Here is a 57,671-nt window from a genome sequence, read left to right on the forward strand (position 1 = left end):
AGCGTGCGGTCGACACTCCGGTCAGCGTCGTCGGGGCGAGCGTCATCGGCGGCCAGTTCGCCGAGCGCGGTATCTGGGAATCGTTCGTGCTGCTGCTCGCCCAGCTGAACTTCTTCCTCGGTGCGTTCAACCTCCTTCCGTTGCTGCCGCTCGACGGCGGGCACATGGCCGTCGCGGTGTACGAGAAGGTCCGTAACTGGCTGCGCGGCCTGCGCGGATTGCCTGTCGGGCCGCCCGTGGACTACATGAAACTGCTGCCTCTGACCTATGTGGCAGTGGTCATCGGGGGCGCGTACATGGTGCTCACCCTCACCGCAGACATCGTCAACCCCATCCAGTTGTTCTGACCTGCGCCGGTAGACTTGCCGAACAGCGAAGAAAGAAGGCGAACAGTGACCAGCCCCGTCGGTTTGGGCATGCCCGAAGTTCCTGCGGTCCTCGCGCCCCGTCGCAAGACCCGTCAGCTCATGGTCGGAAACGTCGGCGTCGGCAGTGACCATCCGGTGTCGGTGCAGTCGATGACCACCACGAAGACTCACGACATCAACGCCACGCTCCAGCAGATCGCCGAGTTGACCGCATCCGGGTGCGACATCGTGCGTGTCGCGTGCCCGCGTCAGGAGGACGCCGACGCGCTCCCGACGATCGCGAAGAAGAGCAAGATCCCGGTGATCGCCGACATCCACTTCCAGCCGCGGTACATATTCGCCGCAATCGACGCCGGATGTGCGGCGGTGCGCGTCAACCCCGGCAACATCAAGGAGTTCGACGGTCGCGTCAAGGAGGTCGCCAAGGCTGCCGGCGACGCCGGAATCCCCATCCGTATCGGTGTCAACGCCGGTTCGCTCGATCCGCGTCTGTTGGCGAAGTACGGCAAGGCGACCCCGGAAGCGCTTGTCGAGTCAGCGCTGTGGGAGGCGAGCCTGTTCGAGGAGCACGGCTTCGGAGACATCAAGATCTCCGTCAAGCACAACGACCCCGTCGTGATGGTCGAGGCCTACCGGCAGCTCGCCGCCCAGTGCGACTATCCGCTGCATCTGGGCGTCACCGAGGCGGGTCCGGCCTTCCAGGGCACCATCAAGTCGGCGGTGGCCTTCGGCGCACTGTTGAGCGAGGGCATCGGCGACACGATCCGCGTCTCCCTCTCGGCACCGCCCGCCGAGGAGATCAAGGTCGGTACCCAGATCCTGCAGTCGCTGAATCTGCGTCCCCGCAAGCTCGAGATCGTCTCGTGTCCCTCGTGCGGACGCGCCCAGGTCGACGTCTACTCCCTCGCGAACGAGGTCACGGCGGGCCTCGAGGGGATGGAGGTGCCGCTGCGGGTGGCGGTGATGGGCTGTGTCGTCAACGGCCCCGGCGAAGCCCGCGAAGCGGATCTCGGTGTGGCATCCGGAAACGGCAAGGGACAGATATTCGTCAAGGGCAAGGTCATCAAGACCGTGCCCGAGGCTCAGATCGTCGAGACCCTCATCGAGGAAGCGATGCGGATCGCCGAGGAGATGGAGGGCGACGCTTCCGGCAGCGGTCCCGTGGTGTCGGTCGGCTGAATCCGATGGGACCTACGGGGCGGCGCCTTCCTACTGTCCGGGTAGCCGGTTTCCACGCCGCCGCCCGGCATGGCACCCTGATCTCGTATCGGCTTGTCGACGGGTGGTGAGCGAGTGCTCAAGCTTCTGGGTGTCCGGTCGTTGGGTGGGCGAGACACCGCTGCGGTGCTCAGGGTGCTCGCGCGCGATCCTGTGGCCGCGTGCATGGTGGCCGGCCGCGTCGAGGAGTACGGACTCGACGGCCGCGCCGTCGGTGGCGAGATGTGGAGCCGCGGCGGCCCCGAGACGTCGCTGTGCTTCTCCGGGGCGAATCTCATTCCGTTGCTCGGAAGCTCGGAGGACATGCAGGCTTTCGCGGAGCGTGCGGGTCGCGGCCCTCGGTGGTGCTCGTCGATGGTCGGCCGGGCCGAGTACGTGCTGCCGATGTGGGAGCGGCTCGAGCCGGTGTGGGGGACTCCTCGCGAGGTGCGTGCCGAGCAACCTCTCCTCGTGCTCGATCGTGAGCCTCTCATCGAGCCCGATCCGTACGTCCGCCCTGTGCGGTCCGACGAACTCGACGTGTACCTGCCCGCCGCGATCTCCATGTTCATAGAGGAGGTCGGCATCGACCCGCGGGCGGGTGACGGGGGTGCGGGTTACCGACGACGTGTCGCAAGCCTGATCGCGGCAGGGCGTGCTTGGGCACGCTTCGAGAACGGGCAGGTCGTCTTCAAGGCGGAGGTGGGATCGCAGTCGTCGACGGTGGGGCAGATCCAGGGCGTGTGGGTCGATCCGGCGCGGCGCGGGGAGGGTCTCGGCACAAGGGGCTCGGCCGCCGTCGCGTGCGCGGTCGCCCGTACCGGTCGCCTTCCCAGTCTCTACGTCAACAGCTTCAACACCCCGGCCCGCGGGGCGTACGCGCGTGCGGGCTTCCGTCAGGTCGCGACATTCTCGACGGTGCTGCTCGACTGAAAATCCGCCGACGCTGCCTACGATGACGGGCGATGAGACCTCGAAGCTCGCCCTCGGCACCCTCGTACGCGCGCGCCTGCCGCATCGTGGCGGCGCTGTCGGCGACCGTCGTGCTCCTCGGCCTGGCCGTCGCATGCACGCCTCGTCAGGCCGGGCCGGAGGCGGCCGCCCGGACCTTCCTCGAACTGTTCGCCTCTCGAGATGTTCAGGCAGCGGCCGCACGCACGGACCGGCCGGAGGACGCCGCCACTGCCATGCAGGAGGTCCTGGACGGACTTCAGGCCCGATCCCTCACGGCCACTACCACTTCGACACGGATCAGCGGAGAGTCCGCAACCGTGGGGTTCAGCTACGAGTGGCTCCTGCCGAAGGACCGGGTGTGGCAGTACACCGGCGAGCTCAACATGGGCCGCAGCGGAAACGACTGGATCGTCCGGTGGGCCAAGTCCGCGCTGCACCCGCAGCTCGGCGAACGGCAGACCATGCAGCTGCGCAGCAGCCCGGCCCCGCGCGCCCGGGTCAACGAGCATGCCGGTAGTGACATCCTCGTTCCCGGCACGGTCTACGGCATCGCATTCGACGCGTCGGAGGTCGACGACGTCGCCGGTGCCGCGCGCACACTCTCCTCGACGCTCTCGCAGTTCGACTCGTCGCTCACAGCACAGGCGATCGCGGAATCGGTGACGGCTTCGTCCGGCCCGCGTGCGGTGTTGCGGCTGCGTGAGGACGACTACGAACTCGTCGCCGCTCGTCTCGCCGGTATCGACGGCGTCGTAGTGACCGAGCAGGCCGACCTTGTCGCGACCGATCGCAGTTTCGCCCCCGATCTCGTGGGACAGATCAAGAAGACCGTCATCGACGAGGTCGACGGCACGGCGGGATGGAGCGTCGTCGTGGTGAACCAGTACGGGGTCGACACCGGGGTGCTCACCGAGACACCTCCGCAGCCGGTGCCGTCGTTCTCGGTCAGCCTCGACCGCCCGCTCCAGGTCGCCGCGCAGGCGGCCGTCGATGCGCGGACCGAGCAGGCGATGACGGTCGTGATCGAAGCGTCCACAGGAGCGGTGCTCGCGGTGGCCCAGAACAAGGCGGCCGATCGCGACGGGCCGGTCGCGCTCGCGGGCCAGTACCCGCCGGGTTCGACTTTCAAGATCGTCACCTCGGGCGCGGCGATCGCGGCGGGGCGTGCGACACCGGAGACCATGGTGCCGTGTCCCGGGCGCATCACGATCGGGCAGCGGAGCGTGCCCAACTACAACGAATTCGCCCTCGGCACGGTGTCCCTGGCAACCGCCTTCGCCCGGTCCTGCAACACGTCGTTCGCCAAGCTGGCTTCCGAGATGGGGCCGGATTCGCTCACCGTCGCCGCCTCGCAGTTCGGGATCGGTGTCGACTACGAGGTGGTGGGGATGCCCACCTTCACCGGCTCGGTGCCGCCGGCTGAGGATCTCGTCGAACGCACCGAGGACGGCTTCGGTCAGGGCAAGGTGGTCGTCAGCCCGTTCGGGATGGCGCTTGCCGCGGCGACCGTCGCCGCAGGTCGCACCCCGGTGACCTATCTCATCGCCGGTCGCGAGACGGTCGTGAACGGTTCACCGCCGGCGGTGACGCAGGAGATGGTCGAGGGGCTGCGGCAGATGATGCGCCTGGTGATCACCAGCGGTACCGCCGATCGGATCCGGGACCAGGGCGATGTGTACGGGAAGACCGGCGAGGCCGAGGTCGAAGGCGGATCGCACTCGTGGTTCGTCGGTTACCGCGGAGATCTGGCATTCGCGACGCTCGTCGTCCGCGGCGGCAGTTCCGACAACGCCGTCGCGGTCACGCGCGACATGTTCGCCGCTCTTCCACCTGAATACAACGATGGTACGTAGTCGCCGAGCCGGCTCGCGGGGCCGAGATCAGGGAAGCAGGCCGGCCTTCCTGGCGACCACCACGGCCTCGTGACGGGAATGGACGTCGAGCTTGCTCATCGCGCTGCGAAGATAACTCTTGACCGTCTCCGCTCCCACCGACAGGCGCTGAGCGATCTCGGCATTGCTGCACCCGAGCGCGACGTGGGAGAGGACATCGGTCTCGCGTGGGGACAGCATGATCTCCACCGATTCCGGGCGCCCGCCGTCGAGCGCTCCGGCCAGCCGATCGGACAGCGAGCGGAGCCTGTCCTGAAGTGCGCGGTCGGAGGTGTCCTGCGCCAGCAGACGTAACTCGGCATGGACCTCTCGGACCTGAGCGGTCGCGACCGGATCGCGATCGTCCGACGAGTGTGCGAGCATCGCGAGCCGGCGGTCGACCTCGTCGCGCACCGCGATCTCGTGGGCGAGGCGAGCAGCCGCCTGTGCGAACGCCGCCACCGCCCGATCACCCACCGGTGCGCACTCGCGCGCGGCGCCGTACAACACCGCCCGCGCCTTCCCCGCCACGAGCACCGGCACTGCGAGGATCGAGCGCAACCCCTCGTACAGCACGGGGCGGTCGAAATGATGTGTGATCGACGAGGAGCGACCGTAGTCGGACACCGTCACCGCTCTGGATTCCGCGAGAACGCGGCCCCCGAGACCGGCCCTCGGGGGCACCACGACGCCGGCCAGGCTGTTCGTCCGCGTGCCGAAGAACTCACTCAACTGCAACGAGCCCTGCCGGACCTCTCCGGCGAAGAGCACCGGCAACTGCGCTTCGGACGCGGTCCGGCGGAGTTCTCCCCGCAATGCATCACCGTCACGGGGACGCAGGAGCGCCGACGAGGGAGACGACACGAGTGCCACCCCTTTCCGGGGGTATCGGGAATATGGTGTGACTCGAATCATAGACGGCGAACGGGTGTGCCCCACAGATCACAACACCCCTGGTGAGTACGGACGAAAGGACCACAATGGGCGACACAGCGAGCCGCGTGCGGACACTGCTCGAGCGTTACGACACGGCAGATGCCTGCGCAGCCCGACTGCTGTGCGACGACCACCCGGCCGATGCGGTGGCGTTCACGGTCGTCGAGGCCGACCTGAGCGCCACGGATCTCACCTACGGCGAGCTCCGGGAACGGTCGTCCCGATTCGCTGCCGCGCTCGCGGATCTCGGCGTCGAGCCCGGCGATCATGTGGCGACACTCATGGGTAAGTCCGCCGATCTGGTCGTCGCGCTCCTCGGCATCTGGCGTCGAGGGGCCGTGCACGTGCCGTTGTTCACCGCCTTCGCGCCCCCGGCGATCGCGTTCCGGCTCGAAGCCAGCGGCGCGAAGGTCGTCGTGGCCGACCGCGACCAGGCCGCCAAGCTGGCCGCCGGGGCCGACATCGCGGCGGACGTGCCTTGGCGGGTCGTCGTGGCGGGCGAGGGGACGGTGGATGCTTCGGGTCGGCAGGCCCGCGACTTCGCCGAGTTGCTCACCTCGTACTCCGCCGGCGACCCGCGCGCCGAAGCGGTCGCGGTAGGTGCCGACGGCCGTCTGGTCCAGCTGTTCACCTCCGGAACGACCGGCACTCCCAAGGGCGTTCCCGTTCCGGTCAAGGCCCTCGCGTCCTTCCACGCCTACCTCGACTTCGGCCTCGACGTGCGTGAGGACGACGTGTTCTGGAACGCGGCCGATCCGGGATGGGCCTACGGCCTCTACTACGCGCTGCTCGGTCCGCTCGCCGCCGGCCGACGCAGCATCCTGCTGCATGCCGGCTTCTCGCCCGCGCTCACCTGGCAGATCCTCGACACCTTCGGGGTCACCAATTTCGCAGCCGCTCCGACGGTCTACCGGAGCCTCAAGGCGGACACCGCGGAGCATCCACAGATCCGGTTGCGCCGCGCTTCCTCAGCAGGGGAGCCGCTCACCCCCGACGTCCTCGCCTGGTCGCAGGAGACGCTCGGTGTGGTGGTTCGCGACCAGTACGGGCAGACCGAACACGGCATGTTCGTCGTCGACGCGTGGGCGGACGAGTTGCGCGAGGACACTCCGCCGCGATCGATGGGCAAGCCACTCCCGGGATGGACGTGCGCGGTGCTGCGCGAGGACAGCGAGGAACCGGCCGAGCCCGGAGAGGTCGGACGCGTCGCGATCGACGTGCACGCGAGCCCGCTGGTGTGGTTCACCGGATATGTCGATGCGCCCGAGAAGACCGCCGGCCGCTTCAGCGAGGATGGCCGGTGGTATCTGACCGGCGACGCCGGGAAGGTCGACGAGAACGGATTCTTCTTCTTCTCGTCCCGCGACGACGACGTGATCATCATGGCGGGTTACCGCATCGGTCCCTTCGACGTCGAATCGGTGCTCGTGATGCATCCCGACGTGATCGAAGCCGCGGTGGTCGGCCTTCCGGACGACCTGCGCGGCGAGGTACTCGAGGCGTTCGTGGTGCTGCGGGAGGGAGTCGAGGGTGACGACGCCCTCGAAACGGACCTCCAGCAACTCGTGAAGAAGAAGTACGCCGCCCACGCCTACCCGCGGGCCGTGCACTTCGTCCCGCACCTGCCCAAGACACCGAGCGGCAAGGTTCAGCGATTCAAACTGCGCAAGGCCGGCGCTGCCGGCTGATCGGTGGATGACGGGGGAGCGGGGCGCGGCGGCTAATCTGGAAGGCATGGTTACCCGCGCTCCGCTCGTTCCCGGCAGTCCGACTCCCATCCGGGAGGTGCCCGCGTCGATCGAACGACCGGAGTACGTGTGGAAGCCCACGGCGAAGGAAGGCAACGAGCCGTGGGTGCAGACACCCGAGACGATCGAGAAGATGCGACTGGCGTCGAAGATCGCCGCGCAGGCCCTCGTAGAGGCCGGTAAGGCCGTCGCGCCCGGCGTGACCACCGACGAGATCGACCGCATCGCGCACGAGTACATGTGCGACCACGGCGCATATCCGTCGACGCTGGGCTACCGCGGCTTCACCAAGTCGTGCTGCACTTCGCTCAACGAGGTCATCTGCCACGGCATCCCGGATTCGACCGTCATCGAGGACGGCGACATCGTCAACATCGACGTCACCGCCTACATCGACGGTGTCCACGGCGACACCAACGCGACCTTCCTCGCCGGCGACGTCTCCGAGGAGGCCCGCCTGCTGGTCGAGCGCACCCGTGAGGCCACGATGCGCGGAATCAAGGCGGTCAAGCCGGGACGCGCGCTCAACGTCATCGGCCGGGTGATCGAGTCCTACGCCAATCGCTTCGGTTACGGCGTGGTGCGGGACTTCACCGGGCACGGGATCGGCGAAACCTTCCACAACGGTCTGGTGATCCTGCACTACGACCGGCCCGACATCGACACGATCATCGAGCCCGGCATGGTGTTCACCATCGAGCCGATGATCAATCTCGGGACTCCCGACTACGAGATCTGGGACGACGGCTGGACCGTCGTCACCAAGGATCGCAAGTGGACCGCGCAGTTCGAGCACACCATCGTCGTCACCGACACCGGCAGCGAGATCCTCACACTTCCCTGATCCGCGACGTCTTCTGCCCGAGCGAGGCGCCTCGGGCGGCCGCGGCGTCGGGCAGGATCGACAGCCGTCCGTCGTGTACTTCGGCGACTCGATCGGCTCCGGCCAGATGTGCCCGGTCGTGCGTGACGAGAACCGTGGAGGTGGCCCTTTCGCGGGTCAGCCGGGTGATCAGTTCGACGATCGCCATGCCCCGTTCCTGATCGAGTGCGCTGGTCGGCTCGTCGACGAGAAGCACGGTCGGTTCGTTCATCAGGGCACGCGCGATGTTGACCCGTTGGCGTTGACCACCGGACAGGCTGTGCGGCCGACGATCCGCTTGATCTGCCATCCCCACCGAATCGAGCAAGGTCATCGCGTCGGAAACGGCTCTTCCGAGCGGCCGTCCGTCGATCCACGCCATCACCTGGAGTTGCTCGACGGCGGTGAGCGAGGGCACCAGATTGGGCTGCTGGAAAACGATCCCGATCCTGCGTCGGCGCAACTCTGCGAGATGGTCGCGGGACATGCCTGCCGTGTCGGCGTCGGCGATCACGACCGTGCCGGAGTCTGGGGTGATCAGCGTCGCCGCCACGGCGAGCAGGCTGGACTTTCCGGATCCGGAGGGTCCGAGCACGGCGGTCACCGTGCCGGGCGGCACGTCGAGGTTCACGCGGTCGAGCGCAAGCACACGGTCCTCGCCATCGGCGTAGGTGAGGGAGACATCGGTCAAGGTCAGACTCATCGGGCACTTCCCAGGGCAGTGAGGGGATCGACGGAGGTGATGCGACGAACTGCGAGCGCGGCACCGAGGGAACCGAGCACGATCATCACGGCGGCCGGCGTAAGGATCGTGGCGGGCGTCAGGACGAACGGAACCGCTCCGGACACGGCGGCACCCACCGAAGCGGCCAGTAGCGTGCCGAGCGCGGTACCACCGGTGAGGACGACCAGGGCTTGACCTAGCGCATCGCGTACCAGGCGGGCGGGGGTGGCCCCCAGCGCCTGGAGTACTGCGATGTCGCCGCTCCGCTGGATCGTCCAGACGGTGAAGAACGCGCCGATGACGAGTGCGGAGATGACGAACAGGAAACCGCGCATCAGCTGGAGTGAGCCGTTCTCGGAACTGTACGAGCCGATGGCCGATACGGACTCGTCTCTCGCGACCGTCTTCGTCCCCGCGAGACGATCGGCCGCTGTCTCGTCGAAGTCCGCCGTCGTCCGCAGTGCGGCGACAGTGGCGGCCGATCCACCGGCCCCGGCCGATGCGATCTCGTTCCACACCGAGAGATCGACCCAGGCCACCGGCATGTGAGCGAAGGACACATCGCCGTCCACGGCGGCGACTGTCAGTTCGTGCCCGCCCAGATCGACGCGATCGCCGGGTGAGAGGTCGAGGTCACCGGCTGCGGCGGGAGACAACACCACGGCCCGGTCGTCGACTGCTTCGTCGCCGGGAACGAGGGGAGAACCGGACCGCACACCGAATGCGGCTACGGTGAGCTGTGCGCCGTCGGTGACCAGCCGGGCAGAGGAAATGCCCAGTGGCTCGGCGCTCGTCACCCCGTCGATGGCGGACAACTGCTGCAATTGTCGTTCCGTGACGATCGAATCCGCATACGACAGATCCTTGCCCGGCGCGGGGGCGTCGAATGCGATGCGATCGGCAGGCAGGGTGGTGATCGCCGAGATGTTCTGGTGGGCGAGGCCTGCGGTCAGGCCGGACAGCAGTCCGACCAGCAGAGTGATCAATACGACGACGGTTCCCATCAGGGCGAAGCGACCCTTTGCGAACCGGAGGTCTCTCCAGGCAACGAACACTGGTCGGACTGCTTTCTCGTGGGGACGTGTACGTCTTCCACTGTCGTCTTGCTGGAGGGGCCGGGCATCTGGCCGGAGTGCGGTCTTCTCCGGCCGGAAAACACACGTCGAGTTGTATCTTTCGACCGATGTCCCGGCGTCCTCCCGCCCGTAGGCTGGATGGACTGTGAACACGTTGACCCCCACCGTTCGAATCCTGGCGTGGTGCCTGCACGCGCTGGTGGTGGCACTGCTCGGGTTGGCGGTTGTCCGGGCGTTCGCGGATTCGGCACCGGACGCACGCGCCGTCGCCGTCGCGGCCGCAGTGACCGCGGTGACCTACGGACTCGGACCACTGTTGCCGATCGTCGGTCGTTCGTACGGGGCAGCCGTACTGTGGCTCTCCGCGGTGGGGGCGGTCTGGCTGGTGCTGCTGACGATCTCGGCCGAGGCCGTTTGGGTGGCATTCCCGCTCTACTTCGTGCAGCTCCATCTGTTACCCCGGCGCAGTGGGCTCGTCGCCGTTCTGCTGACCACGCTGGCGGCGGTAGTGGGATTCTCGATCCACCAGGGAGCCTTCACGCCGGCCACCGCCATCGGGCCGTCGCTCGGTGCGGCGGTGGCGGTGGCTGTGGTGTGGGCTTATCAGACCTTGTACCGCGAGAGCGAGCAGCGCCGGATGCTGATCGACGAGCTGACGGCCACCCGTGCCGATCTTGCTGCCGCCCAGCACAGTGCCGGAGTCCTGGAAGAACGAGAGCGCCTCGCCCGCGAGATCCACGACACGCTCGCACAGGGGTTGTCGAGCATTCAGTTGTTGCTGCGTGCGGCCGAACGTGCCATGCCCGAGCGTCTGGATGCCGCCGCCGGGTACATCGGCCAGGCGCGCGCAGCGGCAGTGGACAATCTCGGGGAGGCGCGGCGTTTCGTGGCGGCGCTTACTCCGCCGGGGCTGGACGGCACCACGTTGGCGGGTGCTCTCGAGCGGTTGTGCGCCACGACCTCGGGCCGGCATCCGATCGTCGCGCGGTTCCATCTACGCGGTACACCGATCGCTCTGCCCACTGCGTACGAAGTCGCACTGCTGCGTGTCGTGCAGTCGGCTCTGGCCAACTCCGTCCGCCATTCCGGGGCCGCTACTGTCGATGTCACCCTCGGTTTCGACGAGCAGGAGGTCGTGGTGGACATCGTCGACGACGGCAGCGGTTTCGATCCGGATTCCGTGCCGGTTCCCGGACCCGAGCGCGGGGGGTTCGGCCTGGCAGCGATGAGGGCCCGAACGCATGCCCTCGGCGGCGCCTTCGTGGTCCGGTCCGCCCCTGGCGAGGGCACCACTGTCAGCGCCCGGCTACCTCGTCCACCCGAGCCATCGGAGAGTCGGCCGTGACCACAACCCCGATCCGCGTACTGCTTGCCGACGACCATCCGGTGGTGCGGGCAGGACTGCGCGCCGTCCTCGAGACCGAACCCGGGATCGAAGTCGTGGCGGAAGCGGCAACAGCCGAGGACGCTGTACTCCGAGCCGCAGACCCCGACATCGACGTCGTCGTGATGGACCTGCAGTTCGGCCGCGGCCGGATGTCGGGCGCGGAAGCCACCGGCGCGATCACATCTCGGCCCGACGCCCCACGTGTCGTGATAGTCACCACCTACGGCACCGATGCCGACACGCTGCCGGCGATCGAGGCCGGTGCCACCGGATACCTGCTCAAGGACGCGCCGCCCGACGAACTCGCCGCGGCGATCCGTACTGCGGCCCACGGTCGCACGACACTCGCCCCGTCCGTCGCCGACCGGCTCGTCGATCGCCTCCGTGCTCCGGACGTCGCCCTGACGAAGCGGGAAGTGGAGGTGCTCGGACTGGTCGCGGAAGGATTGTCGAACCAGCGTATTGCCGAGCGGCTGCATCTGACCGAGGGCACGGTGAAATCTCACCTGGCCCGTGTCTATACCAAGCTCGGGGTCGATTCCCGTACGGCAGCAGTCGCGGCGGCCACCGAGCGTGGTTACATCCGCAGCCGACCGTGAACGGGCACCAGTCCGGAGAACACGCGAGGCGGTCCGCCGGGGCCGAATGCGTCACTGCTCCGTGTAGCTGATCGAGTCCTACGCCAATCGCTTCGGTTACGGCGTCGTGCGGGACTTCACCGGGCTCACCCTGCCGTGACCATTCAAGGTGCGGCTTTCCGGACCACCTGCCAGGTCGCGCCCATACACACCGCAGCGACCAGCACGGGGAGCACCACCAGGGTCGTGGCCGGCGACGCCTCGGCGAACCACGACCACAGCGCCGACCACGATCCGGTCCACGTCACGAGGATCGCGGCGAGACCGCCGAGCACGACGACGGACGCGGTGGCCGTCAGCAGACCCGTTGCGCGCCAACGGTGCTGGATGGCGCCAGCGAACATCGTCAGCGCGATGATCAGGAGCATCGTGGTGAAGAAGCCCAGGAACTGCACCACGGAACTGTCGGTGACGAAACGCAGGATTCCGAACATCCGCATGTTCACACCCCAGCCACCGGTCGCGGCTTCGAGCACCGAGAGGATCTGGAAGACGGCCGAGAACACCGCGGACTGCACCACGGCGATCCACACCATCGACTGCATGTAGTGCGATCGGGTGGAACCGAGACGCAGTGCGAACGAGAACATCTGGGTCATCGCCAGGAGATAGAACGCGATGATGAAGCCGTAGACCGACAGCACGCTCCCGACGACGTTGTACTCGGCACCGGTGTCCACGAGCGAGAAGATCACCCACGGGATGAGGGCCGAGGTGACCAGCAGTCCGACGGGCCACGCGATGAACAGCGGCCACGAGACGAGTTGCAGGCGGGCGACGGACAGGACACGCGCGGGTCCGGTGATGACCGGGGCCGGTAGCGGGGTCGCGGTGGTCACAGCGATGCCTCCTCGTTCGTGGTGGCGGATTCGGGTGTCCGATGGAGATGGACCACGAGGTCCTGGAGCGAGATCGGTTGCACGTCAACCCGTCCGGAGGTGCGGAGAAGTTCGTCCGGGTCTTTTCGGAGGAAGGTCGTGCGGGCGACGCCGCCGAGTCCCTCCGTGTGCAGGACGGTGCTGTCGCCGACCATTCGTGCCACCTCGTCCGCCGGCCCGGTCGCCCGCGCGGCCCGGGTGCGCAGCGTGTCGGTGTCCTCGTCGACGACGAGATGTCCGCGGTCGAGCACGAGGACGTGTTCCAGGAGGTCGGCGGCTTCGTCGATCAGGTGGGTCGACAACACGACGGTGCGCGGCCGCTCGGCGTAGTCGAGCAGCAGTTCGTCGTAGAACATCTGCCGGGCGACGGCGTCGAGGCCCAGATACGGTTCGTCGAAGATCGTCACCGGTGCGCGCGACGCGAGGCCCACCACGATGCCCAGCGCGGAACTCATGCCGCGGGAGAGTTTCTTGACCTTGCGACCGCAGGGCAGCGCGAACTTCTCGGCCAGTCGTTCCGCGTATGCCCGGTCCCACAGCGGCAGCAGCAGTTCCGCCGATGCGAGCACGTGCCCGACGCGCATGTCGTCGGGATAACGCTGGGTGTCGGCGACGAAGCACAGCTGTTGGAGCACGGTGGTGTTCTCGTACGGATCGGCTCCGAACACCTCGACGTTCCCGGTGGTGGGACGGGTGTGGCCCGCGAGCAGCTGCATCAGGGTGGTCTTGCCGGCACCGTTGCGGCCGAGCAGGCCGTAGATCGTGTTCCGGTGCAGTGTGAAGTCGGCGTCCGTGAGGGCGGCGACGTCCCCGAACTGCATGCCGAGGTGACGTGCGCGGACGACAGGCGAGGTGATGGTCATCTGCGCTCCCGTGTGTCGAGCATGGACTTGAGCTCGTCGATGTCGATTCCGAGTTTCTCGGCCTCGACGACGAGCGGGACGACGTACTGCCGGGCGAACCGATCCCGTCGGCGGGCGACCAGTTTGTCGCGCGCGCCGGTGGTGACGAACATGCCGATTCCTCGCTTCTTGTAGAGGATTCCCTCGGCTACCAGGGCGTTGAGCCCCTTCGCCGCCGTGGCCGGATTGATGCGGTGAAAGGCAGCAAGTTCGTTCGTGGAGGGAACCTGCGCCTCTTCCTCCAGGCTTCCGTCGACAATCGAGTTCTCGATGATCTCGGCGATCTGCCGGAAGAGAGGCTTGCCGTCGTCGTTCAGCACGACGCCCCTGAACCCGAAGGCAGGTGCATCGGTTCATTACTCATGTAATGAACCATAGGACCTGATCGTCGCTACCGCAAGAGCCGGTGCACGTACCGCGGCCATGTAGCGTTTTGCGCATGGACTCGAGGACGGTGACCACCCCCGGTGGCGACGTGCAGGTACGTATCGGCGGCCCCGAAAGTCGTTACACGGTATTACTGTTCCCCGACGCGGGGGAGAACGCGGACGTCTACGACATCGTGTGCGAGCGACTGCACAACTCCGACCTGCGGACGGTCGTGGTGGAGAAGATCGAAGGTCTCACCCCTGCCGATGTGTTCCCCCTGCTGGACAAACTCGCGCTCCCCTGGGTCCACCTGGCCGGCAGTGGAGCCGGCGCCGAACTCGCGTGGGCGGTGGCTGCAGGGCGATTCGGACGTTTCGCAAGCCTCGTGGTCGCCGACCGCGGCCACCCGGCCGTCCCCGATCTCGACGGCACGGTTCGCGACGCTTCGGCTCCGCCCGCGGAGGTGCCCACGACGATAGTGGTCGGCAGCTCGCGGCGCCGACCCGAAGCCGACGCTTCCATGCGGTACGTGACCGGGGAGTTCCGCGTGGTCGAACTCGACGGGGTGAGCAATGTGCCGGCGCAGGCGCCCACCGACTTCGCGTCCGCGATCGCGCTGCGTACCGGCAGCTGGTGAGGCGCGTGTCGCCGGTAGTCCGAGCAGGACTACCGGCGACACGGCGCGAGGCGGAGGCTCAGAGGCCCAGCAGCGCGTTCTCCACGAGCTCGGGCAGAGCCGGGTGGATCCAGTACTGGCCCGTGGCCATCTTCCGGGCGGGCAGCCCGAACGACATCGCCTGGATGAGCGGCTGGATCACCGTCGACGCCTGTGCGCCGATGATGTGGGCACCGAGCAGCAGGCCCGTCGACCGGTCGGCGATCAGCTTGCAGAAGCCCTCGGTGTCCTCCATCGCCCAGCCGTAGGCGACGTTCCCGTAGTCCTGGATCTTGACGGAGATGTCGTGACCCGCGGCGCGCGCCTCGGCCTCGGTGAGACCGACGGTCGCGATCTGGGGGTCGGTGAACACGGCGGAGGGCACGAAGCGATGATCCGTTCGCTGCAGCCCGGCGGTGTCCCCGCTCCACGCCGCGTGCAACAGATTGTGCTGCACGACCCGCGCTTCGTGGTTGGCGACGTGCTTGAGCTGATAGGGCGAGGAGACGTCGCCGAGAGCGAACACACCTGGAGCGGTGGTCCGCTGGAACTCGTCGACCACGATTCGCCCCCGCGCATCGAGTTCGATACCGGCAGCGGAGGCGTCGAGGAGATCGCCGTTGGGCTGCCGACCGGTCGCGACGAGGAGGGCATCGCCGCTCACGATCGTGCCGTCGGCGAGTTCGACCTCGACGCCGTCACCGAGGGGACGGAAGACGCGAGCGGGGTTGGCGAGGTGAACATCCCACTTGGCGGTGGCGAGTGCCGTGAACCGCTCGGAGACATCGGCGTCGAGGTGTCGCAGCAGTCGATCGGTGCGTGCGATCACCGACACCCGGGTGCCCAGCGCGGAGAAGACGTGCGCGAACTCCATCGCGATGAAACCGGTCCCGAGGATCACCATCGACTCGGGCAGCTTCGGCAGGCGCATGATGTCGTCGCTCGTGTGGAATCTCACGCCGGCGTCGAGCACTTCTCGCGGGATCGTGGGACGTGAGCCGGCTGCGACGACGACCTGATCGGCGGTGATCACCTCTCCGGTTCCGGTGTCGAGGCTGCGCTCGCCGACGAAACGCGCGTGGCCGTCGTAGACGGTGACGTTCGCGCAGTCCTCCCGGCGGTAGCGCTCACCACCGGCGGCGATGGGGTCGATACGGCCGAAGACGCGGTCGACGATGTCGTTCCAACGCACACCGTCGACCGAGGCGTCGATGCCGTACTTCGCGGCATTCCGGATCGTGTGGGCGACGTCCGCGGCGTAGACGTACATCTTCGTGGGGATACAGCCGACGTTGAGGCAGGTGCCTCCGAAGGTGCTCTCTTCGAGGAGGGCGACGCGCATACCGTCGTAACGTTCGTCGAGGATCGAGTTCCCCGAGCCTGTGCCGATGATCGCCAGGTCGTAGTGGCTCACGCGTGCTCTCCCATGGTTCGCTGCAGTACTGAAACGGTGTTGTCGGCCGACGCGTCCGCCGCTGAGCCGGAACCGGCGGACTCGTCGGCCTCGGCTGCACCGTCCAACCACGCCAGCCACAGGTCCAATTCCCGGAAGGCTTCTGCCAGCGGGCCGGGTGTGGACAGGAACACATCATGGCGGGCCCCACCGATGGGCACGATCGTCGTGCGGTCGCCGAGACATCCCGCCCACCGCGCGATCTGACGGACGTCGAGCACTGCATCGACCGTGTCGATGGTCGAGTCGTAGCGCGGCGCGGAGCGCGATGCGCCGGACCTCAGGATCAGTGATGGCACGCCGATATCGAGACCGCGGTGCAGCGCCGCGTGGCCGCGCCGGACGGCGCGCAGCCAGCCGAATCTGATGGGGAAGCCGGTGAGCGGCTTCCAGTCGAGGTCGTAACGCCAGCCGTCGCGCTGCAGACTGCGACCGTAGGTGTCGGGTTTCGGGAGCGGGATCATCGCCCGCGGCGCGATTCGGCCGACGAGGTCGATGAGTGCGGTCCCCACGTTCCGCAGATAGGACGGGCCCTGCAGGTCGAACCACGGACTGTTCAGGACGAGTCCCCGGATGCCCGCCGCGGCCGTACCGCCGGGTCGCCGGCCGAGTCGGTCGAGCCACAGGGGCAGCACGAGCCCGCCGGTCGAGTGTGCCGCGAGCAGCACACCGCCGCCGACCTCGCTGCGGACCACGCGCAGCGCCTCGTCGAGCTCGAGGTCGTAGTAGGAGAGATCGGTGACGAAGTGAGGAGTGTGCCCGGGGGCGCGCGAACGGCCGCACTTGCGCAGGTCCAGCGCGAAGAACCGGTAGCCCCGCGCCGCGAAGTGCTCGGCGAGGTGCTGCTGGAAGAAGTAATCGGTGAATCCGTGGACGTAGAGCACCGCGCGGTCGGGGAGCTCGGTGGATGTCGGCTGGTATCGCACCAGGGTCGCGGAGATCTCCCCTTCACCGTCGGGGTCGGTGCCGAGGGGCAGTTCCAGCTGCTCGTAGCCGTCTCCCAGGACGTCAGGACGCCAAGTAGTCACTATCACACCCTAGGTGTGTTCGCCGGGTACCGCTCATGGGTACACAATGAGGTGAAATGAAACGCCGGACGACGCGCGGGTAACCTGTCGGTCGCATTCGCGCGCCGCGTTGCGGGATACTCACGTGAGACGCTACGGCGATACCAGGCGGCGCGTGCGAACCAGACAAGGAAGTCGATACCCCAGTGTCAGAGAACGTTGTAGCGAAAACCGACGTAGTGCTCGTGGGGGCTGGCATCATGAGCGCCACCCTCGGGGCGTTGTTGCGCCAGGTGCAGCCCGACTGGTCGATCACCGCATTCGAGCGGCTCGACGCAGCAGCGGCCGAGAGCAGCGACCCGTGGAACAACGCCGGTACCGGCCACTCCGCGCTGTGTGAGCTCAACTACACCCCCGCCAAGCCCGGTGGCTCTGTGGACATCACGAAGGCCGTGAACGTCAACGAGCAGTTCCAGGTTTCGCGACAGTTCTGGGCGTACGCGGTCGACAACGGCATCCTGTCGGACCCGAAGAACTTCATCAATCCTGTTCCGCACGTCAGCTTCGTTCACGGTGCCGACAACGTGAAGTACCTGCGTGCCCGCTACGACGCTCTCGCCGGCCACCCCCTCTTCGAGGGAATGGAGTACACCGAGAGCCCCGAAGTGTTCACCGAGCGCCTGCCCCTCATGGCCGAGGGTCGCGACTTCTCCGATCCGGTCGCGCTGAACTGGACCCAGACCGGCACCGACGTCGATTTCGGTGCGCTCACCAAGCAACTCATCAACCACGTCGCGGCCTCCGGTGGCACGGTCTTCTTCGGCCACGAGGTCACCGACGTGTCCAAGCAGTCCGACGGCAGCTGGATCGTGAAGGTCCGTAACCGCCGTACCGGCGAGTCCCGCAAGGTGCAGGCGAAGTTCGTCTTCGTCGGCGCCGGCGGAGGTGCGCTGCACCTGCTGCAGAAGTCGGGCATCCAGGAGATCAAGGGCTTCGGTGGTTTCCCGGTCTCCGGCGCCTTCCTGCGTTGCATCAACCCCGACGTGATCGCCCGCCACAGCGCGAAGGTGTACGGCAAGGCCGCTGTCGGCGCCCCTCCGATGTCGGTGCCGCACCTCGACACGCGCGTCATCGGGGGCAAGCAGGGTCTGCTGTTCGGCCCCTACGCCGGATGGTCCCCCAAGTTCCTCAAGCAGGGCGGCGTGATGGACCTGCCCAAGTCGGTCAGGCTCGGCAACCTGATGTCGATGCTCGGCGTCGGCGTGACCGAACTCGGCCTGGTGAAGTACCTCGTCGGAGAGCTCACCCAGTCGCCCGCCGACCGCATCGGCACCCTCGCCGAGTTCGCGCCCCAGGCTCGCCTCGAGGACTGGGAACTCATCGTCGCCGGCCAGCGTGTGCAGGTCATCCGCCGCAAGGGCGCGGGTGGTGTTCTCGAGTTCGGTACGGCTGTGGTCAATGCGGCGGACGGTTCGATCGCGGGTCTGCTCGGCGCCTCTCCGGGTGCTTCGACCGCCGTCCCGGCCATGCTCGATGTTCTCGAGCGCTGCTTCCCGCAGCAGTGGGCGGGCTGGCAGACCAAGCTCCGTGAGATGGTCCCGTCGCTCGGGGTCAAGCTGTCCGACAACCCCGATCTGTTCCGTCAGGTCTGGGATCACAGCACGAAGTCCCTGCAGCTCGATGTCGATGCCGACACCGTGCCCGAGACGCGCGCCGAGGCCGCGGCCGTCTGACCCGATCACTGCACCTGTGGCCCGAGGCTGTGCCCGGGCCACAGGTGTCCTGAAGGTGGGTCCGGCCGGCGGATTCGCCCCGAAACGAGAAATGGGGAGATGCCCGTGTCCGCTGCCGCAGAGGACGAGACCAGCTACCTGGTCGGACTCGATCTCCGCGGGCGCCGCGTCGTGGTCGTCGGGGGAGGCAGCGTCGCCCAGCGACGCCTCGGTCTGCTCGTCGCCTCCGGGGCACGGGTCCACGTGGTCACCCGCGCCGCCACACCCGTGATCGAGAGCATGGCGGCGAAGGGCCGAATCTCGCTCGAGCTGCGCGACTACCGCGACGGTGACCTCGACGGTGCGTGGTACGCGATGGCGTGCACGGACGAGCCCGGCACCAACGCGTCCGTCGTCGCCGAGGCCGAACGCAACCGGATCTTCTGCGTCCGCGCGGACAGCGCACGGCACGGCAGCGCCGTCACCCCCGCGACGGCACGCTACGACGGCCTCGCCGTGGGCGTTCTCGCCGGCGGCGACCACCGCAGGTCCGCCGCGGTCCGCACCTCCATCCGCGACGCGCTCGCCGGCGCAGCGGTCTCCGAATTCGACGACGCCGCGCCCAAGCCGGTCGGCGTCGCGCTGGTCGGTGGAGGTCCAGGCGATCCCGACCTGATCACCGTGCGGGGCCGACGCCTTCTCGCCCGCGCGGACGTCGTCGTCGCCGACCATCTGGCTCCGCAGGAATTGCTCGCCGAACTCGATCACCACGTCGAGGTGATCGACGCCGCGAAGCTCCCGTACGGACGTGCCATGGCCCAGCAGGCCATCAACGACATCCTCGTCGACCGCGCCCGGGCGGGTAAGTTCGTCGTCCGGCTCAAGGGCGGCGACCCCTACGTCTTCGGGCGGGGCTACGAGGAACTCGAGGCCTGCACGGCGGCCGGAGTGCCCGTCACGGTGGTCCCCGGCATCACCAGCGCGATCTCGGTGCCCTCCGCTGCCGGTATCCCGGTCACGCATCGCGGCGTGACGCACGAGTTCGTCGTCGCCAGCGGACACGTCGCACCCGACCATCCCGACTCGCTCACCGACTGGGACGCGCTCGCCAAGCTCCGCGGCACTCTGGTCCTGCTCATGGCCGTCGAACGCATCGATCGGTTCGCCGGCGCCCTGATCGCCGGAGGGCGCCCGGCGGACACGCCGGTGGTCGTCGTGCAGGAAGGCACGCTGCGCAGCCAGCGTGTGGTGCGCGCCGAACTGGCCACCGTGGCACAGCGCGTCCGGGACGAGAACGTCCGTCCGCCCGCGATCGTGGTGATCGGTCCGGTGGCCGGTTTCGGGGACGATCCGGGAACCGGATCCGTACCGGACGGTGGGTAAGGTCGAGTCACGTGGCAACTACCTCGAACCCCTCGACCACCCGCGTGGTCGCTCTGGCCATGCTCGTCCTGAGCGGTCTCCAGCTGATGGTCGTGCTCGACGGCACCGTCGCGAATCTCGCGCTCGCGCCGCTGCAGAGAGATCTGGGATTGTCGGATGCCGGCCGCAACTGGGTTCTCACCTCGTACGCTCTCGCGTTCGGCGGCCTCATGCTGCTCGGCGGTCGACTCGGCGACAGCTACGGCCGCAAACGCATGTTCATGACGGGGGTGGGGTTGTTCACCCTCGCGTCCCTGCTGTGCGGGCTGGCGACCAACGAAGAGATGCTCATCGGGGCGCGCGCACTCCAGGGCGTCGGCGCGGCGATCGCGTCGCCGACCGCGCTGGCGCTCGTCGCGACGACCTTCGCCGCAGGCCCTGCGCGTAACCGTGCCATCGCGGTCTTCGCCGCGATGACCGGAGTCGGCTCCATCGCAGGACTCATCCTCGGCGGTGCGCTCACCCAGGTCTCGTGGCGCTGGATCTTCCTCATCAACGTGCCGATCGGTGTGCTGATCGTCGTTCTCGCCGCGATCGCGTTGCGCGAGACCACGTCCGAACGGCTCTCCCTCGACGTGCCCGGTGCGGTGCTCGCCACGCTCGGATGTACGGGTGTGGTCTTCGGTCTCACCGAGGGCCCCGAACTCGGCTGGGCGAGCCCTGCAGTGATCGGTGCGCTCGTCGCAGGATTCGTGTTGCTCGGGTTGTTCCTGCTCGTCGAACGGCGCGCCGAGAATCCGCTCCTGCCGTTCGTGCTGTTCCGGAACAAGAACCGAGTCGCGACCTTCGTGGCGATCTTCTTCGCCGGCGCGGTGATGTTCAGTCTCGCGGCCTTCGTCGCCCTGTTCGTGCAGGACATCCTCGGCTACAGCCCGCTGGCCGCCGGTCTGGCGTTCGTGCCGTTCGCCTTCGGTCTAGGCGGCGCCGCAGCGGTCTCGTCCAGGCTGGTCGCCCGGATCGAGCCCCGATGGCTGGTGGTCACGGGATCGACGATCATGACGGCGAGCCTGATGTACGGGTCGACGATGGACGGCAGCGTCCGGTACTTCCCGACTCTGTTCGTGCTGGTTCTCGTCGTCGGCTTCGGTGTCGGCCTCGCCGTGGTGCCGCTGCCGCTGTGCGCGATCTCCGGTGTGGGTCAGCACGAGATCGGACCGCTGTCGGCGATTGCGCAGGTCGCGCAGACCCTCGGCGGGCCGGTCGGTCTCGCGGTGATCGGCGCGATGGCGACCTCGCGGACGATGTCGCTCGGCGGGAGTTCGGGAGCGGTGGCGGACATGACCGCCGCCCAGCTCGTCGCGCAGGGTGAGGGATACATGCTCGCGCTGGTCGGATGTGCCGTCTGCGCGGTGATCGCCGGTGTCGCCGCTCTGTTCATCCGCTTCACGCCCGAAGAGGTGGCCCAGGCGCAGGAAGCCGAGAAGGTGGCCCAGACGTCCTGACCCGCGTGCCCGGTCGCAGCGACGGATGAGCCGGATCATGCCTGCCGTGCGTCATCCCGGGTACCCGCCCGGTCATGCAAGTCGGTGTGCTCGAAAGGTTCAGGTTCGTCGGATCGTGGATCGTCCGCGCCGCCCAGGATGCCGGGCACGAGCGGTACGTCGCCCTGCAGGCACTGCGCTCGACCCTCGCCGCGGTCGTCGCGTGGCTGATCGTCACTGAGGTCTTCCACTTCCAGCAGGCTTTTCTGGCGCCCTACGTCGCGGTCTTCCTGGTCGAGGCAACGGTGCTCCGTTCGTTGGAACAGGCGGCCGTGCAGGTCGGAGCGGTCGTTGCGGGACTGCTGGTCGCCGTGGCCGTGACACGGCTTGTGGAGCCGACGACCGCCGCAGTCGGCATGGCGGTCGCCGTCGGCTACTTCGTGGGGCGCTGGCGACGTTTCGGTGCGAGCGGCATCTGGGTGGCGATCACTGCACTGCTGGTGATCGCGACCGGCGCAGCGGACAGTCCCGTTCTGCTGGGCGAACGCCTCGTGGAGACGATGATCGGGGCGGCGGTGGGGGTGGCGACGACCGCGCTGGTCTTTCCGCCGGTGTACCCGGCCGGCAGGGAGGGTGCCGCGCTCACCGTCGAGCTGCGCGATCTGCTGCGGGACATGGCTGCCGGATGCCGCGAGGGAAGGTCGGAACGCCGCGACTGGGTTCAGCGTGCGCGGGGAATCGACGGTCTCGTCCAGCGTGCCTTCGACGAATCCCGATGGGCACACGAGAGCGCGCGGCTGAACCCTCGCCCCGCCGCGGCTCGCGCCGGGGAACGAGCGCGTCGCTGGGACCGGACGTTCGACAATCTGTGGTCGGTGTCCAGTGCGGTGGAGGAACTCGCGCACGCACTGGACCACGTGCTCGGTGACGACGCGGCCGACGCGGGCAACCTGGAGGTGCGGTCGCCGGTGGCAGCGTTGTTCGACGCGCTTGCGTCGATGATCGATGCGGTCGGCGAGGGGCGAGAGGTCGATCCCGACGGGGCGTGCCGCCGTAATCTCACCGATCTCGAGCGGTTCGTCACGGAGTCTCACGACATGGTTCTGACGGCGCGGCTCGGCGTCGTCCTGCACACGGCTCGCCGGATAGCCGCCGCGATGAGCCTCGAGATCAGGTGAGCACGACCAGCTCGGTGGGCGACTCCACCTCGACCCGCAGCCCTGCCTTCGATGCGACCCGCGCGAGCGAACCGATGTCGCTCGGTTCCGCCCGCGTGAGGACCAGGGCGCGGGCGAGCAGACCCTTGTGGTGCTTGTTGAAGTGGCTGACCACCTTGCGGGTGCCGTCCGCCTGCTCTGTGAGCACGGTGGCGGTGACGGCTCCCGGCACGGGGCCGAGCTGCTGGTAGACACCCGAGCGGAGATCCACGACGAGGTCACCGGCGGCCTCGGCGACCAGCACGTCGGTGAGTTCGGGCCGCCACACGGATTTCAGCGTGCCGAATCCGGGCAGTCTGGAGCCCCCGGAGAGGCGATAGGCGGGAATGGGATCGGCGGCCCGGACGGCACCGAACAGTGCGGAGCCGATCCCGAGTCGCCGGAAGGCCTTCTCGCGCTGGGCTGCGGTGAACGTCGCCGCGTCGAGCGCGTCGTACAGCACCCCGGTATAGCGTTCGAGTGCCGGACGGGTGGGGGAGACCCACAACTTTGCGTTGCGTTCGATCTCGTCGGCGCCTTTCGCACCGAGACCGAGGGCTCGGCTCGACTCCTCCGGATCGGCGGCGAGGTCGACGAGCGCCTGCACCAGCATCTCCCGTGTCTCCGTCAGTTGTGGCATCGAGAGGTCGCCGAGATCGAGGGGCCCGTCGTCGCCGCCGTCGGACTTGGTTTCTGAAGGGGGGAGAAGCACCAGCACAAGCGGTAACCGTACCGAGGTCGCTGTCGGGCGCCGTACTCACCGCCGAGGGTGGCCACGGTAGGCTGCAAGGTCGTGATCACCCGCATGTCGCACCTGTTCCTCCGAACCCTCCGAGACGACCCGGCCGATGCCGAGGTCGCCAGCCACAAGTTGCTGGTCCGAGCCGGATACGTGCGACGTATCGCGCCCGGTGTCTACTCGTGGTTACCTCTCGGCCTGAAGGTGCTACGGGAGGTCGAGCGGGTGGTACGCGAGGAGATGAACTCCATCGGTGCGCAGGAGATCGCCCTGCCGGCGCTGCTTCCGCGCGAGCCCTACGAGGCCACGAATCGGTGGACGGAGTACGGCGACAGCCTGTTCCGGCTGCAGGACCGCAAGGGTGGCGACTACCTTCTCGGGCCCACTCACGAGGAGCTGTTCGCGCTCACCGTCAAGGGTGAGTACAACTCCTACAAGGACTTCCCGGTCACGCTGTACCAGATCCAGACGAAGTATCGGGACGAGGAGCGTCCCCGCGCGGGCATCCTCCGCGGGCGCGAGTTCGTGATGAAGGACTCGTACAGTTTCGATCTCACCGACGAAGGTCTGGCCCACTCGTACCGCGCGCACCGCGACGCCTACGAGCGCATCTTCACGCGTCTCGGGATCGAGTACGTGATCGTTTCGGCCACCTCCGGCGCGATGGGTGGCAGCGCCTCCGAAGAATTCCTCGCCGACTCGCCTGCGGGTGAGGACACCTATGTGCGGTGCCTCGAATCCGGCTATGCGGCCAATGTCGAAGCGGTGAAGACCCTGGCGCCGGAGCCGCTGCCCATCGACGGTCAGCCCGAGGCGGTCGTGCACGACACCCCCGACACCCCGACGATCGACACGCTCGTCGCCGCTGCGAGGACGATCCTCGGCCGCGAGGTGAGTGCCGCAGAGACGCTCAAGAACGTCATGGTCAAGGTCCGGCAGCCCGGCGGCGAGTGGGAATTGCTCGGCATCGGTATCCCCGGTGATCGGGAAGTCGACGACAAGCGTCTCGAAGCTTCGCTCGAGCCTGCCGAGGTCGAGCTGCTCACCGAGGCGGATTTCGCCGCGAATCCCTTCCTCGTCAAGGGCTACATCGGCCCGAAGGCCCTCCTCGCGAACGGGGTGCGCTATCTCGTCGATCCCCGCGTGGTGGACGGAACCAGCTGGATCACCGGGGCCGACGAGATGGGCAAGCACGTCTTCGGTCTGGTGGCGGGTCGCGACTTCACACCCGATGGAACGATCGAGGCAGCCGAGGTGCGCGACGGCGATCCGTCGCCGGACGGTGCGGGTCCGCTCGTCTCCGCCCGCGGCATCGAGATCGGTCACGTCTTCCAGCTCGGCCGCAAGTACACCGACGCCTTCGCAGTGGATGTGCTCGGTGAGAACGGCAAGCCCGTCCGCCCGACGATGGGTTCGTACGGTGTGGGCGTGTCGCGTCTCGTCGCGGTGGTCGCCGAACAGCAGCACGACGAGAAGGGGCTGCGCTGGCCTGCGGAGATCGCGCCGTTCGACGTGCACCTGGTGATCGCAAACAAGGACGAGCAGGCACGCGAAGGTGCCGAGAATCTCGCCGAGGAGCTCTCCAACGCGGGCGTGGACGTCCTTCTCGACGACCGGAAGGCGTCGCCCGGCGTCAAGTTCAAGGATTCGGAACTGCTCGGCATGCCGCTGGTCGTCGTGGTCGGACGTGGATTCGCCGACGGGAAGGTCGAGGTCCGCGATCGGTTCTCCGGCGATGCGGACGAGATCCCGATCGGAGAGGTGGTCCAGCACATCCTCTCCCGCTGACCGCATCTGCCGATGCCCTCGCACCCCGGTGCGAGGGCATCGCTGTATCTGGACGAAGGGGGCAATGTACGCCGCCAATAGGTAATGCTAACCTCATCCCGTTCTTGTGGTCTGTCATGAGGGAAACGGATGGTGGATATGACATCGACGGTGCGGCGGGATAAGAGGCAGCGAGGTGTGGCTACGCCGTACCGGTGGGTCGCTGCGGGGCTCATCGGTGCCCTCGCCTTCACGGCCGGATGCTCGAGCCGCGACACCCAGGAGGCCGACGCATCGACCGCGGGTGACGCCATCACCATCGTCGACCAGCGAGGGCAGACGATCACCCTCGACGGACCGGCGGAGAAGGTCGCCTTCACCGTCATGCCCGCACCCTCGATCTTCGCGGCGGTCGACCGGAGCTACGACCGGATCGTCGGCATCAACCAGTCCACGCTCGTCGCGAACCAGGGCGGCATGTTCGCCACCATGTTCCCGGCCTCGGCCGAGTCGACCACCGTGGCCGGAAGCGACTTCGTGCCCAATGTCGAGACGCTCCTCGAACTCGACCCCGACGTGGTCGTGCAGTGGGGCGATCGGGGCCCCGATGTCGTCGAGCCCATCGAGTCCGCCGGTTTCCCGGTCGTCGGCCTGGAATACGGCACGCAGGAGGATCTGGAAGCCTGGATCACCCTGTTCGCGCAGATCGCAGGCAAGCCGGAGCGAGGTGAGCAACTCGTCTCGTGGCAACGCGCCGAGATCGAGGAGATGCGCGCGCAGGTTGCCGAACAGACCGAAGCGCGGCCGCGCGCGATGATCCTCTCGCGCAACGGTGACGCCTACAGCACGACCAGCGCCACCGGATACGACGGTTTCCAGTTCGATCTCGTCGGGGCGGACCTCGTGACCCAGGGATTCGTCTCCGATTCCGGTCAGGTGAGTCCGGAGCAGATCCTCGCGTGGGATCCCGAGGTGATCATGCTCAGCGGATTCGACGAGAGCACCCCGGCCGACATCTACGCGGATCCGCGTCTCGCGAGTGTCAGCGCCGTGCAGAACCGCCGCGTCTACAAGACCCCTCTCGGTGGCTACCGCTGGCAGGTGCCGAGCGCAGAGTCGCCCCTGATGTGGGCATGGATGTTCCGAATCCTGTACCCGCAGGAGCGGACGGGCGATTTCCGCGACGATATCCGCGCCGCCTTCGACGACCTGTTCGCCTACGACATCTCCGAGGACGAGATCGACCAGGTGCTGCGTTTCGACCTGAACCGGGATGCCGCGAGCTATGACCAGTTCACTCGCTGATTCGACCGCCCGCTCGGTCCCGGAGGCTCCGATCTCGGTGCCTCCGGGACCGAGGTGGGGCCGTAACGCGCTGATCATCGGCGGTTTCACTGCACTGCTCGTGGTGGTTGCGGTGATCGCGCTGGCGGTCGGGCGCTATTTCGTTCCTCCGAACGAGATCGTCCGGCTGCTCGCCGGCCAGGTCCTTCCGCTGCGCGAGACCTGGACGCAGCAGGAGAGCACGGTCGTCCTCGACGTCCGCCTGCCCCGCGTGCTGATGTCCGTTCTCATCGGCGCCGGACTGGCACTGACCGGTGCCGTGATGCAGGGGGTCTTCCGCAACCCCCTCGCGAGCGCTCAGATCCTCGGGGTGTCCTCCGGCGCGTCGTTCGGCGGTGTGCTGATCCTGCTCACCGGACTCGGCGGAATCGCTCTCGTCGGTGGTGCGTTCGTCGGCGGTGTGGCCGCGCTGCTGCTGGTGCTCGCCATCGCGCGAGCCGTCCCGGGCGCACCACTGCTGATGATCATCCTCGGCGGAACCGTAGTGGGTGCGATGTTCCAGGCGATGGTCTCGTTCATCACATATATCGCGGACCCCTACAGCGAACTGCCCTCGATCGTCTTCTGGCTCATGGGTTCCCTCGCGACGGCCGGCTACGGCAAGCTCGCAATCGCGGTGGTGCCGATCGTGGTTCCCGCCGTCATCGTGCTCGCGCTGCGCTGGCGCCTGAACATTCTGGCGATGGGGGACGAGGACGCCGTCGCGCTCGGCCTGCGCCCCCAGCGCCTGCGACTGCTACTGCTCGGATGCGTCGCCATGATCACAGCCGCCGCCGTCGCGGTGTCGGGTGTCATCGGCTGGGTCGGTCTGGTCGTGCCGCACCTGGTGCGCATGATGATCGGTACCGACAACCGGATGGTGCTTCCCGTCAGCGCGCTTCTCGGTGCCGCCTACCTCACCATGATCGACACCTTGTCGCGGGTGCTCAGTAGCGCCGAGATTCCGATCGGCATCCTCACCGCGATCATCGGCGCCCCCTTCTTCGTGACCCTGTTGATCCGCAACCGAACCCGACTGTGGGGCAGCGATGCTTGACGCGAAGTCCATCTGTTTCCGATATTCGACCAAGGGCCCCTGGATTTTCCGGGACGTCACCGTGAGCGTGGACGCCGGCGAGATTCTCGCCGTGCTCGGTCCGAACGCTCGCGGGAAGACCACGATGCTCAAGTGCCTGTCCGGGCTTCTCTCACCGGTGACCGGGACCGTCACCTCGTCGGGAACCATCGGGTACGTGCCGCAGAGTCACGCGGTGGCGTTCTCGTTCAGTGTGCTCGACATCGTGCTGATGGGACGCGCGAGAAAGGTGCGCATCTACAGCACTCCGACGAGCGCCGACCGCGACGCCGCTCTGGACGCGCTCGGCCGTGTGGGCGTCCTGCACCTGGCCGCCCGCGACTACAGCGGCCTGAGCGGCGGGGAACGACAGCTCGTCCTCATCGCTCGGGCATTGGTCTCCGGTTGCGACACCATCGTGCTCGACGAACCTGCCTCCGCCCTCGACCTGCGCAATCAGGCGCGCGTCCTCACCGTGCTGCGCGGACTGGCGGACGAGGGGATGGCCGTGGTCATGACGACCCACCATCCCGATCATGCCCTGCACATCGCCGAGCGGTCGATGCTCATGGTCTCTGCCGACGACCAGAGAGTCGGCGCCACCAGGGAACTGCTCACCGACGAACTGCTCAGCGAGATGTACGGGGTACCGATCGTCACCGCCGACGTGGAAACTCCCAGTGCGCTGCGTCGGCTGTCGGTTCCGGACTTCGGACGGGGGATCGCATGACAGTCCTGAAAGCCGTGATGGCTCCGCGCGAAGGCGTCCTCGTGGACGGATTCCACGAGATCGACGTCTACGACCTGCGGTCCGCGTGCGGACCCGAGGTCACCGGGATCTACTTCACCGGCGACGTCGACCAGGAGTTCCTGCTCGACAACCGCGACGAACTCGACGATTTCGTCGCGCGAGGCGGAAGAGTCCTGATCAACGGCCACGTGCAGCGAATCTTCCTCAGTGGGCTCACACGTTGGCGCAAGCTCGACTTCCGCAACCCGTCGGATCTCGCCCTGACACGGGTGAACGAGCATCCGGTCTGGGCCGGCATCGACCCGAAGTCCTTGCTGTACAACACAGGTCGCCGCGAGCCCGTGCCGTTCGCGGAACTCGAGCGCATCGGCGTCGCCGGTTTCTACGGCCGTGGTTGCTATCTCGACCTGCCCGAAGGTGCGCGAGTCGTGCACACCCTCGGACGCACGCACGCGCCGATCGACTACGAGTACCCCCTCGGCGCCGGCAGCGTGCTCGTGCACGGCGGCAACGACCTGCTCCAGTTTGCCGGCGAACACCGGGGGACCGCGCACCTGCGCATCCAGATCCTCGAGTGGTTGGAGGGCCGATGAGCCGAACGACACGAACGAAGGCGGCCCCGGCGGTCGCATTTCTGCACGGCGGCAGCCACAGCCATCTGGCCACCCTGGCCGATCCTGCCCTCGCGCCCTACCGGATGCGTGCGGTGCACGTACGCACGGGTGACCACGAGGACCTCGCCGACGCCGATGTGCTGATCGTCGCCGACCGACTGCGGCCCGACCTGGTGTCCGGATGGGCACCTGCTGTGAAGGACGCCCTGGAACGAGGCGCGACGGTCGTGGTCTTCGGCGAGAACCACGTCCAGGACTGGCTGGGAGTGCCCGAACAATCACGGCCGACGATCTTCTGGTGGTGGCGCACAGGTGAGGACCACCGGGTGCGACTGCAGGCACCGGACCATCCGGCCTGGGGATTCTTCTCCGACCGCTCGGTGATCTGGCATTACCACGGGGTGCTCGAACCCCCGCCCGGCGCAGTGAGTCTGGCGGATCTGCACACCCCGGACGGAGAACGGGACGGCTCCATCCTGTTCGTCGACGAGACCAACCATCGTGGACGCCTGCTGGTGACCACCATGGACCCGGTCTACCACCACGGTTCCGGCTTCATGCCCGGTGCCACCCAACTGTTGTACACGGCCCTGCACTGGGCCACGAGAGGTTAGGACGCGCGTGCTCACCGTCTACGAGTCGGGCCACCCGATCGAATTCACCTTCGCAGACCTGATGAAATACCACGGCCCCGGATTCCCCGGAGGAGTCGCTCACGGCTTCACCGCCATGCAGCACGCTCTCTCGATCCTCGGCGATGTCGAGCGCCGGGAAGTGCAGGTGCGGACCGCCTTTCCGGGGCCCGGCGGACGTGACGCCGTGGAGATGGTGCTGCGTGCCGTCACCGACGGGCGCTACGTCGTCGACCCGGAACTGGCCGCGACCGAACGTGGTGCCACCCTCGCGCGCTATGTCTGGCAGTTCACCTGGCGGGACCGCAGCGTGACACTGCAGATCCGCGACGACGGACTCGTCACCGACGAGTTCATCGCGCTCGGAGCGAAGACCGGCCGCACCGATGCCGAGAACGAACGGCTCACCGTGCTGAAGCAGGAGATGACCGATCGTCTGCTCGCCCGCGAGGTGGGTGCCGTCTACGAAGTGGTGGAGTAACCCGCCCCGGGCCAGAATGAGCCCATGGCAGAGAACTGGAACACGACCGACGACTACCTCGCAGATCTTCTCGTCGGTGACGACCCTGCACTGAAGTCGGCACTCGACGCGAACGCCGCCGCCGGGCTACCGCCGATCGATGTCGCTGCGGTGCAGGGCAAGTTCCTGTATCTGCTCGCCCGGATCAGGGGTGCCCGGCGCGTGCTCGAAATCGGCACGCTGGGTGGATACTCGACGATCTGGCTGGCCCGTGCCGTCGGCGAGACCGGGCGGGTGATCACCCTCGAATACGAGCCGCGCCACGCCGAGGTGGCCCGCGTCAATCTCGACCACGCCGGCGTCGGAGACCGAGTCGAGATCCGGGTCGGACCGGCGCTCGGCTCGCTGCCCGGCCTCGCCGACGAAGGCCCCTTCGATCTGGTGTTCATCGACGCCGACAAGGAGAACAACAGCAACTACGTGCGGGCGGCGCTGGGCCTGTCACGACCGGGCACCGTGATCGTCGTCGACAACGTCGTACGCGCCGGTGCCATCGCGGAGCCCGGCAACGAGGACGAACGCGTCCGAGCCTCCCGCGAGGTACTCGAACTGCTCGCCCGCGAGCCGCGTCTCGACGCCACCGCGCTGCAGACCGTCGGGTCGAAGGGCTGGGACGGATTCGCGATGGCGCTGGTCGTCGACTGATCGTCCGATCAGGGTTGACCGGGGAAGGCCACCGAGGGCACGACGCCGCGGCTCGCACGCCAGCGGGCCGCTCGTATCGCGGTCTCTGTGAGCGCGCCTACTGCGTCGGCCCGCGTGGACTCGCTGCGTGCTCGTTCCACGACCGACCGCCACGCGACCGTCGTGTCGCTTTCGATCTGTTCTGCGAGTTGTGCGGCGGATGCAGGGTCGGTCACCGGGAACGGCACCGTGTACCCGGGTGATGCCACCGGAGGATCGACGCCTGCGGCGCGCAACGCGTCGGCCGTGGCATCGCGTCGTGCGCGGTGCGCTGCGGTGTCTTCCTCCACGGCCTCCGAGGCGGACGGGTCCACGAATGCCGCGACCACGCCGTAGCCGAAGACCGCGGCGTGCTCCGCTTCCAGCGCGTCGACGAGGGCTTGCTGTTCGGATCCGAGTTCGGGTGAGCTCACGGCAGCAACACCGCCGTCTGCACAGCGCAGCATGCACTGATCGACGCGAGCAGACCCGCACGGTAACCCGAGAGGATCTGCGCGAGATCCGCAGCCTCGCGCTGGGACCGGACCAGCCGCTCGCGAAGCTGCTCGACGGTCGGGAGCTCGCCGGTGGGGGTGGTGGCGGTGGTCGACGTCGGAGTGAAGCTCGTCGTGGCTCCTTGCATGCGCGCGATCTCGGCTTCGAGAGCGTCTGCGTGGGCCGTCCGCTCCGACGCGATCGTGCCGAGGACTCCGGAGAGTTCCGGTGCCCGCGCGACCAGCGCGGTGGCGATCGCGGCGTCGGTGCGACCCCGGGCGACCTGACCGGTCAGCGGGTCGGGTTCGGCGACGTCGTCGTCGGAGGTACCGCACGCGGTGAGGGTCGTGATTCCGAGCCCACCGACCGCAACCGACGACCATCGCAGGAGGGTTCGTCGGGAGACGGCGGGACGGTCGAGTGACATCGGCACCGGACCATCGTGCCAGCCCCGCCGTCAGGGGAGGGACGCCGCCCTGGTCACGGGGGCGCGAAACGCGGGTTAGTCTTGATGTCTGCCGGTACGCATCCGTTCCGGCCCACTGTCGGCTGCGACCACAACTGAACGAGGAGCCTGCCCGCCATGCCTGTGCCGCCCCCGGAGAGGATCGTCGAGCTTGTCTCCGATCTGCTCGTCAGAGAGGGATACGACCTCGAGGACGTGGTGGTCACGTCTGCCGGAAAGCACAGTACCGTGCGTCTGCTCGTCGACAGTGACGCAGGTCTCGGTCTCGATGAAGCGGCGCGCCTGAGCAGGATCGTCTCCGAGGCATTCGATGAGGTGTCGGAGTTCGGCGAGTCGCCCTACGTCCTCGAGGTCACCAGCCCCGGCGTCGGTCGTCCCCTCACGCAAGCCCGCCACTGGCGGCGCGCACAGGGCCGCAAGGCGAAGGTGGAACTGGCCGACGAAACACTCGTCGCACGGATCGGTGAACTCGTCGGGGACGAGATCCGCCTCGTGCTGCCCCATCGATCCGGCCCCGTGATCCGCTCGGTCCCGCTCGCTGCCGTGAAGCGAGCAGTGGTGGAAGTGGAGTTCTCTCCGGCTCCTCCGAGGGAACTCGAGCTCGCGGGCGGGCTCGTGGACGGCCGCGTAGCGGCCGGCGAACTCGCGGAAGGCCCCGAGGACGGGCCCGACAGCGACGACTACGACGACACGAACGAAACGAAGGTGGACAAGTGAATATCGAAATCGCCGCTCTGCGCATGCTCGAGGCGGAGAAGAACATCCCGTTCGACGAGCTCATCGCGACGCTCGAGACGGCCCTGCTCACGGCCTACCGGCACGTCGACGGCCATCAGCCGCATGCGCGCGTGGTGGTCGATACGAAGACCGGCGCCATCCAGGTCCTCGCCGAGGAACGCGACGCCGACGGCAACCTGATCGCCGAGTGGGACGACACCCCCGAGGACTTCGGCCGGATCGCGGCGACCACCGCGCGCCAGGTCATCATGCAGCGCATCCGCGATGCCGAGCACGAGCAGCGGTTCGGTGAGTTCGCGACGCACGAGGGCGAGATCGTCAGCGGTGTCGTGCAGCGCGACTCGCGTGCCAACGCGCGCGGCATGGTCGTCGTGAAGATCGGCGGCGAGACGAACAACGCCGAGGGGCTCATCCCGCCGGCCGAGCAGGTGCCGGGGGAGACCTACGAACACGGCGACCGGATCAAGTGCTACGTCGTGGGTGTCTCCCGTGGCCAGCGCGGCCCGCAGATCACCTTGTCCCGGACGCACCCCAATCTTGTCCGGAAGCTGTTCGCCCTCGAGGTTCCGGAGATCGCCGACGAGTCGGTGGAGATCGTTGCGGTCGCCCGCGAGGCGGGACACCGCTCGAAGATCGCCGTGCACTCCACCGTCCCGGGTCTCAACGCGAAGGGCGCGTGCATCGGTCCGATGGGCCAGCGCGTGCGCAATGTCATGCGTGAACTCGGCGAGGAGAAGATCGACATCATCGACTACGACGAGGATCCCGCGAAGTTCGTGGGCAACGCGCTGTCGCCGTCGAAGGTGGTATCGGTCACGGTCGTCGACCCCGACGCCCGGGCTGCCCGGGTGGTCGTTCCGGACTTCCAGCTTTCTCTCGCCATCGGCAAGGAAGGGCAGAACGCCCGGCTCGCGGCCCGCCTGACCGGGTGGCGTATCGACATTCGCAGCGACGCCGCAGCGGCCGGGAACGAGGATTCCCGCGGCGGTTCGACAGACTCGTAGGCGTGGGATGCGGGATTCCGGGCAAAACAACGGTACAGTGGTCGATGGTTCAGCATGACCTGTCCGCGACCGGCGGGGAACGTGCCTCTGCGGTGCGTACCTGTGTCGGGTGTCGGCAGCGAACGCTGGCTGCCGAACTGCTCCGGGTGGTGGCGCGCGAGTCGGAATCGTCAGGTTTCGCCGTGGTTCCCGATCCCCGACGCAGGCTTTCGGGACGAGGTGCGTGGCTGCATCCGACCCCGGAATGCCTGGGCCTGGCGGTTCGGCGCCGAGCATTCGGCAGGGCACTGCGCGTGACCGGACATCCGGACACCGCAGCGCTGGATCAGCTGGTCGGGTCCACGGAGCAGTGATCACGGGCATCGGATCGGCCGCGAGAAGGCCGGACGTAACGACCGTGGGATCGACGACGAGGAACACCAACAGTGACATCGCACTCTGAGAAGAACAGGCACGAACACTCATGAGCACACCGTGAAGCACCAGCGATGAACGTCCATCGGAGATAACCCGAGGTCGTGCGGGCAGTCGGCCGCTCGACCTCATCAGTGAGGAGAGCAGTGGCAGGCAAGGCCCGCGTGCACGAGTTGGCGAAAGAACTCGGTGTCACCAGCAAGGAACTACTCGCACGCCTGAAGGAACAGGGCGAGTTCGTCAAGTCCGCGTCCTCGACAGTCGAGCCGCCGGTCGCGCGTCGTTTGCGCGAATCGTTCGGTAAGACCGAGGGCAACGGCGCAGCGAAGGCTGCGCCCACATCCGCGCCGAAGCCCGGCGCACCCCGGCCGGGACCCCGGCCGGCCCCTGCGAGCCCGGCGCCTGCGAGCCCGGCGCCCGCGTCCGAGGCTGCACGCCCGAAGCCGGGCGCTCCGAAGCCGGCCGCTCCCAAGCCCGCTCCGGCGCCCGAGAAGCCCGCGGCCCCTGCGCCGCAGGCACCCGCTGCTCAGGCTCCGGCTGCTCAGGCGGCCCCGCAGGCTCCGGCTGCCGAAGCTCCGGCTGCGCAGGCTCCCAGCCCGACACCGCAGGCCCCCGCGGCCAAGCCCGGCCCCAAGCCGGCCGGTCCGCGTCCGGGTCCGAAGACCCCGCGTGTCGGTAACAACCCGTACTCCTCGGCTCCGGCCGAGCGTCCCGCTCCGCGTCCGGGCGCCCCGCGCCCCGGCCAGGGCGGACCGCGTCCCACTCCCGGTCAGGCCGGCCCCCGGCCGACTCCCGGCCAGGGACGCCCCGCAGCAGGCCCGGGTGGACCTCGTCCCGGACCCGGCCAGGCCGGTGCGCGACCGGCTCCCGGCTCCGGCGGACCTCGTCCTGCCCCCGGTCAGGGCGGTCCCCGCCCCTCGCCGGGCTCGATGCCCCCGCGTCCCAACCCCGGCGCGATGCCTCAGCGTGCAGCGCGTCCGGCTGCCTCCGGCCGTCCGGGTCGCCCCGGCGGCGCTCCCGGTGGGCGTCCCGGTGGCGGTGGCGGTGGCGGCTACCGCGGTGGCGGTGCCGGTGGTGGCGGCGGTGCACCCGCCGGTGCAGGTGCTCCCGGTGGTTTCCGCGGTCGCCCGGGTGGCGGTGGCGGCGGTGGACGCGGTCGCGGCGGTGCCGCAGGCGCGTTCGGCCGTCCCGGTGGCGCTCCCCGTCGCGGTCGCAAGTCGAAGCGGCAGAAGCGGCAGGAATACGATTCGATGCAGGCGCCGTCGGTCGGCGGCGTGCGGCTGCCGCGCGGCAACGGCGAGACCATCCGTCTCGCTCGCGGCGCGTCGCTGTCGGACTTCGCCGAGAAGATCGACGCCAACCCCTCGGCTCTCGTCCAGGCGCTGTTCAACCTCGGTGAGATGGTCACGGCCACTCAGTCCGTGAACGACGACATCCTCGAGCTGCTCGGCTCGGAGATGAACTACGTCGTGCAGGTCGTCTCGCCGGAGGACGAGGACCGCGAGCTGCTCGAGTCGTTCGACATCCAGTACGGCGAGGACGAGGGCACGGAGGAAGACCTCCAGCAGCGTCCGCCGGTGGTCACCGTCATGGGTCACGTCGACCACGGCAAGACCCGCCTGCTCGACACCATCCGCAAGGCGAACGTCGGTGAGGGCGAGGCCGGTGGCATCACCCAGCACATCGGTGCCTACCAGGTGATGACGCACCTCAACGGTGAAGATCGCCTGATCACCTTCATCGACACCCCGGGTCACGAGGCGTTCACCGCCATGCGTGCCCGCGGCGCCAAGTCGACGGACATCGCGATCCTCGTGGTCGCCGCCGACGACGGTGTCATGCCGCAGACGGTGGAGGCGATCAACCACGCTCAGGCCGCCGATGTGCCGATCGTGGTCGCGGTCAACAAGATCGACAAGGAGGGTGCGAACCCTCAGAAGATCCGTCAGCAGCTCACCGAGTACGGGCTGGTCGCGGAGGAGTACGGCGGCGACACCATGTTCGTCGACATCTCCGCGAAGCAGAACCTCCACATCGACCAGCTGCTCGAAGCGGTGCTCCTCACCGCCGATGCGGCACTCGATCTGCGCGCGAACCCGGACATGGAGGCGCAGGGCGTCGCCATCGAGGCACACCTCGACCGCGGTCGCGGTCCGGTGGCCACCGTCCTCGTTCAGCGCGGCACCCTGCGGGTCGGCGACTCGATCGTCGCCGGCGATGCCTACGGTCGCGTGCGTCGCATGATCGACGAGCACGGTGAGGACGTTCTCGAGGCACTGCCGTCGCGTCCGGTTCAGGTCGTCGGTTTCACCTCGGTGCCCGGCGCCGGTGACAACCTGGTCGTGGTGGAAGAAGATCGCATCGCACGCCAGATCGCCGACCGGCGAAATGCCCGCAAGCGCAACGCGCTCGCCGCACGCAGCCGCAAGCGCATCAGCCTCGAAGATCTCGATGCCGCGCTCAAGGAGCACAACGAGCTCAACCTCATCCTCAAGGGCGACAACTCGGGTACCGTCGAGGCCCTCGAAGAGGCCCTCATGGGGATCGAGATCGACGACGAGGTGCGCCTGCGTGTCATCGACCGCGGTGTCGGTGGTGTCACCGAGACCAACGTCAACCTGGCTGCTGCGTCGAACGCCGTGATCATCGGCTTCAACGTCCGCGCCGAGGGCAAGGCCACCGAACTCGCGAACCGCGAGGGTGTCGACATCCGCTACTACTCGGTCATCTACCAGGCGATCGACGAGGTGGAGAAGGCCCTCAAGGGCATGCTCAAGCCGATCTACGAGGAGGTCGAGCTCGGCCGCGCCGAGATCCGCGCGATCTTCAAGTCGTCGAAGGTCGGCAACATCGCGGGTTGCCTCGTGCAGTCCGGCATCGTCAAGCGCAACGCGAAGGCCCGCCTCATCCGCGACAGCAACGTCGTGGCCGAGACGGTCACCATCTCGTCGCTGCGCCGCGAGAAGGACGACGTCACCGAGGTCCGCGAGGGCTTCGAGTGCGGTATGACGGTCACCTACTCCGACATCAAGGTCGGCGACGTGATCGAGGCGTACGAGTTGCGCGAGAAGCCGCGCGACTGATCCACCCCTGCCCGTGGCGGTGAACGATTCGTCGTTCGCCGCCACGGGTGTGTCGGGATGTCCGACTCGTCGACGGGAGGAACGGATGTACCTGGGAGCGCTCGAACTCGACCTGCTGCTCGGTGACGTGCATTCGCTCAAACAGAAGCGATCGGCCATCCGTCCGGTGATCGCAGAATTGCGCCGGCTCGGGGTGTCCGTTGCCGAAACCGGGGAACACGATCTGTACAGACGGGCACGGGTGGGTGTGGCGGTTGTCGCTCCCGACCTCGCGCACGTGGGAGAGATACTGGACAAGTGTGAGCGGCTGGTCGCCCAGCGGCCCGAACTCGACCTGCTGTCGGTCAGGCGCAGGTTGTTCGGGCCCGAGGACTGATCCGGGCCGCACGACGGGCCGCCTACGCGGCCACAAGAAGGGAACGAACGACATGGCCGATCCAGCACGGGCCCGCCGTCTCGCGAAGCGCATCGCCACGATCGTGGCCACCGCCATCGACCACGAGATCAAGGATCCGCGGCTCGAATTCGTGACGATCACCGATGCCAAGGTCACGGCGGATCTGCACGATGCGACGGTGTACTACACCGTCCGGGGTGCGGACCTGAACACCGAGCCCGATTACGCCGAGGCCGCCGCAGGGCTCGAGAAGGCCAAGGGGGTCCTCCGTTCGAAGGTCGGTGCCGGAACGGGCGTGCGATTCACCCCGACCCTGACGTTCGTCACGGATACGGTGCCCGACACGGCGCGCCACATGGAGGAGCTTCTCGCACGTGCCCGTGCCGCCGACGACGAGGTCGCCCGCGCGCGCGAGGGTGCTGTTCCGGCCGGTGAGGCCGACCCCTACAAGGAGCCTCGTGAACGCGACGCCGGTGACGACGACGAATAGCGAACCGGTGAACGATCGGAGCGTTCCGGAGGCCCTTTCGCATCGGAGCGAGGCGGGAGTCCCGCCCGTCCAGGCGGGCTCGGTCGACCTGAAAGGTGCCGTCGCCCTGCTGGACGCGGCGGCCATCGTGACGGTGCTGTGCCACGTCAATCCCGATGCCGACACTCTCGGCAGTGGCCTGGCGCTCGGGCTCGCGCTCGAGCGCCGGGGCGCCGCTGTCCAGGTGGCCTTCGGCGCGCCCGCGCACATACCCGACTCGATGCGCTCTCTGCCCGGTGGTCACCTCGTCACGCCGGCCGCGCAAGTGCGGCGCGACGCCGATCTCGTCGTCACGGTGGATTGCGGCACTGCAGGGCGCCTCGGCGTGCTGCGCGACCGCCTGGACACCGCGCCGTGCAGCCTGGTGATCGATCACCACCTGTCCAATACGCGGTTCGGCACCCACAACCTGATCGATCCCGAGTCCGAGGCGACCGCCATGGTGCTCGCGAATCTCTTCGATACCTGGGGCGTCGACATCGACGCGGAACTCGCGCACTGCCTCTACGCCGGACTCGTGACGGACACCGGATCCTTCCGGTGGGGGCGCCCGGAGACACACGTACTCGCCGAGCGACTCCTCGCCACCGGGATCGACGGGACCTCGATCACACGGACCCTGCTCGACACGCATCCCTTCGGCTGGCTGCTGATGCTGTCCTCGGTTCTGGCTACGGCCACACTCGATCGTGAAGCCGTGCAGGGCAGGGGGTTGGTCTACGCCTTCGTCCGGCGGGCCGACTCGGCGGATCTCGGTCCGGAGGAGGTCGAGAGCGTCATCGACATCGTGCGCACCACCGCCGAAGCCGAGGTCGCCGCAGTCTTCAAGGAAGTCGCTCCTCAGGAGTGGACCGTCTCGTTGCGCGCGAAGACCTCGGTGGACGTGTCGGCTGTCGCCACCGCTCTCGGGGGTGGCGGACACCGGTTCGCGGCCGGCTACACCGCCCACGGTGATACCGACCGGATCGTCGCGGCACTGCGCGGCGTGCTGGGTTGACGGGCTCGTCGGGCGGCGGATCCCCCGCGCCGGAGATCTCGGGCCGGAGGATTCTCGGGCTCGCGGTTCCCGCACTCGGGGTTCTCGCAGCCGAGCCGCTCTATCTGCTCTTCGACATCGCAGTGGTCGGCCGGCTGGGGGCGCTGCCCCTGGCCGGTCTGGCGATCGGCGGTCTGATCCTCGCGCAGGTGAGCACTCAGCTCACCTTCCTGTCGTACGGAACCACGTCGCGTGCAGCGCGTTTCCACGGGGCGGGCCGGCACGACGACGCGGTGGGCGAAGGGGTCCAGGCGACGTGGCTGGCGATCGGCGTCGGAGTGGTGATCCTGGTAGTCGGCCAACTCGCGGCCGGACCCGTCGCACGAGTGCTCGCGGGCGATGCCGAGATCGCCGACGCCGCGGTCTCGTGGCTGCGGGTAGCACTGTTCGGAGCCCCCCTCATCCTCGTCGGCCTGGCCGGCAACGGCTGGATGCGTGGCGTGCAGGACACGGTGCGTCCGCTGCGATTCGTGATCGCGGGGCTCGCGCTCTCGGCGGTGTTGTGCCCCGTTCTCGTCCACGGACTGCTCGGCGCTCCTCACTGGGGACTCGTCGGTTCCGCCGTGGCCAACGTGATCGGGCAATTCGTGTCCGCAACCCTGTTCGTGGTCGCGCTGCTCAGATCCGGTGCCGCGCTGAAGCCTCGCCCGGTGGTGATCGGTGCGCAATTGCGCCTCGGCCGCGACCTGATCGCCCGTAGTCTCGCGTTCCAGGCATGCTTCCTGTCAGCAGCGGCGGTGGCGTCCCGTTTCGGTGCTGCGGCGGTGGCCGGCCACCAGGTCGTGCTGCAGCTGTGGAACTTCGTGACACTGACCCTGGACTCGCTGGCCATCGCCGCGCAGGCCCTCGTCGGTGCCGCGCTCGGCGCGGCGGACAAGCGCGGCGCATCCCGGCTCGCGTGGCGGGTGTCGGCCTGGTCGGCGGTTTTCGCCGGCGTCCTCGCGGTGACCTTCCTCGTGGGCAAGGATGTGATCCCGAACCTGTTCACCAGCGATGCCGAGGTGCTCGACCAGATCGACGTCGCGTGGTGGTTCTTCGTGGCGATCATGCCGCTCGCGGGGATCGTCTTCGCTCTCGACGGAGTCCTCCTCGGAGCCGGGGACGCAGCATTCCTGCGCACCGCCACGCTGGTCTCGGCTCTGTTCGGGTTCCTGCCGCTCATCTGGCTGTCGCTCGCCTACGACTGGGGTCTGGCGGGAATCTGGACGGGGCTTACGGTGTTCATCATGTTCCGGATGATCGCCGTCGTAGGGCGCACGCTCTCGGGACGATGGGTGGTGACGGGCGCGGACCGGCAGGTGCGCGTCCACGACGAGTCGGGAGGTTAGTGCCGGTGGCAGCGAAGCTGTGGGCGATCAGCGACATACATGTGGGCCATCGGGGCAATCGCCCGGTCACCGAGGATCTGTATCCCGAGTCGCCCGACGACTGGCTGATCGTCGCGGGGGACGTCTCGGAGAAGACCGACGACATCCGGTGGGCGCTGTCGCTGCTCCGCAGCCGGTTCGCGAAGGTGATCTGGGTGCCCGGCAACCACGAACTGTGGACGACCGCCAAGGACCCGGTGCAGATGCACGGGGTGGCGCGCTACGACTACCTCGTGACGATGTGCCGCGAGCTCGACGTCCTGACCCCCGAGGATCCCTATCCCGTTTGGGAGGGGGAGGACGGGCCGGTGGTGCTCGTCCCGATGTTCCTGCTCTACGACTACTCGTTCCTCCCGGAAGGAACCACGACCAAGGCGGACGGGCTTGCGCTCGCGCGGGAACGCAACGTCGTCGCGACCGACGAGTTCCTGCTGAAGCCGGATCCGTACGTCACGCGCGACACCTGGTGCCGGGTGCGCGTCGAGCAGACCCGCGCACGACTCGACGCGCTCGATCCAGCTCTGCCGACAGTGCTGATCAACCATTTCCCGCTGGTACGCGAACCGACGCGGATGCTGTTCTATCCCGAGTTCGCCCTGTGGTGCGGCACAACCGAGACAGCCGACTGGCACTTGCGTTACCGCGCCCTGTGCAGCGTCTACGGCCACCTGCACATCCCCCGGACCACCTATTACGACGGCGTGCGCTTCGAAGAGGTCTCCGTCGGTTACCCGCGTGAGTGGCAGCGTCGCGGGCTGTCTCCGCAGCCTCTGAGGCAGATCCTGCCCGTTCCGGAGTACCCGCCGGGCAGCCTGAACAAGTGGGGCGGTCACTTCACGGTGACCCCCGAGATGGAAGCCGAGGCCGAGAAGATGCGGGCTCAACGAGAGAAGGAGTTGCGGTGACCGAACCGGACACCGGCCAGAAGACGGACACGCGCGAGGCGTTGATCGGGCGCATCGTGCCGGACGGCGTCGCTGCAGCCGAGTTGTTCGAGGACCCACCGGGACTGCGCCCGCATCCTCAGGAGGAACCGCTCGTGGCGCGAGCGGTGGAGAAGCGGCGACGCGAGTTCGCGGGCGCGCGTCACTGCGCTCGCGTGGCCATGCGGACACTCGGAGTCGAACCGGCACCGGTGTTGCGGGGCGAGAAGGGCGACCCGCAGTGGCCGCAGGGCCTCGTCGGCAGCCTCACTCATTGCGACGGTTATCGCGGTGCTGTTCTTGGCTATTCGCTGCAGGTGCGGTCGCTGGGTATCGACGCCGAACCCCACGACGTGCTGCCCGACGGGGTGCTTCCGGCGGTGAGTCTGGACGCCGAACGGGAATGGCTGGCCTCCGCCGGTGACGAGCTGCACTGGGATCGCCTGCTGTTCTGCGCGAAGGAGGCCACCTACAAGGCGTGGTTCCCACTCACGCGGCGCTGGCTCGGTTTCGAGGACGCCCACATCACGTTCGAGCGTGATGCGGCGTCCGACGCGATGACCGGCACCTTCCATTCCCGGTTGCTGGTGCCCGGGGACACGCTCGCCGGTCCGCCGCTGACCGGCTTCGACGGGCGCTGGCTCGTCGCCGACGGACTTGTCCTCACCGCGATCACGGTGCACTGATGAACGACGCCATACACACGCAGCCGCAGGAACATCCGGCACTTGCCCGAGCGGGCCTGCTCGTCGTCGACAAGCCGGCCGGGATGACGAGCCACGACGTGGTGGCACGCTGCCGCAGGCTGCTCGGCACCCGGAAGGTCGGGCACGCCGGCACCTTGGACCCGATGGCGACGGGTGTGCTCGTCCTCGGCGTCGAACGAGCCACGAAGCTGCTCGGACTACTGGCGCTGACGACCAAGTCGTACAGTGCGACCGTGCGCCTCGGCCAGAGCACCGTCACGGACGACGCCGAAGGTGAGACGACAGCGATGGCCGAGGCCACGCACGTCACGGACGAGCAGATCGCAGCTGCCGTCGCGGCACTGACCGGTGACATCGAGCAGGTACCCGCAAGCGTCAGCGCCATCAAGATCGACGGCAAGCGCGCCTACGCCCGCATGCGCGAAGGCGAGAGCGTGGAACTGAAGGCGCGGCCGGTGACGGTCTCGCGGTTCGACGTCCGTGCGCGGCGCGAGGTACCCGAGGGTGGTTTCGTGGACCTCGACGTCGAGGTGGACTGTTCCTCCGGCACCTATATCCGGGCACTCGCACGCGACCTCGGCGCCGCTCTCGGCGTGGGTGGGCACCTGACTGCGCTGCGGCGGACGAAGGTCGGTCCGTTCGGACTCGAGCACGCTCGCACGCTCGAGGAGCTCGCAGAGGATCCGACGCCGAGCCTCGACCTCGATGCTGCGGTGCGGACGGCCTTCGAATGCCGGACCATCAGCGACCAGGAAGCCGGTCTGCTCGCGAACGGCCGGTGGCTCGAGCCCGCCGGGATGCAGGGCGTCTATGCCGCCGTGGACTCGAGGGGCAGGGCGGCTGCTCTCCTGCAGGAGAAGGGCAACCGGGCGTCGGCCGTCTTCGTGGTGCGGCCCGCGAACATGTGACCTGGGCCCGATCGGTTCAGATCATCCAGATCGCGTCGGCGGCGAGGGTACCCAGATCGACGATCCTCCCGTCGTCGCCGCCGACGCGAATGGACACCGTTCCCGCGAAGTCACGACGCTCGACGACGGCGATGTCGGTGTCGAGCGATATGCCCACCTCGTCGAAGTAGCGCAGCATCGCCGGATCGGCATCGGAGATCCGCGCGACGTGCCCGTGCTCCCCGTCGGCGAAGTCGCTGAGCGGCCGCGCCGGGGGAGCGGGGATGCGACCGTCCGGTGACGGGATCGGATCGCCGTGCGGGTCGCGCTCGGGATGGCCGAGTTTGGCGTCGATGGCCGCGACCATCCGTTCGGAGACGGCGTGCTCGAGCACCTCCGCCTCGTCGTGGACCTCGTCCCACCCGTAACCGAGTTCGCTGACGAGGAACGTCTCGATCAGGCGGTGGCGGCGGACCATCGCCACGGCGGCATTCCTGCCCTCGTCGGTGAGGGAGATCGCGCCGTAGCGGGCGTGATCGACGAGCCCTTGGTCGGCGAGCCGGCGCACCGCTTCGGACACCGTCGACGCGGATACGCCCAGTTTCTCTGCGAGCAGCTTGGTCGAGATCTTCTCTCCGGACCACTCCTGGATCGTCCACATGATCTTGAGATAGTCCTGGGCGACCGAGGACAGCATCTCGGCGGCGGGGGTCTCGTTCCTGTCAGGCACGCGTTCAGCTTAGGTAACCATCACCCCGGAATCACGCTGTCCAGTGGCTCGCGCGGCGTTTCGGCTTCACGGGCACGGCGGCGCGTCACGAATCGGGTGACGACTCCCTGGCGCGGTGCGAACAGGTACGCGAGGGTGAAGACCACGGCCTGCGCGAGTACCACCACACCGCCGGTCGCCGCGTCGGTGTAGTAGCTGGTGTAGACACCGACCACCGAGGCGATCACGGCCAGAACCGGTGCGATCAGGAGCATCCGCGCCATCCGGTCGGTGAGCAGATAGGCAGTCGCGCCGGGAATGATGAGCATCGCGACCACCAGGATCACGCCGACCGCCTGCAGCGCGCTGACGATCGTCACCGCGAGGAGGGACAGCAACAGTGCTGACAGTGCGGCGGGGGACAGGCCGAGTGTGTGAGCCTGCACACGGTCGAAGGCGAACAGTGTCAGATCCCGGCGCTTGGCGACGAGAACGGCCAGCACGACCGCGGCGAGGATCGAGACCTGCCAGACGTCGCCCGTCGTCAGGCCGAGCAGATTTCCGAAGAGCACGTGGTGCAGGTCGATCTGGCTGGGGTTCTTCGAGATCAGGACCACGCCGAGGGCGAACAACGTCGTGAAGACGATGCCGATTGTGGCGTCCTCCTTCACCCGGCTCGTTCCTCGTACCAGCCAGATCAACGCCACCGCGATGCCGGCGAAGACCAGAGCTCCCAGCGCGAACGGCGCACCCACCAGATAGGCGAGCACGACCCCGGGAAGCACGGCGTGCGAGACCGCGTCACCCATGAGCGACCAGCCGATGAGGACGAGCCAGCAGCTGAGGAGGGCGCACACGACGGTCGCTGCGACGGCGACGAGCAGGGCCCTCTGCATGAAGCCGTACTGCAGGGGCTCGATCAGTGTGTCGATCATCGTCCGCCTTCCTGTGCGTATGCCGTGGTGCTCGCACCGTCGACCGGTGGTGGGGCGCCGAACGCGCGGGCGAGATTCTCCGGGCGGAGCACCTCGTCGGGGGTTCCGTGGACGAGAACCCGGCGCTGCAGGAGCAGCGCTTCGTCGCACAGCCGCCCGAGACCCGCAAGATCGTGGGTGGCCACCAGGATCGCGTGGCCGCTCGCGGCCAGTTCGCGGATGACGACGGTCAGTGCGTTCTCGGTCGTGGTGTCGACCCCGGCGAACGGCTCGTCGAGCAGCAACAGGGGTGAGCCCTGTGCGATAGCGCGCGCCACGAAGACGCGCTTGCGCTGACCTCCCGAGAGTTGCCCGATCTGGCGCCCGGCCAGCGCGGTCATGCCCACCCGTTCGAGGGCGGCGTCGACGGCCTCGTAGTCGGCCGGACGGGGCCGGCGCAGGAAGCCCTGGTGTCCGTAGCGACCCGTCATGACGACCTCGCGTACGCCGATCGGGAAGTTCCAATCGACCGCCTCGGATTGCGGCACATAGGCAACCTGCGTGCGTCGCCGCGCCACGGCGGTGGTCGCCCCGCCGATGGTGACGCGGCCGGAGGTGGGCCGAACCAGTCCCATGATCGTCTTGAACAGGGTCGATTTCCCCGACCCGTTCGTTCCGACCAGCCCGCAGACGCGCCCGGGCTCGAGTTTCAGGGTGACGTTCTGCAGCGCCAGGACGGTGTCGTAGCGCACCGTCACGTCGTCCACGAGGAGCGCGGGCGTGCCGGGTGTCGGGATCAAGAGCTCAGTCCTGTCGTGATGACCTCGATGTCGTGCCGGAGCAGGTCGAGGTAGGTGGGCACGGGACCATCGGGCTCGGAGAGCGAGTCGACATAGAGAACACCGCCGAACTCCGCTCCGGTGTCTGCCGCGACCTGACGTTGCGCCTTGTCCGACACGGTCGACTCGCAGAACACCGCGGGCACCTCGTTGGTTCGCACGAAATCCACCGTGCGAGCGATCTGCTGGGGCGTGCCCTGCTGGTCGGAGTTCACCGGCCACAGATAGGCCTCCTGCAGGCCCGCATCGCGGGCGAGATAGCTGAAGGCGCCTTCGCAGGTCACCAGTGCGCGGCGGCTTTCGGGGACGCCGTCGAGCGCGGTGACGAGTTCGGTGTACAGGCCGTCGAGTTCCGCCTTGTAGGCCTCCGCGCTGCTCGTGAAATCGTCCGAGTGCTCGGGCGCGAGATCTGACAGTGCTGCGGCGATGTTGTCGACATAGACGCGAGCGGCGAGAGGGGACATCCAGGCATGGGGGTTGTACGGTCCCGTCACGGCACCCTCGCCGATCGGGAGAGGCTCGACACCCTCGCTCACCACGACGTGTTCGGCGTCGAGGTCGGTGACGAATTGCTCGAACCAGCGTTCGAGACCGAGGCCGTTGTCGAGGATCAATGCCGCGTCGGTCGCGAACCTCAGGTCACCCGGTGTGGGTTCGTAGCCGTGGACCTCGGCTCCGGGCTTGGTGATGGACTCGACCCGAATATGTTCACCGCCGATGTTCCGGGTCATGTCGGCGAGCACCGTGAAGGTGGTCAGGACGAGCGGGCGTTCGTCGGCTGCGTTGGAGGTGGAACACCCGGCGAGGGCTGCGGCGCAGGCGGTGACCGCTATCGCGGCGACGGCTCGGGTCGCGCTCAGGCGTGCGGACGGGGTTCTGCAGGCTCTCGACAAGAAGTTCGGCACACCGAAATTATGCATTCGCCAACCCGTCGATGACACAGGGGGACGCGCCGTCGCGTATCCGGACGTGCCCGGCCGCTGCCCGCGCCGTAGGCTGCCGATGTGCAGAGATGGCGAGGTCTGGACGAAATTCCCGCGGACTGGGGTCGGTGTGTACTCACGATCGGCGTGTTCGATGGCGTACACCGTGGCCATCAGCAACTCATAGCGCGTGCCGTGGAATCGGCACGCGAACGAGGTGTGCCCGCTGTGCTCATGACCTTCGATCCTCACCCCATGGAAGTGGTGCGGCCGGGCAGTCATCCCGCGCAGTTGACCACCCTTGCGCGGCGTGCGGAACTCGCCGAGGAGCTCGGCATCGACGTCTTCTGCGTCATGCCCTTCACTCCGGAGTTCATGAAGCTCTCGCCCGAGCGGTACGCCCACGAAATCCTCGTCGAGCGGTTGCACGTGGCCGAGGTCGTCGTCGGGGAGAACTTCACCTTCGGGAAGAAGGCGGCAGGCACCGTCGAGATGCTGCGCTCGATCGGGGAACGCTTCGGGTTCGCCGTCCAGGGACTCACGCTGGTCGCCGAGCACGCCGTGACGTTCTCGTCGACGTACATCCGGTCGTGTGTCGACGCCGGGGACGTCGCTGCGGCTGCCGACGCGCTCGGACGTCCGCATCGGGTCGAGGGTGTCGTCGTGCACGGCGACGGACGTGGGCGCGACCTGGGGTTCCCGACTGCGAACGTCGCGCCGCCGATCTACGCGGCGATCCCGGCCGACGGTGTCTACGCCGCGTGGTTCACCGTGCTCGACTCCGGCTCGCCCGTCGCGGGATTGACTGTGGGCCAGCGTTACCGCGCGGCCGTCTCCGTGGGCACCAATCCGACCTTCTCCGGACGCAAGCGCACCGTCGAGGCATTCGTGCTCGACGAGAAGGCCGACCTGTACGGGCAGCACGTGGCGGTCGATTTCGTCGAACGGTTGCGCGGTATGGAGAAGTTCGACTCCGTCGAGGCGCTGATCTCGGCGATGCACCGCGACGCCGAACGCGCCAGGGACGTGCTGCTCCGCGCCGAGGGATGAGTGCGGTCGGGTCTCTGGTAGGCTCGACCGTCGGTGCGTGCTGCGGTTCGCGGTGGCCGTACCGGGCGGATATCCTCCGTCTTTCCGTCACGCGGACGTCAGTTGTACAGGAGTGACCCAGTGGCTCTGACCACCGAGCAGAAGAAGCAGATCCTCGGCGAGTACGGTCTCCACGAGACCGACACCGGTTCCCCCGAGGCGCAGGTGGCCCTGCTCACCAAGCGCATCGTGGACCTCACCGAGCACCTCAAGCAGCACAAGCACGACCACCACTCCCGCCGCGGCCTGCTGCTGCTGGTCGGTCGTCGTCGCCGCCTGCTGAAGTACGTCGAGAAGGTCGACGTCGAGCGTTACCGCTCGCTCATCCAGCGTCTGGGTCTGCGTCGCTGACGCCGACGACACACGACCTGATCTGCATTCGCTGATCTTTTCCGACAGCCGACGGGGCACCCACTACACTGGGCCTCGTTGGCTGTCGGTGTTTGTGCCGGTTCGGCCGGCGACTTCCATCGCCCCAGTGGTGATGATCCGTATGCACCGACGGTGTCGGTCCTCGGTAGTGACCTTCCGGTCCCGTCGGGTGGTATCCCGAATCCGCCGGAGGGTTTCGATCGACGACCGCCTCCGTGAGTCGGTGCGCAGCCGTGGCCACGGGGGTCACGGCGCCCGCGCGGGTACGGCGAAGACGAAGAGGGAAGAGAAGACATACAGATGACAAGCACTACCGCAGTCGAGATCGACGAAGGCGTCTACGAGACCGTCGCGACGCTCGACAACGGTGCCTTCGGCACCCGCACCATCCGCTTCGAGACCGGCCGCCTCGCCCGTCAGGCCGCCGGTTCGGTCGTCGCCTATCTCGACGACGAGACGATGCTGCTCTCGGCCACCAGCGCCTCGAAGCAGCCCAAGGACCAGTTCGACTTCTTTCCGCTGACGGTGGACGTCGAGGAGCGCATGTACGCCGCGGGTCGTATCCCCGGCTCGTTCTTCCGTCGCGAGGGACGTCCCTCCACCGACGCGATCCTCACCTGCCGCTTGATCGACCGGCCGCTGCGCCCGTCCTTCGTCGATGGCCTGCGCAACGAGATCCAGGTCGTCGTCACGGTGCTGAGCCTGAACCCGAACGACCTGTACGACGTGGTGGCGATCAACGCCGCGTCCGCCTCGACCCAGCTCGCGGGTCTGCCCTTCTCCGGCCCGGTCGGTGGCGTGCGTGTCGCGCTCATCGTCTCCGACGACAACAAGTCGGGTCAGTGGGTCGCGTTCCCGACCGTCGAGCAGCTCGAGAACGCCGTGTTCGACATGGTCGTCGCGGGTCGCATCGTGGGTGGAGCCGACAACCCGGACACCGCGGACGTCGCGATCATGATGGTCGAGGCCGAAGCGACCGAGAACGTCATCGCTCTCGTCGAGGGTGGTGCCCAGGCTCCGACCGAGACGGTCGTGGCCGAGGGGCTCGAGGCTGCGAAGCCGTTCATCGCCCGCCTGTGCATCGCGCAGCAACAGCTCGCTGCTGCCGCCGCGAAGCCCACCGGTGAGTTCCCGCTCTTCCCGGCCTACCAGGAGGACGTCTACGCCGCCGTCGAGGCAGCCGCTTCCGACAAGCTCGCCGAGGCGCTCACCATCGCGGGCAAGCAGGAGCGCGACGATCGCACCGACGAGATCAAGGTCGAGGTGCTCGAGCAGGTCGCCCCGAACTTCGAGGGTCGTGAGAAGGAGATCGGCGCGGCCTTCCGTTCGCTCACCAAGAAGCTCGTGCGCCAGCGCATCCTGCGCGACCAGTTCCGCATCGACGGTCGCGGTGTCACCGACATCCGTGCGCTCTCGGCGGAGGTTGCGGTCGTGCCCCGCGCCCACGGTTCGGCTCTGTTCGAGCGCGGCGAGACCCAGATCATGGGTGTCACGACACTCGACATGGTGAAGATGGCGCAGCAGGTCGACTCGCTCGGACCCGAGACGAGCAAGCGCTACATGCACCACTACAACTTCCCGCCGTACTCCACCGGTGAGACCGGTCGTGTCGGTTCGCCGAAGCGGCGTGAGATCGGCCACGGCGCACTGGCCGAGCGCGCACTCGTCCCGGTTCTGCCGAGCCAGGAGGAGTTCCCCTACGCCATCCGCCAGGTCTCCGAGGCCCTCAGCTCGAACGGCTCCACGTCGATGGGTTCGGTCTGCGCTTCCACGCTGTCGATGCTCAACGCGGGCGTGCCCCTCAAGGCGCCGGTCGCCGGCATCGCGATGGGCCTGGTCTCCGACGAGGTCGAGCTCGAGGACGGCTCCCGCGAGACCCGTTACGTCGCGCTCACCGACATCCTCGGTGCCGAGGACGCCTTCGGCGACATGGACTTCAAGGTCGCGGGTACCAAGGACTTCGTGACGGCTCTGCAGCTGGACACCAAGCTCGACGGCATCCCCTCGCAGGTCCTCGCGGGTGCGCTCTCGCAGGCCCACGATGCTCGCGCCACGATCCTCGAGGTCATGGCCGAGGCCATCGACACGCCCGACGAGATGAGCGAGTTCGCACCGCGCATCACGACGATCAAGGTGCCGGTGGACAAGATCGGTGAGGTCATCGGCCCCAAGGGCAAGATGATCAACTCGATCACCGAAGAGACCGGTGCCAATATCTCCATCGAGGACGACGGCACCGTCTACGTCGGTGCTGCCGACGGACCGTCGGCGCAGGCCGCGATCGACAAGATCAACGCCATCGCCAACCCGCAACTGCCGAAGGTGGGCGAGCGGTTCCTCGGTACCGTCGTCAAGACCACGGCCTTCGGTGCCTTCGTGTCGCTGTTGCCGGGACGCGACGGTCTCGTGCACATCAGCAAGCTGGGTAACGGCAAGCGCATCGCGAAGGTCGAGGACGTCGTGAACGTCGGCTCGAAGATCCGCGTCGAGATCGCCGACATCGACAATCGCGGCAAGATCAGCCTCGTCCCGGTGGAGGACGAGACGGCCGAGGCCACCGCGACCGGCGAGGACGCCGAGTCCTGATCCTCGATCCTCGGCCTGCCGGGCTTCCGGTAGGCAGAGGGAAAAGCACCCGTGGTGCCCGACTCCGGTCGGGTCCCACGGGTGCTGTCGTTTCGCGCGAGGGTGGTTACCGGCGTGCAACCGCCCGGCCACCGCGACGGTGAGGATCGGCCCGAAGTGGGTCCGGTGCCGTCCGAGAGGTGGTTCCCTTGAGATGTGACCATGACCACACCCTCGGATGTCGGGCGGTTACAGGGCGCGAACCTCGCGCTCGCTACCTGGGTGTCCGCCATAAACTTCTGGGCCTGGAACATGATCGGCCCGCTCTCGACCACCTATGCCGAGGATATGTCGCTGAGCAGCACCGAAGCGTCCATGTTGGTGGCCACGCCGATACTCGTCGGTTCGATCGGTCGTATCGCGGTCGGCGCCATGACGGACCGGTACGGCGGGCGGGCGATGTTCATCGCCATCTCGCTGCTGTCGATCGTGCCCGTCGTCGCGGTCGGGTTCGCCGCTGAAGCGGGATCCTTCCCGCTCCTGCTCGTCTGCGGGTTCTTCCTCGGTATCGCGGGCACCATCTTCGCCGTCGGTATCCCGTTCGCCAACAACTGGTACGAACCCGCCCGCCGGGGCTTCGCGACCGGCGTGTTCGGCGCCGGCATGGTCGGCACCGCGCTGTCCGCCTTCTTCACCCCGCGCTTCGTGAACTGGTTCGGGCTGGTGCCCACGCACCTGATCGTCGCGGGGGCACTCGCTGTGACGGCGGTGGTCTGCATCCTGGTGATGCGCGACGCCCCCTATTTCACTCCCAATACCGATCCGGTCCTGCCGAAATTGGCTGTCGCCGCGAAACTCCGTGTCACCTGGGAGATGTCGTTCCTCTACGCCGTCGTATTCGGCGGGTTCGTGGCGTTCAGCACCTACCTGCCCACCTACATCAAGACGATCTACGACTTCTCCACCGTCGACGCCGGAACGCGCACCGCCGGTTTCGCGGTCGCGGCCGTCCTCGCACGGCCGGTGGGTGGAGCGCTGTCCGATCGGATCGCCCCGAAGTACGTGGTGATGGCCTCGTTCGCGGGCACGACGATCATGGCCGTGGTGGCGACCTTCAAGCCTCCAGCGGATCTGTGGGCGGCCGTCACCTTCATCTCGATGGCGATTTTCCTCGGCGTCGGCACCGGCGGTGTGTTCGCCTGGGTGGCCAGGCGCTCGCCGGCACACACGGTGGGAAGCGTCACAGGCATAGTCGCGGCAGCCGGCGGACTCGGCGGCTACTTCCCGCCTCTCGTAATGGGCGCTACCTACGACGCCGAGGGCAACAACTACACGGTCGGCTTGCTGCTGCTTGCCGCCACCGCCTTGGTGTGCCTGCTGTACACCGCATTTCGCCTACGGGCACACGAGTCGCCTCCGCCGGTCGGAGGACCCACGACCCGCGACGAACCACATCGAAGTACGTAAGGAGAGGCTGTGACGGACACCGCCGGGATAGGAGGCCGGGTAGAGGAACTGCTCGTGCGGAGCGGACGCTTCTTCGTCTCCGGGAAGGAATCCGACGACACACGAACGGTCACCCGCCGAGGTGGCCGAGAGGGTGACATCTTCTACCGCGACAGGTGGAGTCACGACAAGGTCGTGCGGTCGACCCACGGGGTGAACTGCACCGGATCGTGCTCGTGGAAGATCTATGTGAAGGACGGCATCATCACCTGGGAAACCCAGGAGACCGACTATCCGACGGTGGGTCCCGACCGGCCGGAATACGAACCGCGCGGATGCCCGCGTGGGGCGGCCTTCTCGTGGTACACCTACTCTCCGACGCGCGTGCGATATCCGTACGGGCGCGGCGTGCTCGTCGAGATGTATCGGGAGGCCAGGCAGCGCCTCGGCGATCCGGTACTCGCGTGGGCCGACATCCAGAACGATCCCGAGAGGCGTCGCCGCTACCAGCGTGCTCGCGGCAAGGGCGGACTGGTGCGCATCACCTGGGCCGAGGCCACAGAGATGATCGCCGCCGCACACGTCCACACCATCAAGGAATACGGACCCGACCGGGTGGCCGGATTCTCACCGATCCCTGCCATGTCGATGGTCTCGTTCGCCGCCGGATCGCGTTTCATCGAACTGCTCGGCGGTGTGATGACCTCCTTCTACGACTGGTACGCCGACCTGCCGGTGGCGTCCCCCCAGGTCTTCGGCGACCAGACGGATGTGCCGGAGTCGGGGGACTGGTGGGATGCGTCCTACCTGATGATGTGGGGTTCCAACGTGCCGGTCACACGTACTCCGGACGCCCACTGGATGGCGGAAGTGCGGTACCGCGGCACCAAGGTCGTGTCTGTCAGCCCCGACTACGCCGACAACACCAAGTTCGCCGACGAATGGATGCCGTGTGCGGCAGGTACCGACGGTGCGATGGCGATGGCGATGGGGCACGTGTTGCTGAACGAGTTCTACGTGCAGCAGCGCGTTCCGTTCTTCGTCGACTATGTCCGCCGGTATACCGACCTGCCCTTCCTGGTGCGTCTCGAAGAACGCGACGGAAGACTCGTGCCCGGCAAGAACCTCACCGCCGCCGATCTCGGGCACAGCGTAGAGAATGCGGCCTTCAAACCTGCCTTCGTCGACGGCGCGACCGACACGGTGGTCGTACCGCAGGGATCTCTCGGCTTCCGCTACGGCGACGAGGGCGTCGGGAAGTGGAACCTCGAACTCGGTGACCTCGTCCCGGCTCTGACGGTCGCACCCGCGATCGGGGCCGTGGGAGAGACCGTGGCAGTTCACCTGCCCAGCTTCGATACCGTCGACGGACGCGGCGAGAGTATCGAGCGAGGAGTACCGGTGCGCCGCGTCGGCGAACACCTCGTGTGCACCGTCTTCGATCTGATGCTCGCGCAGTACGGGGTGAACCGCCCTGGACTCGAACTTCCGGGACGGTGGCCGACCGGCTACGACGACCCGACCTCCCCGTACACACCGGCCTGGCAGGAATCGATCACCGGGGTGTCGGCGGAACAAGCGATCCGCATCGCGAAGGAGTTGGCGCGCAACTCCGAGGAATCCGGCGGGCGGTCGATGATCATCATGGGCGCCGGCATCTGCCAGTGGTTCCACGGCGACACGACCTATCGCGCAGTGCTCGCACTACTCATGCTCACCGGGGCGATGGGGCGGAACGGAGGTGGGTGGGCGCACTACGTCGGCCAGGAGAAATGCCGTCCCGTGACGGGATGGGCCGCCATGGCGATGGGTACCGATTGGAGTCGTCCACCGCGCCAGATGGCCGGTACGTCCTACTGGTACGTGCACACCGGGCAATGGCGCTACGACGGTTATCGTGCCGATGCGCTGTCGAGTCCGCTGGGGCGGGGGCGATTCCGCGACAAGCACACGATGGACGTGATGGCGTCGGCCGTGGCGATGGGCTGGTCACCCTTCTATCCCCAGTTCGACCGCAACACCCACGATGTCGCCGAGGAGGCCCGGGCGGCCGGGCGGGAGATCCCGCACCACGTTGCGGAAGAACTTGCCAACGGGAATCTGAAGCTCGCGGTGACCGATCCGGACAACCCGCGTAACTGGCCGCGGGTGCTCAGCCTGTGGCGGTCGAACCTGCTCGGTTCGTCCAGTAAGGGCAACGAGTACTTCCTGCGGCACCTGCTCGGAACCGATGCCAACGTGCAGGGCCCACCGACGGCACCAGAACTGCGGCCGGGCGAGGTGAGGTGGCCGGAGGAGCTTCCCGAGGGGAAGCTCGACATGCTCATGTCGATCGACTTCCGGATGACGTCGACGACGTTGTTCTCCGACATCGTTCTTCCTGCTGCCACATGGTACGAGAAGGGTGATCTCTCGAGCACCGACATGCACCCCTACCTTCACGCTTTCACCGCGGCCATCGATCCGCCCTGGGAAACCCGTTCGGACTACGAAGCATTCGGGGCCATCGCGAAGGTCTTCAGCACTTTGGCGCGTACCCACCTCGGAACCCGCACGGACATCGTGATGGCCCCCTTGCAACACGACACGCCTGGCGAGACGGCCTATCCCTCCGGCACCGAGCGGGACTGGCGATCGGCAGGTGAAGTGCCGGTTCCGGGAAAGACGATGGGCCCGCTCGCCGTCGTCGAACGCGACTACGGTGCGATCGCGGAGAAGTGGGCCACGCTCGGTCCGCTCGTCGAGAAGCTCGGACTCAACACCAAGGGGGTGACCACCCGGCCGGATCGGGAGGTCGCCGAACTTGCGAAGAAGTTCGGTGTCATGAATTCCGGTGCAGGACAGGGTCGTCCCGCGATCAATACCGCCGAGCGTATGGCCGACACCATTCTCGCGCTGTCCGGCACCTCCAACGGGAGATTGGCACTCGAGGGATTTCGTGAACTCGAGAAACGTACCGGACGCAGACTCGCGCACCTGGCGGAGGGAAGCGAGGAAAGGCGGGTCACATACGCCGATACCCAAGCCCGCCCCACGCCCGTCCTCACCAGTCCCGAATGGTCGGGGAGTGAGACGGGAGGGCGCAGATACGCGCCGTTCACAGTCAACATCGAGGAACTCGAGCCCTTCCGCACGTTGACGGGCCGGATGCACTTCTACCTCGACCACGACTGGTTGGAGGAATTGGGAGAGCAGCTCCCCGTCTACCGCCCTCCGCTCGACATGTCGCGACTGTTCGGAGAGCCGGACGTCGGGACAGGTGACGGGATCGGCCTGACGGTGCGGTACCTGACGCCGCACTCGAAGTGGTCGATCCACTCCGAATACCAGGACAACCTTTTCATGCTGTCGCTGTCGCGGGGCGGCCCGACGATGTGGATGTCACCCGCCGATGCCGCGAAGATCTCGGTGCGCGACAACGAATGGGTCGAAGCGGTCAACCGCAACGGCGTCGTGGTCTGCAGGGCGATCGTCTCGCACCGGATGCCGGAGGGCGTGGTCTTCGTCCACCACGCGCAGGATCGCGTCATCGACGTCCCGCGCAGCGAGACCACAGGAAAGCGCGGCGGAATTCACAACTCGCTCACGCGCATTCTCGTCAAACCGAGTCATCTTGCGGGGGGATACGCCCAAACCTCCTACGCATTCAACTATCTCGGTCCGACAGGCAACCAGCGCGACGAAGTGACGATCGTGCGACGCCGTTCGCAGGAGGTCGTCTACTGATGCGCATGGTGCGAACGACCGGGCGAGGCCCGGCGCAGGAAGCGAGGCCGTCATGAAGGTCATGGCACAGCTTGCGATGGTGATGAACCTCGACAAGTGCATCGGATGCCACACCTGCTCGGTGACCTGCAAGCAGGCATGGACCAATCGGTCGGGAACCGAGTACGTGTGGTTCAACAACGTCGAAACACGACCGGGGCAGGGTTATCCGCGAACCTACGAGGATCAGGAACGTTGGCGTGGTGGGTGGATCCGCGATTCGAAGGGCCGCGTGCGCCTTCGGGACGGCGGCCGATTCTCGAAGCTCGCCCGCATCTTCGCGAATCCGAAGATGCCCGCTATCGGCGATTACTACGAGCCGTGGACCTACGACTACGACAATCTCATCGATGCACCGCTCGGTGACCACATTCCGGTGGCGTCGCCGCGCAGCCTGATCTCCGGTGAGCCGATGAAGGTGCAGTGGTCGGCGAATTGGGACGACAATCTCGGTGGTTCACCGGCGATCGCGCCCGAGGATCCGATCCTGAAGAAGGTCGGCGAACACGTGAAACTCGAGTTCGAACAGACCTTCATGTTCTACCTGCCGCGGATCTGCGAGCACTGCCTCAATCCGTCCTGTGTGGCGTCGTGCCCGTCGGGGGCAATGTACAAGCGGGCGGAGGACGGAATCGTACTCGTCGATCAGGACCGCTGTCGGGGCTGGCGGATGTGTGTGTCCGGATGTCCCTACAAGAAGGTGTACTTCAATCACAAGACCGGCAAGGCCGAGAAGTGTACGTTCTGCTATCCGCGAGTCGAGGTGGGGTTGCCGACGGTGTGCTCGGAGACGTGCGTAGGCAGGCTCAGGTACATCGGCCTCGTGCTCTACGACGCCGATCGAGTCCTCGAAGCGGCGTCGGTGGAGAACGACACCGATCTGTACGCAGCGCAGCGCAGCGTGCTGCTCGACCCGAGGGACCCCGAGGTGATCGCCGGCGCTCGCGCCGAGAGCATCTCCGACGAGTGGATCGAGGCAGCCCAGCGCTCACCCGTCTACGACCTGATCAGCACCTACCAGGTGGCTCTGCCTCTGCATCCGGAATACCGGACGATGCCGATGGTCTGGTACGTGCCGCCGCTCTCGCCGATCGTCGATGCCGTGAGCCGGGAAGGGCATGACGGAGAGGACATCGGCAATCTCTTCGGCGCCCTCGACGCACTACGCATTCCTGTCGCGTACCTCGCGGAGTTGTTCACCGCCGGAGATACCGCGACGGTCGAGGCCGTGTTGCGCCGACTCGCCGCGATGCGCTCGTACATGCGTGACATCAATCTGGGGCGCGAGACCCGCCCCGAGATCCCCGAATCCGTCGGCATGAGCGAAGAGCAGATCTATGCGATGTACCGGCTCCTCGCGCTCGCCAAGTACGACGAGCGGTACGTCATTCCCACCGCCTATGCCACCGAAGGCCATCGGCTCGAGGAAACCGCGACGGACTGTGCGTTGTCCTACGAGGGTGGTCCCGGCATGTACGACTCGGGTCCATTCGGTGAGGCAAGTGGTGGCCCGGTCCCGGTGGCGGTCGAAACGTTCCATGCCCTTGCTCAGCGTCAGACCAGCGAGGGCATGGCGGCGAACGCATCGCACCCCTCGCGGGTGAACCTGCTCAACTGGGACGGCAAAGGAGTGCCGAGCGGCATGTTTCCAGGCCGCGGCGACGGGAACGGAGACATTCGATGAGATTGCTGCTTCCCCGGCGTGCGGCGTCGGACCGAGCCCTGCAGAACAGGCTCGTCCGTCAAGCCGCGTCGCTGCTGCTCGCTTATCCCGACGAAGAGCACGAGAAGCGACTCGACGTCGTCGAGCAGTTGCTCGAGCACATCACGGGCCCCGAGAAGGACCTGCTGGGCGCGGCGGCTCGCGAGCTCGGGGGCGGGGACGGGCTGGGGGTGGCCCAGCAGTACGTCGAGACGTTCGACCTGCGCCGACGGTCGACGATGTATCTGACGTACTGGACGGCGGGGGATACCCGTAACCGCGGAGCCGAGATGCACGCCTTCGCGACCGCCTATCGAGACGCAGGAGTCGCGCCCCCTGCTCACGAGGCACCCGACCATCTCGCTGTGGTCCTCGAGTTCACCGCCAACGTCGATCCGTCGGCCGGGGAGGAACTCCTCACCCGTTATCGGGTGGCGCTCG

Annotated in this window: 54 protein-coding genes and 1 pseudogene (2 of these 55 only partly in view); 40 read left to right on the forward strand and 15 right to left on the reverse strand. The window is 67.5% G+C overall.

Features of this window, described 5'->3' with window-relative positions:
• From ABZ789_RS00810 to ABZ789_RS00825, 4 genes are all read left to right on the forward strand, one after another.
• On the forward strand, positions 1-347 hold the 3' end of the coding sequence (locus ABZ789_RS00810; protein ID WP_358417525.1) for a M50 family metallopeptidase. Its footprint begins 871 nt before the window's first position; 347 of the gene's 1,218 nt are visible here — the last part of the coding sequence; its start codon lies beyond the left edge, outside the window; its stop codon occupies positions 345-347.
• 45 nt (positions 348-392) lie between these two features.
• A complete protein-coding gene (gene ispG / locus ABZ789_RS00815; RefSeq protein WP_358417528.1) occupies positions 393-1,547 on the forward strand; it encodes a flavodoxin-dependent (E)-4-hydroxy-3-methylbut-2-enyl-diphosphate synthase in 1,155 nt (384 codons plus the stop codon).
• 114 nt (positions 1,548-1,661) lie between these two features.
• Positions 1,662-2,498, forward strand: a complete 837-nt coding sequence (locus ABZ789_RS00820) for a GNAT family N-acetyltransferase (RefSeq protein WP_358417532.1) — start codon at positions 1,662-1,664, stop codon at positions 2,496-2,498.
• Between the two features lie 32 nt (positions 2,499-2,530).
• Positions 2,531-4,372, forward strand: coding sequence for a penicillin-binding transpeptidase domain-containing protein (locus tag ABZ789_RS00825; RefSeq protein ID WP_358417535.1), 1,842 nt, complete (start codon positions 2,531-2,533; stop codon positions 4,370-4,372).
• A gap of 27 nt (positions 4,373-4,399) precedes the next feature.
• Here the strand turns inward: ABZ789_RS00825 and ABZ789_RS00830 are convergent, their stop codons facing one another.
• Positions 4,400-5,263, reverse strand: coding sequence for a LuxR C-terminal-related transcriptional regulator (locus ABZ789_RS00830; RefSeq protein ID WP_358417537.1), 864 nt, complete (start codon positions 5,261-5,263; stop codon positions 4,400-4,402).
• Positions 5,264-5,370: 107 nt separating this feature from the next.
• Here ABZ789_RS00830 and ABZ789_RS00835 point away from each other — a divergent pair, with 107 nt between their 5' ends.
• A complete protein-coding gene (locus ABZ789_RS00835) occupies positions 5,371-7,014 on the forward strand; it encodes an AMP-binding protein (RefSeq protein ID WP_358417540.1) in 1,644 nt (547 codons plus the stop codon).
• Positions 7,015-7,060: 46 nt separating this feature from the next.
• The gene (gene map / locus ABZ789_RS00840; protein ID WP_358417543.1) at positions 7,061-7,918 is read left to right on the forward strand and encodes a type I methionyl aminopeptidase; all 858 of its coding nucleotides are present in this window, start codon (positions 7,061-7,063) and stop codon (positions 7,916-7,918) included.
• Here the strand turns inward: map and ABZ789_RS00845 are convergent.
• Positions 7,905-8,639 (reverse strand): ABC transporter ATP-binding protein, encoded by a 735-nt coding sequence (locus ABZ789_RS00845; protein ID WP_358417546.1) that lies wholly within the window; start codon positions 8,637-8,639, stop codon positions 7,905-7,907. The genes map and ABZ789_RS00845 overlap by 14 nt on opposite strands.
• On the reverse strand, positions 8,636-9,664 hold the full coding sequence (locus tag ABZ789_RS00850; protein WP_358417549.1) for an ABC transporter permease: 1,029 nt from the start codon (positions 9,662-9,664) through the stop codon (positions 8,636-8,638). Before ABZ789_RS00850 ends, ABZ789_RS00845 begins: the two co-directional genes overlap by 4 nt.
• 217 nt (positions 9,665-9,881) lie before the next feature.
• Here ABZ789_RS00850 and ABZ789_RS00855 point away from each other — a divergent pair, with 217 nt between their 5' ends.
• The 3 genes and pseudogenes from ABZ789_RS00855 to ABZ789_RS00865 form a co-directional block, all read left to right on the forward strand.
• Entirely contained in the window at positions 9,882-11,081 is a 1,200-nt protein-coding gene (locus tag ABZ789_RS00855; protein ID WP_358417552.1) for a sensor histidine kinase, read from the forward strand.
• Positions 11,078-11,722, forward strand: a complete 645-nt coding sequence (locus ABZ789_RS00860) for a response regulator transcription factor (RefSeq protein ID WP_358417555.1) — start codon at positions 11,078-11,080, stop codon at positions 11,720-11,722. The genes ABZ789_RS00855 and ABZ789_RS00860 overlap by 4 nt, the downstream gene beginning before the upstream one ends.
• A 25-nt stretch (positions 11,723-11,747) precedes the next feature.
• Positions 11,748-11,846, forward strand: a pseudogene (locus ABZ789_RS00865) (type I methionyl aminopeptidase); the annotation flags it as partial.
• Between the two features lie 19 nt (positions 11,847-11,865).
• Here ABZ789_RS00865 and ABZ789_RS00870 read toward each other — a convergent pair.
• Genes ABZ789_RS00870 through ABZ789_RS00880 form a run of 3 tightly spaced genes read right to left on the reverse strand, consistent with a single transcriptional unit; the run spans position 11,866 to position 13,858 of the window.
• On the reverse strand, positions 11,866-12,600 hold the full coding sequence (locus ABZ789_RS00870; protein ID WP_358417558.1) for a hypothetical protein: 735 nt from the start codon (positions 12,598-12,600) through the stop codon (positions 11,866-11,868).
• Positions 12,597-13,502, reverse strand: a complete 906-nt coding sequence (locus ABZ789_RS00875; protein ID WP_358417561.1) for an ABC transporter ATP-binding protein — start codon at positions 13,500-13,502, stop codon at positions 12,597-12,599. Before ABZ789_RS00875 ends, ABZ789_RS00870 begins: the two co-directional genes overlap by 4 nt.
• On the reverse strand, positions 13,499-13,858 hold the full coding sequence (locus ABZ789_RS00880) for a GntR family transcriptional regulator (RefSeq protein ID WP_358418186.1): 360 nt from the start codon (positions 13,856-13,858) through the stop codon (positions 13,499-13,501). Before ABZ789_RS00880 ends, ABZ789_RS00875 begins: the two co-directional genes overlap by 4 nt.
• A 122-nt stretch (positions 13,859-13,980) precedes the next feature.
• Here ABZ789_RS00880 and ABZ789_RS00885 point away from each other — a divergent pair, with 122 nt between their 5' ends.
• On the forward strand, positions 13,981-14,547 hold the full coding sequence (locus tag ABZ789_RS00885; protein ID WP_358417564.1) for an alpha/beta hydrolase: 567 nt from the start codon (positions 13,981-13,983) through the stop codon (positions 14,545-14,547).
• 58 nt (positions 14,548-14,605) lie between these two features.
• Here the strand turns inward: ABZ789_RS00885 and mtr are convergent, their stop codons facing one another.
• Together mtr and ABZ789_RS00895 are read right to left on the reverse strand one after the other, a co-directional pair.
• Positions 14,606-15,979, reverse strand: coding sequence for a mycothione reductase (gene mtr, locus ABZ789_RS00890; RefSeq protein WP_358417566.1), 1,374 nt, complete (start codon positions 15,977-15,979; stop codon positions 14,606-14,608).
• The gene (locus tag ABZ789_RS00895) at positions 15,976-17,046 is read right to left on the reverse strand and encodes an alpha/beta hydrolase (protein ID WP_358417569.1); all 1,071 of its coding nucleotides are present in this window, start codon (positions 17,044-17,046) and stop codon (positions 15,976-15,978) included. Before ABZ789_RS00895 ends, mtr begins: the two co-directional genes overlap by 4 nt.
• A gap of 185 nt (positions 17,047-17,231) precedes the next feature.
• Between ABZ789_RS00895 and mqo the strand changes: the two genes are divergently transcribed.
• The 4 genes from mqo (at position 17,232) to ABZ789_RS00915 (ending at position 22,758) form a co-directional block, all read left to right on the forward strand.
• Positions 17,232-18,758, forward strand: coding sequence for a malate dehydrogenase (quinone) (gene mqo, locus ABZ789_RS00900; RefSeq protein ID WP_358417572.1), 1,527 nt, complete (start codon positions 17,232-17,234; stop codon positions 18,756-18,758).
• Between the two features lie 99 nt (positions 18,759-18,857).
• On the forward strand, positions 18,858-20,120 hold the full coding sequence (cobA, locus tag ABZ789_RS00905; protein ID WP_358417575.1) for a uroporphyrinogen-III C-methyltransferase: 1,263 nt from the start codon (positions 18,858-18,860) through the stop codon (positions 20,118-20,120).
• Positions 20,121-20,131: 11 nt separating this feature from the next.
• Complete coding sequence (locus ABZ789_RS00910) at positions 20,132-21,601, forward strand: MFS transporter (protein ID WP_358417578.1); 1,470 nt, start codon at positions 20,132-20,134, stop codon at positions 21,599-21,601.
• A 74-nt stretch (positions 21,602-21,675) separates the two neighbouring features.
• A complete protein-coding gene (locus tag ABZ789_RS00915; RefSeq protein WP_358417581.1) occupies positions 21,676-22,758 on the forward strand; it encodes an FUSC family protein in 1,083 nt (360 codons plus the stop codon).
• Here the strand turns inward: ABZ789_RS00915 and yaaA are convergent.
• Positions 22,751-23,494, reverse strand: coding sequence for a peroxide stress protein YaaA (yaaA, locus tag ABZ789_RS00920; RefSeq protein ID WP_358417584.1), 744 nt, complete (start codon positions 23,492-23,494; stop codon positions 22,751-22,753). The two genes, ABZ789_RS00915 and yaaA, sit on opposite strands and share 8 nt — an antisense overlap.
• Positions 23,495-23,569: 75 nt before the next feature.
• On the opposite strand from yaaA, the gene ABZ789_RS00925 reads away from it, so the two are divergent.
• The 8 genes from ABZ789_RS00925 (at position 23,570) to ABZ789_RS00960 (ending at position 30,842) form a co-directional block, all read left to right on the forward strand.
• A complete protein-coding gene (locus tag ABZ789_RS00925; protein ID WP_358417587.1) occupies positions 23,570-25,303 on the forward strand; it encodes a proline--tRNA ligase in 1,734 nt (577 codons plus the stop codon).
• Between the two features lie 177 nt (positions 25,304-25,480).
• Positions 25,481-26,587 (forward strand): ABC transporter substrate-binding protein, encoded by a 1,107-nt coding sequence (locus tag ABZ789_RS00930; protein WP_358417590.1) that lies wholly within the window; start codon positions 25,481-25,483, stop codon positions 26,585-26,587.
• Complete coding sequence (locus ABZ789_RS00935) at positions 26,568-27,662, forward strand: iron ABC transporter permease (protein ID WP_358417593.1); 1,095 nt, start codon at positions 26,568-26,570, stop codon at positions 27,660-27,662. The genes ABZ789_RS00930 and ABZ789_RS00935 overlap by 20 nt, the downstream gene beginning before the upstream one ends.
• Before the next feature lie 61 nt (positions 27,663-27,723).
• Positions 27,724-28,410: an ABC transporter ATP-binding protein gene (locus tag ABZ789_RS00940; RefSeq protein ID WP_358417596.1), complete on the forward strand. Its 687-nt coding sequence runs from the start codon at positions 27,724-27,726 to the stop codon at positions 28,408-28,410.
• Positions 28,407-29,024, forward strand: coding sequence for a hypothetical protein (locus tag ABZ789_RS00945; RefSeq protein ID WP_358417599.1), 618 nt, complete (start codon positions 28,407-28,409; stop codon positions 29,022-29,024). Before ABZ789_RS00940 ends, ABZ789_RS00945 begins: the two co-directional genes overlap by 4 nt.
• Positions 29,021-29,659 carry a hypothetical protein gene (locus ABZ789_RS00950; RefSeq protein WP_358417601.1) on the forward strand — a complete coding sequence of 213 codons (639 nt, stop codon included), beginning with the start codon at positions 29,021-29,023 and terminating at the stop codon, positions 29,657-29,659. Before ABZ789_RS00945 ends, ABZ789_RS00950 begins: the two co-directional genes overlap by 4 nt.
• Positions 29,660-29,666: 7 nt before the next feature.
• The gene (locus ABZ789_RS00955; RefSeq protein WP_358417604.1) at positions 29,667-30,158 is read left to right on the forward strand and encodes a hypothetical protein; all 492 of its coding nucleotides are present in this window, start codon (positions 29,667-29,669) and stop codon (positions 30,156-30,158) included.
• A gap of 24 nt (positions 30,159-30,182) precedes the next feature.
• Positions 30,183-30,842 (forward strand): O-methyltransferase, encoded by a 660-nt coding sequence (locus ABZ789_RS00960; protein WP_358417607.1) that lies wholly within the window; start codon positions 30,183-30,185, stop codon positions 30,840-30,842.
• Between the two features lie 8 nt (positions 30,843-30,850).
• On the opposite strand, the gene ABZ789_RS00965 is transcribed toward ABZ789_RS00960, so the two are convergent.
• Together ABZ789_RS00965 and ABZ789_RS00970 are read right to left on the reverse strand one after the other, a co-directional pair.
• Positions 30,851-31,294, reverse strand: a complete 444-nt coding sequence (locus ABZ789_RS00965) for a ferritin-like domain-containing protein (RefSeq protein ID WP_358417610.1) — start codon at positions 31,292-31,294, stop codon at positions 30,851-30,853.
• Positions 31,291-31,782, reverse strand: coding sequence for a hypothetical protein (locus ABZ789_RS00970; RefSeq protein ID WP_358418189.1), 492 nt, complete (start codon positions 31,780-31,782; stop codon positions 31,291-31,293). Before ABZ789_RS00970 ends, ABZ789_RS00965 begins: the two co-directional genes overlap by 4 nt.
• Before the next feature lie 156 nt (positions 31,783-31,938).
• Between ABZ789_RS00970 and rimP the strand changes: the two genes are divergently transcribed.
• The 11 genes from rimP to truB all read left to right on the forward strand — a co-directional run bounded on the left by rimP (position 31,939) and on the right by truB (position 42,927).
• Positions 31,939-32,538 (forward strand): ribosome maturation factor RimP, encoded by a 600-nt coding sequence (rimP, locus tag ABZ789_RS00975; RefSeq protein WP_358417613.1) that lies wholly within the window; start codon positions 31,939-31,941, stop codon positions 32,536-32,538.
• A complete protein-coding gene (gene nusA, locus ABZ789_RS00980; protein WP_358417616.1) occupies positions 32,535-33,563 on the forward strand; it encodes a transcription termination factor NusA in 1,029 nt (342 codons plus the stop codon). The genes rimP and nusA overlap by 4 nt, the downstream gene beginning before the upstream one ends.
• Before the next feature lie 44 nt (positions 33,564-33,607).
• Entirely contained in the window at positions 33,608-33,916 is a 309-nt protein-coding gene (locus tag ABZ789_RS00985; RefSeq protein WP_358417619.1) for a YlxR family protein, read from the forward strand.
• 207 nt (positions 33,917-34,123) lie between these two features.
• A complete protein-coding gene (gene infB / locus ABZ789_RS00990) occupies positions 34,124-37,060 on the forward strand; it encodes a translation initiation factor IF-2 (RefSeq protein WP_358417622.1) in 2,937 nt (978 codons plus the stop codon).
• Positions 37,061-37,145: 85 nt separating this feature from the next.
• On the forward strand, positions 37,146-37,436 hold the full coding sequence (locus ABZ789_RS00995) for a DUF503 domain-containing protein (protein ID WP_358417625.1): 291 nt from the start codon (positions 37,146-37,148) through the stop codon (positions 37,434-37,436).
• Positions 37,437-37,488: 52 nt separating this feature from the next.
• A complete protein-coding gene (gene rbfA, locus ABZ789_RS01000; RefSeq protein ID WP_358417628.1) occupies positions 37,489-37,947 on the forward strand; it encodes a 30S ribosome-binding factor RbfA in 459 nt (152 codons plus the stop codon).
• Between the two features lie 88 nt (positions 37,948-38,035).
• Positions 38,036-38,983: a bifunctional oligoribonuclease/PAP phosphatase NrnA gene (locus tag ABZ789_RS01005; protein ID WP_358418191.1), complete on the forward strand. Its 948-nt coding sequence runs from the start codon at positions 38,036-38,038 to the stop codon at positions 38,981-38,983.
• Complete coding sequence (locus tag ABZ789_RS01010) at positions 38,980-40,350, forward strand: MATE family efflux transporter (RefSeq protein ID WP_358417631.1); 1,371 nt, start codon at positions 38,980-38,982, stop codon at positions 40,348-40,350. Before ABZ789_RS01005 ends, ABZ789_RS01010 begins: the two co-directional genes overlap by 4 nt.
• A gap of 5 nt (positions 40,351-40,355) precedes the next feature.
• The gene (locus ABZ789_RS01015) at positions 40,356-41,294 is read left to right on the forward strand and encodes a metallophosphoesterase (protein WP_358417634.1); all 939 of its coding nucleotides are present in this window, start codon (positions 40,356-40,358) and stop codon (positions 41,292-41,294) included.
• 41 nt (positions 41,295-41,335) lie between these two features.
• Positions 41,336-41,998, forward strand: a complete 663-nt coding sequence (gene npt, locus ABZ789_RS01020) for a 4'-phosphopantetheinyl transferase Npt (RefSeq protein ID WP_358418194.1) — start codon at positions 41,336-41,338, stop codon at positions 41,996-41,998.
• Complete coding sequence (gene truB / locus ABZ789_RS01025) at positions 41,998-42,927, forward strand: tRNA pseudouridine(55) synthase TruB (RefSeq protein WP_358417637.1); 930 nt, start codon at positions 41,998-42,000, stop codon at positions 42,925-42,927. The genes npt and truB overlap by 1 nt, the downstream gene beginning before the upstream one ends.
• Before the next feature lie 16 nt (positions 42,928-42,943).
• On the opposite strand, the gene ABZ789_RS01030 is transcribed toward truB, so the two are convergent.
• The 4 genes from ABZ789_RS01030 to ABZ789_RS01045 are packed head-to-tail and all read right to left on the reverse strand — an operon-like array spanning position 42,944 to position 46,201.
• Positions 42,944-43,636 carry a metal-dependent transcriptional regulator gene (locus ABZ789_RS01030; protein WP_358417640.1) on the reverse strand — a complete coding sequence of 231 codons (693 nt, stop codon included), beginning with the start codon at positions 43,634-43,636 and terminating at the stop codon, positions 42,944-42,946.
• A 20-nt stretch (positions 43,637-43,656) separates the two neighbouring features.
• Complete coding sequence (locus ABZ789_RS01035; RefSeq protein ID WP_358417643.1) at positions 43,657-44,550, reverse strand: metal ABC transporter permease; 894 nt, start codon at positions 44,548-44,550, stop codon at positions 43,657-43,659.
• Positions 44,547-45,329 carry a metal ABC transporter ATP-binding protein gene (locus tag ABZ789_RS01040; protein ID WP_358417646.1) on the reverse strand — a complete coding sequence of 261 codons (783 nt, stop codon included), beginning with the start codon at positions 45,327-45,329 and terminating at the stop codon, positions 44,547-44,549. Before ABZ789_RS01040 ends, ABZ789_RS01035 begins: the two co-directional genes overlap by 4 nt.
• On the reverse strand, positions 45,326-46,201 hold the full coding sequence (locus ABZ789_RS01045; protein WP_358418197.1) for a metal ABC transporter substrate-binding protein: 876 nt from the start codon (positions 46,199-46,201) through the stop codon (positions 45,326-45,328). Before ABZ789_RS01045 ends, ABZ789_RS01040 begins: the two co-directional genes overlap by 4 nt.
• Before the next feature lie 171 nt (positions 46,202-46,372).
• Between ABZ789_RS01045 and ABZ789_RS01050 the strand changes: the two genes are divergently transcribed.
• The 7 genes from ABZ789_RS01050 to narJ all read left to right on the forward strand — a co-directional run.
• Entirely contained in the window at positions 46,373-47,341 is a 969-nt protein-coding gene (locus tag ABZ789_RS01050) for a bifunctional riboflavin kinase/FAD synthetase (protein WP_358417649.1), read from the forward strand.
• 120 nt (positions 47,342-47,461) lie between these two features.
• Positions 47,462-47,731, forward strand: coding sequence for a 30S ribosomal protein S15 (rpsO, locus tag ABZ789_RS01055; RefSeq protein ID WP_006551263.1), 270 nt, complete (start codon positions 47,462-47,464; stop codon positions 47,729-47,731).
• Between the two features lie 321 nt (positions 47,732-48,052).
• Positions 48,053-50,338, forward strand: coding sequence for a polyribonucleotide nucleotidyltransferase (locus ABZ789_RS01060; protein ID WP_358417653.1), 2,286 nt, complete (start codon positions 48,053-48,055; stop codon positions 50,336-50,338).
• 201 nt (positions 50,339-50,539) lie between these two features.
• Complete coding sequence (locus ABZ789_RS01065; protein ID WP_358417656.1) at positions 50,540-51,784, forward strand: nitrate/nitrite transporter; 1,245 nt, start codon at positions 50,540-50,542, stop codon at positions 51,782-51,784.
• Positions 51,785-51,793: 9 nt separating this feature from the next.
• Complete coding sequence (locus ABZ789_RS01070; RefSeq protein WP_358417658.1) at positions 51,794-55,489, forward strand: nitrate reductase subunit alpha; 3,696 nt, start codon at positions 51,794-51,796, stop codon at positions 55,487-55,489.
• A gap of 52 nt (positions 55,490-55,541) precedes the next feature.
• A complete protein-coding gene (gene narH / locus ABZ789_RS01075; RefSeq protein ID WP_358417660.1) occupies positions 55,542-57,212 on the forward strand; it encodes a nitrate reductase subunit beta in 1,671 nt (556 codons plus the stop codon).
• Positions 57,209-57,671, forward strand: partial view of a nitrate reductase molybdenum cofactor assembly chaperone gene (gene narJ / locus ABZ789_RS01080; protein ID WP_358417663.1) — the 5' portion only. The gene runs 221 nt beyond the window's last position; the window shows 463 of its 684 coding nt (coding positions 1-463); it begins with the start codon at positions 57,209-57,211; its stop codon lies off the right edge, out of view. The genes narH and narJ overlap by 4 nt, the downstream gene beginning before the upstream one ends.

Source organism: Rhodococcus sp. NPDC047139 (assembly GCF_040643435.1).
GTDB lineage: Bacteria > Actinomycetota > Actinomycetes > Mycobacteriales > Mycobacteriaceae > Rhodococcus.

Bases quoted from the DNA above. Each gene is read 5' to 3' on its own strand.
- ABZ789_RS00825 (WP_358417535.1), top strand. From the start codon at position 2,531: ATGAGACCTCGAAGCTCGCCCTCGGCACCCTCGTACGCGCGCGCCTGC.
- ABZ789_RS00835 (WP_358417540.1), top strand. From the start codon at position 5,371: ATGGGCGACACAGCGAGCCGCGTGCGGACACTGCTCGAGCGTTACGAC.
- map (WP_358417543.1), top strand. From the start codon at position 7,061: ATGGTTACCCGCGCTCCGCTCGTTCCCGGCAGTCCGACTCCCATCCGG.
- ABZ789_RS00845 (WP_358417546.1), bottom strand. From the start codon at position 8,639: ATGAGTCTGACCTTGACCGATGTCTCCCTCACCTACGCCGATGGCGAG.
- ABZ789_RS00850 (WP_358417549.1), bottom strand. From the start codon at position 9,664: ATGGGAACCGTCGTCGTATTGATCACTCTGCTGGTCGGACTGCTGTCC.
- ABZ789_RS00875 (WP_358417561.1), bottom strand. From the start codon at position 13,502: ATGACCATCACCTCGCCTGTCGTCCGCGCACGTCACCTCGGCATGCAG.
- ABZ789_RS00885 (WP_358417564.1), top strand. From the start codon at position 13,981: ATGGACTCGAGGACGGTGACCACCCCCGGTGGCGACGTGCAGGTACGT.
- cobA (WP_358417575.1), top strand. From the start codon at position 18,858: ATGCCCGTGTCCGCTGCCGCAGAGGACGAGACCAGCTACCTGGTCGGA.
- ABZ789_RS00915 (WP_358417581.1), top strand. From the start codon at position 21,676: ATGCAAGTCGGTGTGCTCGAAAGGTTCAGGTTCGTCGGATCGTGGATC.
- ABZ789_RS00935 (WP_358417593.1), top strand. From the start codon at position 26,568: ATGACCAGTTCACTCGCTGATTCGACCGCCCGCTCGGTCCCGGAGGCT.
- ABZ789_RS00945 (WP_358417599.1), top strand. From the start codon at position 28,407: ATGACAGTCCTGAAAGCCGTGATGGCTCCGCGCGAAGGCGTCCTCGTG.
- ABZ789_RS00950 (WP_358417601.1), top strand. From the start codon at position 29,021: ATGAGCCGAACGACACGAACGAAGGCGGCCCCGGCGGTCGCATTTCTG.
- ABZ789_RS00960 (WP_358417607.1), top strand. From the start codon at position 30,183: ATGGCAGAGAACTGGAACACGACCGACGACTACCTCGCAGATCTTCTC.
- ABZ789_RS00970 (WP_358418189.1), bottom strand. From the start codon at position 31,782: ATGTCACTCGACCGTCCCGCCGTCTCCCGACGAACCCTCCTGCGATGG.
- rimP (WP_358417613.1), top strand. From the start codon at position 31,939: ATGCCTGTGCCGCCCCCGGAGAGGATCGTCGAGCTTGTCTCCGATCTG.
- ABZ789_RS00985 (WP_358417619.1), top strand. From the start codon at position 33,608: ATGGTTCAGCATGACCTGTCCGCGACCGGCGGGGAACGTGCCTCTGCG.
- ABZ789_RS00995 (WP_358417625.1), top strand. From the start codon at position 37,146: ATGTACCTGGGAGCGCTCGAACTCGACCTGCTGCTCGGTGACGTGCAT.
- rbfA (WP_358417628.1), top strand. From the start codon at position 37,489: ATGGCCGATCCAGCACGGGCCCGCCGTCTCGCGAAGCGCATCGCCACG.
- truB (WP_358417637.1), top strand. From the start codon at position 41,998: ATGAACGACGCCATACACACGCAGCCGCAGGAACATCCGGCACTTGCC.
- ABZ789_RS01035 (WP_358417643.1), bottom strand. From the start codon at position 44,550: ATGATCGACACACTGATCGAGCCCCTGCAGTACGGCTTCATGCAGAGG.
- ABZ789_RS01060 (WP_358417653.1), top strand. From the start codon at position 48,053: ATGACAAGCACTACCGCAGTCGAGATCGACGAAGGCGTCTACGAGACC.
- ABZ789_RS01065 (WP_358417656.1), top strand. From the start codon at position 50,540: ATGACCACACCCTCGGATGTCGGGCGGTTACAGGGCGCGAACCTCGCG.
- narH (WP_358417660.1), top strand. From the start codon at position 55,542: ATGAAGGTCATGGCACAGCTTGCGATGGTGATGAACCTCGACAAGTGC.